At 73.6% G+C, this 56174-nt stretch carries 46 protein-coding genes, 1 tRNA gene and 2 pseudogenes (1 of these 49 cut by a window edge); 29 read left to right on the top strand and 20 right to left on the bottom strand.

The window, feature by feature from the left end:
* Window positions 1–239: 239 nt before the first annotated feature.
* Entirely contained in the window at window positions 240–1076 is an 837-nt protein-coding gene (locus ACH4ZX_RS07205; protein ID WP_398268803.1) for an alpha/beta fold hydrolase, read from the bottom strand.
* Between the two features lie 346 nt (window positions 1077–1422).
* Here ACH4ZX_RS07205 and ACH4ZX_RS07200 point away from each other — a divergent pair, with 346 nt between their 5' ends.
* From ACH4ZX_RS07200 to ACH4ZX_RS07170, 7 genes are all read left to right on the top strand, one after another.
* Window positions 1423–2148 carry an alpha/beta fold hydrolase gene (locus ACH4ZX_RS07200; protein WP_398268800.1) on the top strand — a complete coding sequence of 242 codons (726 nt, stop codon included), beginning with the start codon at window positions 1423–1425 and terminating at the stop codon, window positions 2146–2148.
* A 345-nt stretch (window positions 2149–2493) separates the two neighbouring features.
* Window positions 2494–3738 (top strand): MFS transporter, encoded by a 1245-nt coding sequence (locus ACH4ZX_RS07195; RefSeq protein ID WP_398268797.1) that lies wholly within the window; start codon window positions 2494–2496, stop codon window positions 3736–3738.
* Between the two features lie 117 nt (window positions 3739–3855).
* Complete coding sequence (locus tag ACH4ZX_RS07190; protein WP_398268794.1) at window positions 3856–6666, top strand: AAA family ATPase; 2811 nt, start codon at window positions 3856–3858, stop codon at window positions 6664–6666.
* Window positions 6667–6754: 88 nt separating this feature from the next.
* Window positions 6755–7540, top strand: coding sequence for an alpha/beta hydrolase (locus ACH4ZX_RS07185; protein ID WP_398268791.1), 786 nt, complete (start codon window positions 6755–6757; stop codon window positions 7538–7540).
* Between the two features lie 92 nt (window positions 7541–7632).
* Window positions 7633–7776, top strand: a complete 144-nt coding sequence (locus ACH4ZX_RS07180) for a hypothetical protein (RefSeq protein ID WP_398268788.1) — start codon at window positions 7633–7635, stop codon at window positions 7774–7776.
* A gap of 41 nt (window positions 7777–7817) precedes the next feature.
* Window positions 7818–8846 (top strand): helix-turn-helix domain-containing protein, encoded by a 1029-nt coding sequence (locus ACH4ZX_RS07175; protein WP_398268785.1) that lies wholly within the window; start codon window positions 7818–7820, stop codon window positions 8844–8846.
* Window positions 8847–9138: 292 nt separating this feature from the next.
* Window positions 9139–10116, top strand: coding sequence for an alpha/beta hydrolase (locus tag ACH4ZX_RS07170; RefSeq protein ID WP_398268782.1), 978 nt, complete (start codon window positions 9139–9141; stop codon window positions 10114–10116).
* Between the two features lie 112 nt (window positions 10117–10228).
* Here the strand turns inward: ACH4ZX_RS07170 and ACH4ZX_RS07165 are convergent, their stop codons facing one another.
* Window positions 10229–11356, bottom strand: a complete 1128-nt coding sequence (locus ACH4ZX_RS07165; protein WP_398268779.1) for a low temperature requirement protein A — start codon at window positions 11354–11356, stop codon at window positions 10229–10231.
* Between the two features lie 50 nt (window positions 11357–11406).
* Window positions 11407–12774 (bottom strand): dihydrolipoyl dehydrogenase family protein, encoded by a 1368-nt coding sequence (locus ACH4ZX_RS07160; RefSeq protein ID WP_398268776.1) that lies wholly within the window; start codon window positions 12772–12774, stop codon window positions 11407–11409.
* Between the two features lie 281 nt (window positions 12775–13055).
* On the opposite strand from ACH4ZX_RS07160, the pseudogene ACH4ZX_RS07155 reads away from it, so the two are divergent.
* The 3 genes and pseudogenes from ACH4ZX_RS07155 to ACH4ZX_RS07145 all read left to right on the top strand — a co-directional run.
* A pseudogene (locus ACH4ZX_RS07155) lies at window positions 13056–13207 on the top strand (DNA starvation/stationary phase protection protein); the annotation flags it as partial.
* A gap of 48 nt (window positions 13208–13255) precedes the next feature.
* Window positions 13256–14191 carry a LysR family transcriptional regulator gene (locus tag ACH4ZX_RS07150; protein ID WP_398268773.1) on the top strand — a complete coding sequence of 312 codons (936 nt, stop codon included), beginning with the start codon at window positions 13256–13258 and terminating at the stop codon, window positions 14189–14191.
* Between the two features lie 203 nt (window positions 14192–14394).
* A complete protein-coding gene (locus ACH4ZX_RS07145) occupies window positions 14395–15111 on the top strand; it encodes a hypothetical protein (RefSeq protein WP_398268770.1) in 717 nt (238 codons plus the stop codon).
* Window positions 15112–15280: 169 nt separating this feature from the next.
* Here ACH4ZX_RS07145 and ACH4ZX_RS07140 read toward each other — a convergent pair whose 3' ends face one another.
* From ACH4ZX_RS07140 to ACH4ZX_RS07130, 3 genes are all read right to left on the bottom strand, one after another.
* Window positions 15281–15484, bottom strand: coding sequence for a cold-shock protein (locus ACH4ZX_RS07140; RefSeq protein WP_351890437.1), 204 nt, complete (start codon window positions 15482–15484; stop codon window positions 15281–15283).
* 235 nt (window positions 15485–15719) lie between these two features.
* Window positions 15720–16124, bottom strand: coding sequence for an STAS domain-containing protein (locus tag ACH4ZX_RS07135; RefSeq protein ID WP_398268766.1), 405 nt, complete (start codon window positions 16122–16124; stop codon window positions 15720–15722).
* 5 nt (window positions 16125–16129) lie between these two features.
* Window positions 16130–16492 carry a DUF488 domain-containing protein gene (locus ACH4ZX_RS07130; RefSeq protein WP_398268763.1) on the bottom strand — a complete coding sequence of 121 codons (363 nt, stop codon included), beginning with the start codon at window positions 16490–16492 and terminating at the stop codon, window positions 16130–16132.
* A gap of 190 nt (window positions 16493–16682) precedes the next feature.
* Here ACH4ZX_RS07130 and ACH4ZX_RS07125 point away from each other — a divergent pair, with 190 nt between their 5' ends.
* Complete coding sequence (locus ACH4ZX_RS07125; protein WP_398268760.1) at window positions 16683–17477, top strand: uracil-DNA glycosylase; 795 nt, start codon at window positions 16683–16685, stop codon at window positions 17475–17477.
* Between the two features lie 95 nt (window positions 17478–17572).
* On the opposite strand, the gene ACH4ZX_RS07120 is transcribed toward ACH4ZX_RS07125, so the two are convergent.
* A complete protein-coding gene (locus ACH4ZX_RS07120) occupies window positions 17573–18967 on the bottom strand; it encodes an FAD-binding oxidoreductase (protein WP_398268757.1) in 1395 nt (464 codons plus the stop codon).
* A gap of 481 nt (window positions 18968–19448) precedes the next feature.
* Here ACH4ZX_RS07120 and ACH4ZX_RS07115 point away from each other — a divergent pair, with 481 nt between their 5' ends.
* The 7 genes from ACH4ZX_RS07115 (at window position 19449) to ACH4ZX_RS07085 (ending at window position 26917) form a co-directional block, all read left to right on the top strand.
* Window positions 19449–22328 carry a BTAD domain-containing putative transcriptional regulator gene (locus ACH4ZX_RS07115; RefSeq protein ID WP_398268754.1) on the top strand — a complete coding sequence of 960 codons (2880 nt, stop codon included), beginning with the start codon at window positions 19449–19451 and terminating at the stop codon, window positions 22326–22328.
* A 390-nt stretch (window positions 22329–22718) separates the two neighbouring features.
* A complete protein-coding gene (locus tag ACH4ZX_RS07110; RefSeq protein WP_398268751.1) occupies window positions 22719–22925 on the top strand; it encodes a hypothetical protein in 207 nt (68 codons plus the stop codon).
* Between the two features lie 24 nt (window positions 22926–22949).
* A complete protein-coding gene (locus ACH4ZX_RS07105) occupies window positions 22950–23711 on the top strand; it encodes a GPP34 family phosphoprotein (RefSeq protein ID WP_398268748.1) in 762 nt (253 codons plus the stop codon).
* Between the two features lie 219 nt (window positions 23712–23930).
* A complete protein-coding gene (locus ACH4ZX_RS07100) occupies window positions 23931–24416 on the top strand; it encodes a hypothetical protein (RefSeq protein WP_398268745.1) in 486 nt (161 codons plus the stop codon).
* Window positions 24417–24443: 27 nt separating this feature from the next.
* Window positions 24444–24572: a hypothetical protein gene (locus tag ACH4ZX_RS07095; protein ID WP_398268742.1), complete on the top strand. Its 129-nt coding sequence runs from the start codon at window positions 24444–24446 to the stop codon at window positions 24570–24572.
* A gap of 240 nt (window positions 24573–24812) precedes the next feature.
* Window positions 24813–25469 (top strand): hypothetical protein, encoded by a 657-nt coding sequence (locus ACH4ZX_RS07090; protein ID WP_398268739.1) that lies wholly within the window; start codon window positions 24813–24815, stop codon window positions 25467–25469.
* Window positions 25470–25714: 245 nt separating this feature from the next.
* On the top strand, window positions 25715–26917 hold the full coding sequence (locus tag ACH4ZX_RS07085) for a TetR/AcrR family transcriptional regulator (RefSeq protein ID WP_398268736.1): 1203 nt from the start codon (window positions 25715–25717) through the stop codon (window positions 26915–26917).
* A gap of 61 nt (window positions 26918–26978) precedes the next feature.
* On the opposite strand, the gene ACH4ZX_RS07080 is transcribed toward ACH4ZX_RS07085, so the two are convergent.
* Together ACH4ZX_RS07080 and ACH4ZX_RS07075 are read right to left on the bottom strand one after the other, a co-directional pair.
* A complete protein-coding gene (locus ACH4ZX_RS07080) occupies window positions 26979–28181 on the bottom strand; it encodes an oxygenase MpaB family protein (RefSeq protein WP_398268733.1) in 1203 nt (400 codons plus the stop codon).
* Window positions 28182–28444: 263 nt separating this feature from the next.
* Window positions 28445–30340 (bottom strand): ABC transporter ATP-binding protein, encoded by a 1896-nt coding sequence (locus tag ACH4ZX_RS07075; protein ID WP_398269126.1) that lies wholly within the window; start codon window positions 30338–30340, stop codon window positions 28445–28447.
* Between the two features lie 325 nt (window positions 30341–30665).
* On the opposite strand from ACH4ZX_RS07075, the gene ACH4ZX_RS07070 reads away from it, so the two are divergent.
* Together ACH4ZX_RS07070 and ACH4ZX_RS07065 are read left to right on the top strand one after the other, a co-directional pair.
* The gene (locus tag ACH4ZX_RS07070) at window positions 30666–31565 is read left to right on the top strand and encodes a lysylphosphatidylglycerol synthase domain-containing protein (RefSeq protein ID WP_398269123.1); all 900 of its coding nucleotides are present in this window, start codon (window positions 30666–30668) and stop codon (window positions 31563–31565) included.
* Between the two features lie 193 nt (window positions 31566–31758).
* Window positions 31759–32853 carry a mechanosensitive ion channel family protein gene (locus tag ACH4ZX_RS07065; protein ID WP_398269120.1) on the top strand — a complete coding sequence of 365 codons (1095 nt, stop codon included), beginning with the start codon at window positions 31759–31761 and terminating at the stop codon, window positions 32851–32853.
* Between the two features lie 27 nt (window positions 32854–32880).
* On the opposite strand, the gene ACH4ZX_RS07060 is transcribed toward ACH4ZX_RS07065, so the two are convergent.
* Window positions 32881–34482 carry a M1 family metallopeptidase gene (locus ACH4ZX_RS07060; RefSeq protein WP_398268730.1) on the bottom strand — a complete coding sequence of 534 codons (1602 nt, stop codon included), beginning with the start codon at window positions 34480–34482 and terminating at the stop codon, window positions 32881–32883.
* 241 nt (window positions 34483–34723) lie between these two features.
* Here ACH4ZX_RS07060 and ACH4ZX_RS07055 point away from each other — a divergent pair, with 241 nt between their 5' ends.
* The 4 genes from ACH4ZX_RS07055 (at window position 34724) to ACH4ZX_RS07040 (ending at window position 41764) form a co-directional block, all read left to right on the top strand.
* A complete protein-coding gene (locus ACH4ZX_RS07055; protein ID WP_398268727.1) occupies window positions 34724–36943 on the top strand; it encodes an NADP-dependent isocitrate dehydrogenase in 2220 nt (739 codons plus the stop codon).
* 235 nt (window positions 36944–37178) lie between these two features.
* The gene (locus ACH4ZX_RS07050) at window positions 37179–38747 is read left to right on the top strand and encodes an FAD-dependent monooxygenase (RefSeq protein ID WP_398268724.1); all 1569 of its coding nucleotides are present in this window, start codon (window positions 37179–37181) and stop codon (window positions 38745–38747) included.
* 498 nt (window positions 38748–39245) lie between these two features.
* Window positions 39246–40607, top strand: a complete 1362-nt coding sequence (locus ACH4ZX_RS07045) for a bifunctional o-acetylhomoserine/o-acetylserine sulfhydrylase (protein ID WP_398268721.1) — start codon at window positions 39246–39248, stop codon at window positions 40605–40607.
* On the top strand, window positions 40604–41764 hold the full coding sequence (locus tag ACH4ZX_RS07040; protein WP_398269117.1) for a homoserine O-acetyltransferase: 1161 nt from the start codon (window positions 40604–40606) through the stop codon (window positions 41762–41764). Before ACH4ZX_RS07045 ends, ACH4ZX_RS07040 begins: the two co-directional genes overlap by 4 nt.
* 4 nt (window positions 41765–41768) lie before the next feature.
* Here the strand turns inward: ACH4ZX_RS07040 and ACH4ZX_RS07035 are convergent, their stop codons facing one another.
* A complete protein-coding gene (locus ACH4ZX_RS07035; RefSeq protein WP_398268718.1) occupies window positions 41769–42110 on the bottom strand; it encodes a DUF5713 family protein in 342 nt (113 codons plus the stop codon).
* A gap of 85 nt (window positions 42111–42195) precedes the next feature.
* Here ACH4ZX_RS07035 and ACH4ZX_RS07030 point away from each other — a divergent pair, with 85 nt between their 5' ends.
* The gene (locus tag ACH4ZX_RS07030; RefSeq protein WP_398268715.1) at window positions 42196–42999 is read left to right on the top strand and encodes an N-formylglutamate amidohydrolase; all 804 of its coding nucleotides are present in this window, start codon (window positions 42196–42198) and stop codon (window positions 42997–42999) included.
* Window positions 43000–43087: 88 nt separating this feature from the next.
* Here the strand turns inward: ACH4ZX_RS07030 and ACH4ZX_RS07025 are convergent, their stop codons facing one another.
* From ACH4ZX_RS07025 to ACH4ZX_RS07015, 3 genes are read right to left on the bottom strand one after another with little or no spacing between them, the layout of a single operon-like run.
* Window positions 43088–43597, bottom strand: coding sequence for a hypothetical protein (locus tag ACH4ZX_RS07025; protein ID WP_398268712.1), 510 nt, complete (start codon window positions 43595–43597; stop codon window positions 43088–43090).
* A 5-nt stretch (window positions 43598–43602) separates the two neighbouring features.
* Window positions 43603–44178 (bottom strand): sigma-70 family RNA polymerase sigma factor, encoded by a 576-nt coding sequence (locus ACH4ZX_RS07020; RefSeq protein ID WP_360747827.1) that lies wholly within the window; start codon window positions 44176–44178, stop codon window positions 43603–43605.
* A 59-nt stretch (window positions 44179–44237) separates the two neighbouring features.
* Window positions 44238–45674, bottom strand: coding sequence for a S8/S53 family peptidase (locus tag ACH4ZX_RS07015; protein ID WP_398268709.1), 1437 nt, complete (start codon window positions 45672–45674; stop codon window positions 44238–44240).
* Between the two features lie 147 nt (window positions 45675–45821).
* On the opposite strand from ACH4ZX_RS07015, the gene ACH4ZX_RS07010 reads away from it, so the two are divergent.
* Entirely contained in the window at window positions 45822–48386 is a 2565-nt protein-coding gene (locus ACH4ZX_RS07010; protein WP_398269114.1) for a CHAT domain-containing protein, read from the top strand.
* A gap of 162 nt (window positions 48387–48548) precedes the next feature.
* Here the strand turns inward: ACH4ZX_RS07010 and ACH4ZX_RS07005 are convergent, their stop codons facing one another.
* Window positions 48549–50537 carry a LuxR C-terminal-related transcriptional regulator gene (locus ACH4ZX_RS07005; protein ID WP_398268706.1) on the bottom strand — a complete coding sequence of 663 codons (1989 nt, stop codon included), beginning with the start codon at window positions 50535–50537 and terminating at the stop codon, window positions 48549–48551.
* Between the two features lie 71 nt (window positions 50538–50608).
* On the opposite strand from ACH4ZX_RS07005, the gene ACH4ZX_RS07000 reads away from it, so the two are divergent.
* Entirely contained in the window at window positions 50609–51700 is a 1092-nt protein-coding gene (locus ACH4ZX_RS07000; protein ID WP_398268703.1) for a M12 family metallopeptidase, read from the top strand.
* 375 nt (window positions 51701–52075) lie between these two features.
* On the opposite strand, the pseudogene ACH4ZX_RS06995 reads toward ACH4ZX_RS07000, so the two are convergent.
* The 5 genes and pseudogenes from ACH4ZX_RS06995 to ACH4ZX_RS06975 all read right to left on the bottom strand — a co-directional run.
* A pseudogene (locus tag ACH4ZX_RS06995) lies at window positions 52076–52393 on the bottom strand (FMNH2-dependent monooxygenase); the annotation flags it as partial.
* A gap of 131 nt (window positions 52394–52524) precedes the next feature.
* A tRNA-Pro gene (locus ACH4ZX_RS06990) sits at window positions 52525–52598 on the bottom strand.
* Window positions 52599–52712: 114 nt separating this feature from the next.
* Entirely contained in the window at window positions 52713–53780 is a 1068-nt protein-coding gene (locus tag ACH4ZX_RS06985) for an Ldh family oxidoreductase (RefSeq protein WP_398268700.1), read from the bottom strand.
* A 20-nt stretch (window positions 53781–53800) separates the two neighbouring features.
* Window positions 53801–54820 (bottom strand): thiamine pyrophosphate-dependent enzyme, encoded by a 1020-nt coding sequence (locus tag ACH4ZX_RS06980; RefSeq protein WP_398268697.1) that lies wholly within the window; start codon window positions 54818–54820, stop codon window positions 53801–53803.
* Between the two features lie 142 nt (window positions 54821–54962).
* Complete coding sequence (locus ACH4ZX_RS06975; protein ID WP_398268694.1) at window positions 54963–55454, bottom strand: carboxymuconolactone decarboxylase family protein; 492 nt, start codon at window positions 55452–55454, stop codon at window positions 54963–54965.
* 203 nt (window positions 55455–55657) lie between these two features.
* Between ACH4ZX_RS06975 and ACH4ZX_RS06970 the strand changes: the two genes are divergently transcribed.
* Complete coding sequence (locus tag ACH4ZX_RS06970; RefSeq protein ID WP_398268691.1) at window positions 55658–56068, top strand: cupin domain-containing protein; 411 nt, start codon at window positions 55658–55660, stop codon at window positions 56066–56068.
* Window positions 56069–56107: 39 nt separating this feature from the next.
* On the top strand, window positions 56108–56174 hold the beginning of the coding sequence (locus ACH4ZX_RS06965) for an MBL fold metallo-hydrolase (RefSeq protein WP_398268688.1). Its footprint extends 674 nt past the window's final position; only the first 67 of its 741 coding nucleotides appear in the window; it begins with the start codon at window positions 56108–56110; its stop codon lies beyond the right edge, outside the window.

Raw genomic sequence — 56174 nt, 5'->3', positions numbered from 1 at the left:
GCAGGCCCGGCGCCCCGCCCCCCCCCCCGCGCCCCCCCCCCCGCCCCCCCCCCCCCCCCCCCCGGGGGGGGGGGGGGGCCGCGCGGCCCCCCCCCCCCCCCCCCCCCCCCACGCCCCGGCCGCCGCCCGGACGCACGCGGGGCAGCGTGCTCAGCCCCGCGGACGAGCGGCACCGCTTCAGCGGCGGCGGACTCTCCCCTTCGCGCCGCGGCGGTCTCTCCCGGTCGCGCTGCGGCCGGTCACTTCCTCAGAAAGGCGAGGAGCGCGGTGTTGACCTCCTCCGCGTGGGTCCACAGCAGACCGTGCGGAGCTCCCTCGATCTCCACGTAGTCGGCGGACGGGAGCGCCTTGTGGAAGGGGCGCGCGGTTCCCTCGACGGGCAGGATGCGGTCGCCGGTACCGTGCAGGATCAGGGCCGGCACGTCGATGGCCGGGATGTCGGCCCGGAAGTCGGTGTACCAGGTGGACGGCGCTGCGGCGGCCGCGAAGAAGCCGCCGCCCGCGGCGACGTTCCAGCTGTTGCGCACGGCCTCCTCGCTGATCCTGCTGCCGAGGTTCTCGTCGAGGTTGTAGAAGTCCTTGTAGAAGTCCGTGTAGTACGCGTAGCGGTCCGCCTTGACCGCCGCGACGACGCCGTCGAAGAACTCCTTCGGGGCGACCCCGTCGGGGTTGTCGTCGGTCTTGAGCAGGCAGGGCTCCAGCGAGGCCAGGAAGGCGACCTTGGACACCCGGGCGGTGCCGTAGGCGGACACGTACCGGGCGACCTCTCCGGTGCCCATGGAGAAGCCGACGAGGACGGCGTCGCGCAGGTCGAGGGTCTCCAGCACGGTGTTCAGGTCGGCCGCGAAGGTGTCGTAGTCGTACCCGGTCGTCGGCTGGCTGGACCGGCCGAAGCCGCGGCGGTCGTAGGTGATCACGCGGTAGCCCGCGTCCAGCAGCACGGCGCTCTGCCGCTCCCAGGAGTGGCCGTCGAGCGGGAAGCCGTGGATGAGGACGACCGGCTGCCCGGTGCCGTGATCCTCGTAGTACAGGTCGATGGTGGTGGAGTTCTCCTGGCCCACGGTGATGTACGGCACGGATCTCGTTCCTTCGTCCGGAGTGGCTGGCGCGCAGGACACGCTTCTTCTCGGCATGCGCGGCACGGGATGTCCGCACGCTAGGGCGGGCGTGGCGCCGTCTGTTGTCCTCGGACGCACCGCTTGTTGCCCGGCAGTGCCAGGACACCGCGCGGCCGAGGCGCCCCTCGTGCGCGCTTCCTCGCGGGCGCGGACGGACCACAGGTGATGCACCGACAGACAAGACACCTCCCCGGCCGCTCCTAATGTGCCGTGCACACCCGCGGTCCGTACCGGTGAGGCACCTCGGTCGAGGCGGTGGTTCCTCACTCAGTCGATCGCCACGCCGTCCACAGGGAGTTGCCTCGTGTCCCGTTCCGACCGCCCGACCGTCGTCCTGGTCCACGGCGCCTTCGCCGATGCCTCCGGTTTCGCCCGCGTCATCCCGGAGCTGATCGCCCGTGGCCTGGACGTGGTGGCCCCGGCGGTGCCCAACCGCAGCCTGCTGTGCGACTCCGCCTACGTGGCCTCGGTCGTCCGTCAGACACCCGGACCGGTCGTCCTGGTCGGGCACTCCTACGGCGGTGCCGTCATCACCGTCGCCGGGGTGGAGGACAACGTCAGAGCGCTGGTGTACCTGGCCGGTTACGCCCTGGAGGAGAACGAGTGCCTGGGCGAGCTGCAGGGCGGCTTCCCGGACTCCGACCTCGCCTCCGCCCTCGTGTACACGCCGTTCCCGGCCGACGGTTCGGCCGCCCCAGGAACCGATGTGTCGGTCGAGATCGACAGGTTCCCGTCCGTCTTCGCCGCCGACGTCGACCCCGGCCTCGCCTCCGTACTCGCCGTCTCCCAGCGTCCGCTGGCCGCGCGGGCCTTCAACGAGAAGGCGCCGAGCGCAGCCTGGAAGACCAGGCCCTCCTGGGGCCTGGTCGCCACAGCCGACCACACCCTCAACCCGGAGGTGCAGCGGTACGGTTACCGCCGCGCCGGCATGACCACCGTGGAGGTCGACTCCTCGCACCTGGTGATGCTCGCCCACCCCGAGCGCGTCGTCGAGCTGATCGAGGAGGCGGTGCGGGCCACCGCCCCCTGATCCGGTGCGGGCCCGCGGCCGACCGCCGCGGGGCCCGGACCGCAGGCCCGCGGTTGCTCTTCCGAGCCGCCCGGGAACCCCGAAGCGCCCCGCACGCGCGCCCGTCCCCGTCGGCCCGGGCATGCGCGACGCCGTGCCGGAGCGGTGACCGCCCGGCCGGGCGAGCGTCGCGGCGTTCATCTCCGGCCGCGATAACCGATATCCCGAACCATCGCAGCGAGGGAGGAAGAAGCAAGGGGCGGGTCACGCTGAGGCCTGTGTGACGGCATCGAGGAAGCTGCCGGCCATTCCACAGCACTCCCGCCCGCGCCGGTCCCCCCGGCCCGCTCCTTCAAGAAGGCGCACATGTCCGCATCGTCCGAGCTCAGGACCCCGCACCGGCCCGCGACCGCGACGGCCCCGCACGGCGTGCCGGGGTGGCTGGTCGCGCTCCTGGCCGTCGCCTCCGGCATGACGGTCGCCAACCTCTACTACGCCCAGCCCCTGCTGTCCTCGCTGAGCGGTGTCTTCCACACCAGCACGGCCACCGCCGGCACGCTGATCACGCTCACCCAGGCCGGCTACGTGATCGGCATGCTCTTCCTGGTCCCGCTCGGCGACCGGCTGGAGAAGCGCAGCCTGGTCACCGTCCTGCTGACGGTCACGACGCTCGCCCTCGTGGCGGCGGGGCTCGCCACCAGCTTTCCCATGCTGCTGATCGCCTCGCTGGTCAGCGGGGCCACCTCGGTCGTCGCCCAGATCCTCGTGCCGTTCGCCGCCGGCCTCGCTCCCGACCACGCCCGCGGCCGTGTCGTCGGCCGGGTGATGAGCGGGCTGCTCACCGGAATCCTGCTCTCCCGCACCCTGAGCAGCGTGGTCTCCGACCTCGCCGGCTGGCGCGTCGTCTTCCTCGGCTCCGCCGCCCTGACGGCCGTGCTCGCGCTGGCCCTGCGGCTGGCCCTGCCGCGGCACGCGCCGACCACGGCCCTCCCGTACCACCACGTACTGCGCTCCACCGTCCGGCTGGTGCGCACGCACCCGGCACTGACGCGGCGCGGTCTCTACCAGGCGGCGATGTTCGGCGCCTTCAGCGCCTTCTGGACCACGGTCTCCTTCGTGCTGACCGGCCCCCGCTTCCACTTCTCCCCGATCGGGGTCGGCGTGTTCGCCCTCGTCGGCGCGGCCGGCGCGGCCGTGGCCCCGTTCGCCGGCCACTGGGCCGACCGTGGGCTCGTCCGCCCCATGACCGGCGCCGCCTTCCTGGCGGCCGCGCTGGCCTTCGCGCTCGCCGGGTTCGGCGGGCACAGCGTCGTACTGATCGCCCTGGCCGCGATCGTCATCGACATGGCCGTGCAGACCACCCTGATCCTCGGCCAGCACACCGTCTACCAGCTCGACCCCGCCGCGCGAGCCCGCCTCAACAGCGCCTTCATCGCCATGTTCTTCGTCGGTGGCGCGGTCGGCTCCCAGCTCGGCTCCGCCGTCTACCACGCCGGCGGCTGGTCCGCCCTGACCGTCCTCGGCGCCGCCCTCCCCCTGATCGCGCTCCTCTACTGGACCACCGAGCGCCGACCGCGCACGACGGGCGAGCCGGACGCCGCGAACCTGTGACACCGGCCGGCAGCCGGGAAGCCACGGCAAGGGTTCCGTCAGGATGGGCCGGAACAGCGGTCCACGATCCAAGGTCAAGATCATTACTACTTCGGCGGCCGGATATGCTGCCGCCTGGTGCGGTCACTCGTCGGCATCGGGCGGCGTCCGGCAGGCGAGTGTGGGCCGGAAGGGGCGCAAGTGGTGGGGTCAGGCGAATCGCTGACCCGTAGCGGTCTGCGCGGCCGAGAGGCCGAACTGGAAAGGGTGCGGACACTGATCGCCTCGGTGGCCCGCACCGGAAGCGGCGGGCTCGCCCTCATCCAGGGGGAGCCGGGCATCGGCAAGACCACACTCCTCGCGGAAGCCGTCACCAACGCCCAGGCAGCGGGGTTCTCGACCGGCCTCGGCAAGGCCGACGAACTGCACCGCATCGTGCCGCTGTCGTCGTTGGCGGCCTGCGTCCTGCACGGCGATCAGCCGCTGCTGTCCGGCGACGCCTTCGCCGATCTCGCCCGCAACCAGGATCAGCGGATCTGGCTGGTGGAGCGCCTTGCGGAGGCGATCGAGGACAGGGCGGGCAGCGCGCCGGTGCTGATCGCGCTGGACGACGTGCAGTGGGCCGACCAGCTGAGCCTGTTCGCCCTGAAGCAGCTTCCGGCACGTCTGCGGACCTCGCCGGTGCTGTGGATACTGGCCGGTCGCCCGGATCCCGCCGGGCCCGCGGAGGAGATCGCCGCGGCCGCCGCCGACGCGCTTCCCACGGTCACGGTGCCCTTGGGACCGCTGTCCGGCGCGGCCATCAGCCAGCTCGCCGACGACGTGCTCGGGGCGGCCGTCGACGAGCGGGTGCGGGACCTGCTCGACGGGGCGGGCGGGAACCCGTTCCTCGCGGTCGAGATGCTCGCGGGACTGGACGGCGCCGGCCTCTCGGGCGACTCGGTGCCGTCGACGCTCGTGGTGGGAGTGCGCGGCAGACTCAGATCCCTGCAACCCGGCACCCTGCGCTTCCTCCAGATGGGAGCCGTGCTGGGACGCGCATTCGGCTTCCCCGACGCCGCCGCGCTGTGCGGCCGGCCGCCCGCCGCGTTGCTCCCGGCGCTCGACGAGGCGATGCGCGCCGGGCTTCTGGACGACGACGGCGACCATCTGGTCTTCCGTCATGATCTGCTGCGCCAGGCGGTCTACGTGGGCATCCCGCCGTCGGCCCGGAAGGTGCTGCACCGGGAGGCCGCCGGTCACCTCGTCGCCGCGGGCCTCCGGCCGATCGAGGCGGTGCCGCACATCCTCAGGGGCGCCCTGCCCGGTGACGAGGAGGCCGTGGCGCTGCTGCGGCGGGCCGCCGAGGACGTGCTGCCGGTCACGCCGTGCCTCGCGGCCGACCTCATGACGCGCGCCCTGGAACTGGTGCCGCCCGGACGGCCGCTGATGTTCGACGTGGGTGAGCAGGCGATCCTCGTCCTGACGCGGGCCGGCCGGAGCCGGGAGGCCCTGGTGCTCGGCGACCGGCTGCTGGCCTGCCGGCCGCCGCTGGAGGTGCTCAGCCGGCTGCAGGCCGCCCTCGGCGGGGCGCTGTGGCAGATGGACCTCGCCGAGGAACTGCGCCGCCGCACCGAATCCGCCCTCGCCGTCGTGGGCGCCGCACCGGAGGCCGGGGCGAGACTGGCCGCGCTGCGGGCGCTGGCCCTGTCCCGCGGGCCTGATCTCGTCGCGGCGCGTGAGGCCGGCGAGGCCGCGTTGCGTGCCGCCGTCGCGATCGGCGACCGGGAGGCGCACGTCCTGGCCCTCTCCGGGCTCGGCGAGATCGCGCAGAACGCGGGTGAGAACGCGCTCGCGCTGGAGCGCTTCGCCGCGCTCACCACCATCGACGCCGCTTTCCTGCCCGAAGAGATCGTCGCGTACCTGCACACGGACGACTTCGCGTCCGGCGGGCGACTGCTCCTGCGGGCGGCGGAGAGCGCCGGGGCCACCCGTCAGGCGATGCTGCTGTGGGCGCAGGGCCAGCACGATCTGGGGCTCGGCCGGCTCGACGACGCCGACGCCGGCTTCGCGACCATGGAGCGCCTGGAGGACGACGTACAGGTACCCGTGCAGCAGGTGAACGGCCGCGTGATCCGCTCCCGGATCGCCCTGCTGCGCGGTGACCGGGATGCGGCGCGGGAGCACTTGGTCGCGGCGCGGGACAGACTCGCGGTCAAACCGAACCCGGGCAACACGGCCGCGGTGCGTTTCCTGGAAGCGGTCCACGCCGAGGCGGACGGGGACGCCGAGCGTGCCGTCGCCAAGATCCGGCAGGTGCAGGCGGAAGGTTCCTTCATGCGGTGGCGGCTGTTGCGCGACTGGGTCGACGCCGCGATACGCATCGCCCTGCGCGGCGCGGACCACGAACTCGCCGGGGACCTGGCCGCACAGGCCGGGGCCCACGCCCGGCGCAACCCTTCCGTGCCGACCGCCACGGGCATCGCGGCGCAGGCCCTCGGACTCGTGCGGGACGATCTCGCCCTGCTGGAACGCTCCGTGACGCTGCTCGAGGCGAGCCCCCGCCCGCTGGTCCGGGCCGCCGCCTGCGCCGACCTCGGACGGGCGCTCCTCGCGGCGGGCCGGAAACGCCGGGCGGCCGCCGCCCTGACGCACGCCCAGGACATGTTCGCCAGGTCGGGCGCCCACGCGGCAGCGGCCCGCCTGCGGCACGATCTGGACGGTGCGGGGGCCGGCGGCCGCAGGGCGACGGCCGTGCAGCGCCCCGTTCAGGGCTGGGGCGCCCTCACCGCCTCGGAGCAGAAGGTCGCGCGCCTCATCGCCCAGGGTCACACCAACCGGTCGGCCGCCGACCTGCTCGTCGTCTCCCCGCACACCGTCAACACTCATCTGACCTCCGTCTTCCGGAAGCTGGCGGTCAACTCCCGGGTGCAGCTGGCGAATGTGGTCATGGCCCTGCCCGACGACTGAGTGGATCATTGGTACGTTCGCGCGATGTCCCGCCGGCCCCGCCCGCGCTTGGCTGGGGGATCGCCACACTCGGTCGGAGGTCACCGGCATGCACCAGCTCACCCCCGCGGCACCGCCGACCGTCCTGCTGGTGCACGGGGCGTTCACCGACGCCTCGTGCTGGGCGGGGGTCGTCCGTCTCCTGCAGACCGCCGGAATGACCGTGCGGGCCCTGGCGAACCCGCTGCGCGGGCTGGAGCAGGACGCCGCCTGCATCAGGAGCGCGGTGCGCGAGATCGCCGTGCCCGTCGTGCTGGTCGGCCACGACTACGGTGGCGCCGTCATCACCCACGCCGCCACCGACGCCGACAACGTCGTGGCGTTGTGCTACGTCGCGGCGTTCGGCCTCGACGCGGGTGAGTGCGTCCTGGACATCACCAACCGCTTCGCCCCCGTGCCGTCGGCCGAGGCGACCCGGATCGCCGCCCTCCCCGTCCGGATCCCCGGCAGCCGGGAGTGCGAGCTCTACATCCGCAGGGAGCGGTTCTCCCAGGTGTACGCCGCCGACCTGCCGTCCGGCGTCGAGGAGGTGCTGTCCGTGCTCCAACGCCCGATCGCCTGCGGCGCGCTGACCGGCAGATCGGGCCCGCCGGCCTGGGCCTCCAAGCCCTCCTGGTATGCCATCGCGACCGCCGACCGGATGCTCAACCCCACCGCTCAGCGCTTCATGGCGCAGCGCATGGCGGCCACCGAACACCTGCTGGACGGCTCGCACGCCGTAGTGCTGTCGCAGCCCGATGCCGTGGTGGCGATGATCCGGGAGGCGGTCGAGCAGGTCGACGGCCTTGGCCCGATGACATTCGCCCGAACGGACGACACCGGCATGGGCTGCTGACGCCTGCCGGACCCGGGACACCCTCCCGACATCCGACTCCGGCCGCAGACGCGGCTCGTCACTCGCCGCTCGTCACTCGGTGAAGGCAGGCCGTGATCTCACTCCTGCTCGCCGTCGCCCGGCGCTACGTCACCGCCGGTTCCACCAGCGGCTCCGGCAAGCAGGAGGCGTCCCGTCTCCGGCCCGCGCCCCTGATCTCACGGATTCACGCGATGTGCCGCCCCGGGGCCCGCTGACACGGTGTTCCCCAGGACGCGGCGGTTGGAGGACGGAGATCATGACGGCGGATGTCCAGGAGAGAAGCGCCCCCGGCAGCTTCCACAGCACCGATTCGCTGCCCGTCGGCCGCAGACGGGCGTACTGGCGCGAGGCCCTGTCCCGGACCTTCGGCGCCGTGGACATGACCGTCCCGGACGAGGTGTACTCCGGCACGATCCGTACCGCGCCGATCGGCCGGCTCCAGGCCGTCACCGTGGACGGCGCCGACTGTCTGTCCGCGCTGCGGACGCGCCGGCTCGTCCAGCAGGGCGGCGACGACGAGTACGTGGTCGTCAAACTGCTGGAAAGAGGGGTCGCCCGGCTGGAGCAGGACGGCCGTGAAGCGCTCCTCGGGCCGGGGGACGTCTTCGTCTACGACATGGCCCGCCCCGTCCTGCTGAATCTGCCCCAGTCCTTCCGGACGAAGTCCCTCGTCCTGCCGAGAGACGTCCTGGGCCTGAGCGAGGCCGACATGGCTCGTGTCACGGCCTCCCCGCTCGGCCCCGACACGCCCCTCGGTTCGCTGCTCTCGCCCTTCCTGGCCGGCCTCGTCGACGGCGCCGGGACCTACCCGCCGCGCACCAGCGAACTGATGGCCCGTAACGTCGTGGACCTGCTCGGCGTGCTGGCCGACGAGGTCCTCGGCCGGCCGGACGCGGACACACCCGGCGGGAACCGGGCACTGCTGCTGCGGATCCAGGAGTTCATCGACCGTCATCTCGCGGACCCCGATCTCACCCCGCAGGCCATCGCCCGGGCCCACCACATCTCCCTGCGCTACCTGCACAAGCTGTTCGAGGGCGAGGACGTCACCGTCGGCCGGTGGATCCAGCGGCGCCGCCTGGAGGAGTGCCGCCGCGACCTGGCACGGCAGGCGGGCGGCTCCACGATCGCCGCGGTGGCGCACCGATGGGGTTTCACCAGCGCCGCCCACTTCAGCCGGGTGTTCCGGGCCGCCTACGGGATGGCTCCCCGCGAATGGCGCGACACCCAGGCCGCGACGCCGTGCCCCGCGCCGCCCCCGCCCACGGGGCTCGTCGACGCGTGAACCGTTCCGCTCCGCCCCGGCATCCGGCTCGCGTCCGGCGCCCTCGACTGCTGCGCCGCCAGGCCATTGCGCGCCGGAGCGTTCGTGTTTCCCGGCGGTGCACTGGATGCGTTCCGACAGTGCACCGCCGCTCCGTGCACTGCGGGGTCAGATCCGGTGCGCCCGTGGACAATCGCGGGCGCCGGCGCCGCCTAGCGTGGTGACCGGCGGCTCCGCGGGATTCCGTGCCTGCCCCGGAGCCGCGTCATCCCGCCGGGAATTCCGGCGTACCCCATGAACCCGGGAGAACCACATGTCCGACTCCGAAGCCGTCGTACCGGTCCGGCCGGTCCTGGAGCCGGCCGCGGCCGCGTTCGCCGAGGCCACGGCCAACCCGCCCTACCTCTTCGACCTGCCCCCGGCGGAGGGGCGCAAGGCGGTCGACGAGGTGCAGTCCGGCGAGATCGAGAAGCCGCGGATCGACGAGGAGTGGATCACGGTCCCGGGCGGCCCGACGGGCAGTGTCCGGGCCCGCGTCGTCAAGCCCGCGGGCGCCGAGGGGACGCTGCCGGTGATCCTCTACATCCACGGCGCGGGCTGGGTGTTCGGCAACGCCCACACGCACGACCGCCTGGTGCGCGAGCTCGCCGTCGGGGCGGGCGCCGCCGTGGTGTTCCCCGAGTACGACCTGTCGCCCGAGGTCCGCTACCCGGTCGCCATCGAGCAGAACTACACGGTCGCGAAGTGGGTCGTCGAGGAGGGCGCCGCCAAGGGGCTGGACGCCTCCCGGCTGGCCGTGGCGGGCGACTCCGTCGGCGGCAACATGACGGCCGCGCTCACCCTGATGGCCAAGGAGCGCGGCGACGTCCCGCTGGTGCAGCAGGTGCTGTTCTACCCGGTGACCGACGCGAACTTCGACACCGGCTCGTACCACCAGTTCGCCACGGGCTACTTCCTGCGCCGCGACGGCATGCAGTGGTTCTGGGACCAGTACACGACCGACGAGGCCGAGCGCGCCCAGATCACCGCGTCCCCGCTGCGCGCCACCACCGAGCAGCTCACCGGCCTGCCCCCGGCCCTGGTCATCACCGGCGAGGCCGACGTGCTCCGCGACGAGGGCGAGGCCTACGCCAACAAGCTGCGCGAGGCCGGCGTCCCGGTCACCGCGGTCCGCTTCCAGGGGATCATCCACGACTTCGTGATGCTCAACGCCCTGCGCGAGACCCACGCCGCCGAGGCCGCCATCACGCTGGCGACCGGCGTCCTGCGCGGCGCGCTGCACGCGGGCTGACACACCGGGCCGCGCGGACGGATCTCCCCTACGGTGTCCGTCCGCGCGGCCCCCGTCGTCATGGCCCGGGGCCGGCCACCGGGCGCGGCCCGGACACCGCCGCGGCCCGGTCTCACCGGCGCGGGACCGTGACCACCGCGACCAGGCCCGCCAGGAGCACACCGGCGAGCAGCGCCGGTGCCGGGGACCAGGCGGCCGCCAGGACGCCCACTGCGGCGACGGGGAACACGATCCGCTCCCCCAGGCTGCTTTGGTGCGGCCGCAGGTGCACGCCCCAGACCGTGATCAGGAAGACGGCCGCCGGAACGGTGACCGCGGCGCCGGCCGCGATCGGCGAGGCCCCGCCGTGACGCGTGACGTGATCGGCGTACGCGGCCAGCCCGGCGCCCTCGGCGGTCGCCGAGGCGAAGATCAGGTAGTGGCCGTAGGCCCAGGGGAATCTCCGGTGGCGGACCTGGTACGTGGTGGCGAGCAGCGTGTGCGCGGGGCGGGCGAAGTACAGCCACCACATGGCGAAGGCCATGAGCAGGCCGCCGGCCGCCAGCGCGTGCAGCGAACCGGTGCCGTGGTGCCGGTCGAAGGCGCCGCGGACGGCGACGGTGGCGGCCGAGACGGACTCGCCGAGGACGATGAGGGTGAACAGCTCGTAGCGCTCGGCGATGTGGCGCGGATGCCACGGTGTCATCCCGGCGGTCTGCGCCCACACGGGAACGGACAGCTCGGCGAGGACCATCACCACGATGCCCGGCAGCCGCACCGGCACCGGGACGAAGAGCAAGGCCACCCAGCCGAGCTGACACGCCGTCACCCCGGCCGCGAAGCGCAGCGCGGTCCCGCGCCGGGCGGGGTCGGACAGCGCGGCGCGCAGCCAGAGCGTGGCCAGCGCCGTACGCAGCACGACGTACCCGAGCGTGATGACGTACAGGTCCCCGTCCTCGAACGCACGGCGCACCCCGGCGGCGAGCACCAGGGAGCCCGTGATCTGCACCAGGACCGTCAGCCGGTACGCGACGTCGCCGGGGTCGTAGGCGGAGGCGAACCAGGTGAAGTTCATCCACGCCCACCAGATGGCGAAGAAGACCAGCGCGAAGCGCAGCACGCCGCCGGCGTGCTGCCCGTCCGTCAGCGCTTCGTGCAGACTCGTGGACGCCTGCGCCACCGCGACGACGAAGCACAGGTCGAAGAAGAGTTCCAGCGAGGTGGCGGCTCGGTGCGGCTCGCCCGGATTGCGGCCCACCATGGCGCGCCACCGCCCGGCGCGCGGGGCCGCCTGCGGGGCCGGGACGCCGCTCAGCGGAGGGCTCCCAGGGCCGTCTCGATGGTCCGGTGGAAGGTCGGATACGTGTAGATCATGTGCTGAAGCCGGCCGACGGGCACCTCGGCGTGGACGGCCACGTTCAGCCCGTACAGCACCTCCCCGCCCACCGGCCCCGCCGAGGTCGCACCGACCAGCACACCCCGGTCGGCGTCCTCGACGAGCTTGATGAACCCCTCGTTGCCCGGCCCGTGGATCCAGCCGCGCGCGGAGGAGGCGACGGTCACCACGCCGGTGCGCACGCGCAGCCCGCGCTCCCGGGCCTGTCGCTCCGTCAGGCCCACGGCCCCGATCTCCGGATCGGTGAACGTGACGCGGGGCAGCGCACGGTAGTCGGCGTCGGGTCCGGACTGCCCGAGGATGTCCCGGACGGCGATCTGCGCCTGGTACATCGACACGTGAGTGAAGGCGCCCCGGCCGGTGATGTCGCCGACCGCCCACAGCCCCTCCGCGGCCCGCATCCGCCCGTCCGTGGGAACGGCTCCGGCGGCCGGGTCGAGCCCCACCGTGTCGACCGCCAGCGGGCTCAGGTCGGCCCGCCGTCCGGTGGCGACCAGAAGCCGTTCGGCACGCAGCGGCCGGTCGTCGCCTTCGAGGCGTACGGTGAACCCGGAGCCGTCGTGAGCGACCTGCCGCGCCCGCGCGCCGGTGAGAACGGTGACGCCGTCCGCGCGCAGCGCATCCGCGGCCAGCTCCCCCGCCTCGGGCTCCTCCTGCGACAGCAGCCGCTCCTGCCCCTCGATCACGGTGACCGCGCACTTGAAGCGGGCGAAGACCTGCGCGAGTTCGACACCGATGGCGCCCCCGCCGAGAACCAGCATCGACGCGGGCAGTGCCTCGGCCGCCATGGCGTCCCGGTTGGTCCAGTAGGGCGTTCCCTCCAGCCCCGGCACCGGTGGGATCCTGGGCCGGGTACCGGTGGCCAGCACGACACCGCGCCGGGCCTCGAAGGTGCGGTCGCCGACCGTCACACGGCGCGGCCCGGCGAGGCGGCCCGCGCCCCGGACGAGCCGGCCGCCCTTCGCCGTGAAGCGGTCCGCGGCGACCTTGTCGTTCCAGTCGTCGGTGGCCTGGTCGCGGATCCGTCCGGCGACCCTGGTCCAGTCCGGAGTCACGGCCGCCGCACCGGCGAGGGCGGGAACCCGGCCCGCCTCGGCGAGCAGGTTCCCGGCCCGGATCATCATCTTGCTGGGCACGCACGCCCAGTACGGGCACTCGCCGCCGACGAGGTCCGCCTCGACCCCCACCACGTCCAGTCCCGCTTCGGCCAGCGTGCCGGCGACGTGCTCGCCGCCCGGCCCCAGCCCGACGACCACCACGTCCGCCTGTTCGTTCACGCCCATGCCTCTCCTCGTTCCGCCGGCTCTCCGCGCACGGACTTCCCGGCCGACGCTAGAACGGCCGGGACGGCGGTCCAAGTCCGCCGACGCACGGATGCTTGCCCGAGAGCGAACGCCGGGCACGCCGGGAACGTGGGAACGTGGGAACGCCGGGCACAAGGACGGGGCACGACCGGCACGACCGGGCACGACCGGGCACCGTGCGCTGGCGGGCACCACCGCATGCGCATGAACAAGGTCCTCGCGGACACGCAGATCCTCTACGGCCCCTACAAGAAGCACCACTGGCCGACGCCCACGACGCCGCCGCCCGGACCGCCGAGTACGGTGACGACGGCACCATCGACCGCTGGTCTCCCAGGTGATCCGGACCGGCGAACGGCAGGCGTGGTTCCTGGCCGAGCATCTGGTCGGCACACCGCTGGTCCGCGCCTGAGGAACGGCCGCGGGCCCGGCCCGCCCGTCCGCGGGCTTTCCTCGTACGATGCAGCGGAGATCGACGCCGGTCGCCCCCGCGCCGGACGGAACGCTGCTGGACCGGGAGCGGATGATGGATCTGCGGCAGATGGAGGTCGTCGTCGCGGTGGCGGACACCGGCGGGTTCACGGCGGCATCACGCCGGCTGCACGTGGTCCAGTCCGCCGTGTCCAGCACGGTCCGCGCGCTCGAACGCGAACTGGGCACCCCCTTGTTCGACCGCACCACGCACCGCGTCGCCCTCACCCCGGCCGGTGAGGCGTTCGTCCCCGCCGCCCGTGCGACGCTCCGGGCCGCCGAACTGGCCCGGGAGGCCGTCGACGCCGTACGGGGGCAGTTGTGCGGGCGGGTGACGGTCGGCACGATGCAGGGGGTGTGGGCGGGGCTCCACCACGCCCTGGCCGCGCTGCGTGCGGAGCATCCGGGCGTGGTCGTGCGGCTGCGGCAGGCAGCCGTCGCCGACATCCGGCAGGCACTGCGTGAGGGCACCGTGGATCTGGCCGTGGTCGCGCTGGACCGCCAGCAGCAGCGGGGGCTCGCGACCCGGCTGCTGTCCCGCGAGGACATGGTGCTGCTGGCGGCGCCCCGGCGGGTGCTCACCGGGGCGGCGCCGAACGGCGAGGTCCGGCTCGCCGACGTCGCGCGGTTGCCCCTGGTGGACTTCACCCCCGGCTGGGCCATCCGCTACGCGGTCGACCGGGCCTTCCGGGCCGCGGGCGTCGACCGCAGCACCACGTTCGAGGTGAACGACATCGGCGCGGCGGCCGAGCTGGTCCGCAACGACCTGGGCGTCTGCATCATGCCCAAGTCGATCGCGGACCGCTTCCCCGATCTGCCCCAGTACCGGTTCGACCGGCACGCGCCGAGCTGGAACATCATGGTGGTACGACCCCCCGGCGAAGCCCCGCCGGCAGTCGCCGCGCTGCTGCGCCACATCACCTGACGTCTCCCGGGCCTTCCGTTCCGGCTACGGCATGCCGCCCGGCGAATACCGTGCCCGCGCCCGCCGGGTCGCCGAACTCCCTTCCGCGCGGGCGCCGTTGCGGTCGCCGCCCGGATGAGATCCGCGGAGAAGTACGGCATGATCGGCGGCTGAACCCCCCGCCCTTGACGACACCAGCCCCGAAGACGGGAAACACGACGCCCGTGGCCGACTCACGACACCGCATCCGCCTCACGGCCTGGCCCGCGCTGGCACTGCTCGCCGCGACGACGGCCGCCGGCTGCCAGTCGCCACCAGCCACCGGTGAAAACCCGACGGCACCGGCCACGGCCGGCACAGCCTCCGAGGCAAGCCGCGAAGGCTGCCCGGCCACACGCCCCTCCGGCCGGCACGTCGGCCTGACCGCCCCGCCCGAGGGGGTCTCCTGGGAGATGTTCAAAGGTGTCGCCGTACCCGTCTCTTCCGTGCTGGGCCCGACGAGGACCACCGGAGACATCGCGCGCTGCTACGCGCACAACCCTGCCGGTGCGCTCCTCGCCGCCTTGCAGATAGGCGTCCGCATCCCGTTGGCGACCCGGTGGAAGGCCGTGGTCGGAGAGCAGGCCTACGGCGACGGCCGCGACGGCTACGTCCGCGCACGCACCGAGCGCGATGCGGAGAGAGGCAGGCGGTCCCCGTCCGAGCCGGGAGAGCTGCTGCAGCCGGCCGGGTTCCGCTTCGACAGCTACTCGGATCGACAGGCCGTCGTCTCCCTGGCCTACCGGCAACCCGGCGGCACCCTCATCCAGGCCTCCACCGTCACGGTGCGATGGCACGGCGGATCCGACGGAGACTGGCGGTACGAGCTTTCCCGGTCCCCCGGCCTCTACCGGAGACTCGGAAACCTCAAGGGCTACACCCTCTGGGAAGCGCGACTATGACTCGCCTTCGCCCGGCGGTATTCCCTGCCGCGGGCCGGCCGCGTCGGCGGTGGGGTTCACGCGCGGGGGGGGGGGGGGGGGGGGGGGGGGGGGGGGGGGGGGGGGGGGGGGGCCCCCCCCGCGCCGCCGGGCGGGGGGGGGGCCGGCCCCCGGGGTCCGGGTGCCGGGGTCAGACGACGCGGATGTTCTCCGCCTGGGGACCCTTCTGGCCCTGCGTGACGTCGAACTCGACGTGCTGGCCCTCCCGCAGTTCGCGGTAGCCCTGACCGGCGATGTTGGAGTAGTGGGCGAAGACGTCCGGGCCGCCGCCCTCCTGCTCGATGAAGCCGAAGCCCTTCTCCGCGTTGAACCACTTCACAGTGCCCTTGGCCATGTCTGTCTCCTTCGAGGGTGTTCGGTCCCGCACGGTGCTGCGGGTCCGGAGGTGATCGCCCTGGTCCGGAGAGGGCTGCACGGCAAAGCGCCCGCAGGCAAGGTGACCGCGGGCGAACGACTTCGGAACCACGACTGCTCTGTGGATTACGCTAAGCCCTCTTCCGAGGGCACCGCCAGGCCGAAACGCCGTGAGCCCCGTCGTACGCGGGTCACGGCGAGGGCGGTGAGCCTCCTCAGTCGGGGACATGGGGCCAGTGTGCGAGGCTGCCGAGCGAGGGGGCGGTTCGGGTGGCCTCCTCCGTCGAGGGGCAGATCTCGTAGGAGTCGCGCAGGCCGCTGAGGTCGAAGATCCTCAGGGTCCGGCCGGAGGCGGACGCGACGCGCAGTGAGCCTTCGTGCTGCCGGATGCGTTTCGTGATCGCCACGATCACGCCCAGTCCCATCGAGTCCATGAAGGGGACGAAGCCCAGGTCCAGGACGAAGTGGTGGTGTCCATCGTCGATGAGCTTGATCACCGCTTCACGGATCATGGGGGCGGTGTGGGCGTCCACGTCGCCGTCGAGTTCGACGACGGTCCAGCCGTTCACCATGGTGTAGCTCACGGTCATGCTCTCGTGCCGGACGATGTTCGCTCGCATTGCCGTCACCTGTTCCGGGTCAGCCATTCGGCGAGGACGGCGGCCTGGCTGTGGTCGACGTCCTTGGTGGCGGTCAGCAGCACGAGCCTGTCGTGCGCTGCCAGGTCACGCAGGTGTCCGGCCGCCTCACGGTGTCCGGCGTCGCGGAGTTCCGCCAGGTAGCGGCGGCGGAACTCGGCGAACCGGCTGGGTTCATGGGCGTACCACTTGCGCAGTTCGGTCGACGGCGCGATGTCGCGCAGCCACTCGTCCAGATGCGCGTCCTCCTTGCGCATGCCCCGCGGCCAGACCCGGTCGACCAGCACGCGCCTGCCGTCCTGCGGCGTGGCATCCTCGTAGATTCTGCGACAGGTGATCTGTTCGGCCATGGCCGTGCCCTTCCAGATCGGTCGGGACTCCCGGCCCGGGCGGGCAGCTCCAGTCGCTGCCGCGAAGCACGGGGACCCGACTCGTCCATCTTATCGATGGGTCGGGCACATCGGCCGGGACGCCGCCGGGTCGGTCGAGGCGGTCCGTCGGGGGGCGGGGTCCGGAACGGCGTATCGACGAGGAGGGCACATGCCCGGCAGACGGCCTTCGGCCCAGGCATATGATTTTCCCGCGCGGACGGCGCCTCGGACGCAGTCGACGGGCGAGCTGGACGCGGCGGTGGCGACGTGCCGGGCGTGCCCGCGGCTGGTGGCCTGGCGGGAGGAGGTCGCTCGGGTCAGGCGCAGGGCGTTCCGGGACTGGGAGTACTGGGCGCGTCCGGTGCCCGGGTTCGGCCCGGCGGACGCGTCGCTGGTGATCGTCGGGCTGGCTCCGGCCGCGCACGGCGGGAACCGTACCGGGCGCATCTTCACCGGTGACCCGTCCGGCGACGCGCTGTACGCCGCCCTGTACGACATCGGGCTGGCCTCCCAGCCGGTCGCCGCGCACCGCGACGACGGGATGGAGCTGTACGGAGTGCGGATCACGGTGCCGGTGCACTGCGCTCCCCCGGCCAACCGGCCCACCACGGCCGAGCGGGACACCTGTCGTCCGTGGCTCGCCCGTGAGCTGGACCTGCTGCGGCCGGCCCTGCGGGCGGTCGTGGTCCTCGGCGCGTTCGCCTGGCACGCGCTGCTGCCCGTACTGGCCGGCGCCGGATGGCGGCTGCCGAGCCCGCGCCCGGTCTTCGGGCACGGCGCCGAAGCGCCGGTCGTCGATCCGGCGGGCGAGCGGGAAGTGCGCCTGATCGGCGGTTACCACCCCAGCCTGCGCAACATGTCCACCCGCACCCTCACGCCCGCCATGCTCCGCGACGTGCTGCGCCGCGGTGCGGAGGCCGCCGGACTGCCCACCCGGACCGGAGCGCGCCCCCTGGACACCTGAGCCGGTGTCCAGGGCGAGCGGATGACGGCGGCCGGGCACGGGGCACCCCGGGGTGCGGGGGCGGGTGCCCGTGCGGAGGCGGTGAGGCGGGGCCGTCAGCCGTCCGAGAGGGCGGGCCCGAAGCGGAAGAGGTTGGCCGGGTCCTCGGCGCGCTTGACGGCGGCGAGTCGGGCGTGGGCCTCCGCGCCCCAGACCGCGGCCACTTCCTCCGGAGTGGAGACCACGCTGAAGTTGAGCAGCGCGCCACCGGTCGACCAGGGCTTCAGCGCGTCGACGACGCCGTTGCCGGCCGCCGGGACCGCCTCCTCCAGGCCGGGCAGCAGCGGGCCGACCACGTGCACGCAGTAGGCGCCGTCACGGCCGGCGACCGCGTTCGGCGGGGTCGCCGGACGGGACAGGGCGCCGCCGAGCTGACGGATCTCCACGACGAGCGGAGGTACGTCGGCCTGCGGGCCCGCCGCGTCGATCAGGGCGTCCACGGTGTCCGCGTCGAGCGAGCGGAGCAGGCTGCCCTGGTGCCAGCCGGGCATCGGGTCCTTGGGGTCCTGGCACACCGAGTCCGTCTCCGTGAACGGCAGCGGCCCGATGTGGTCCAGCACCGCTTCACCGCTCTGGCGCATGGGCGCGAGCAGCGCCTCGCCCTCCTCGGCCGGGCCGTTGTACGAGTACCGCAGGTGGACGACGAACTTGCCGCGCAGGGGCTCCGGCAGCTCCTCCAGCGGCGGCAGACGCAGCAGGGCGACGGAGCTGTGCGCCGTCTCGGGCAGCGTCGGCGCCCAGTCGCGGTAGGCGTGCAGCACCGAGGCCGTCGAGGAGGCCTCGAAGAAGATGCCTCCGGCGTACAGGGTGGTCACCGGGAAGAGGCGGACCTCGATCGCGGTGACGATGCCGAACTGGCCCCGTCCGCCGCGGACGGCCCAGAACAGTTCCGGCTCGGCGTCGGCCGTCACGTGCCGCAGGCGGCCGTCGGCCGTCACCAGGTCGAGCGCGACCACGTGGTCGGCGGCGAAACCGTACTCCCGGCTCAGCAGACCGATGCCGCCGCCGAGGGTGTAGCCGACCGCTCCCACGCCGGAGGACGAGCCGCACAGTGGGGCGAGGCCGTGCCCGGCGGCGGCGTCGACGACCTCGCGCCAGCGGGTCCCCGCCTCGATGCGTGCCACGGACCGCTCGGGGTCGACGAGGACTCCGCGCATGCCGCGGGTGCTGATGAGCAGCCCGCCGTCGCACGGCGCGCTCCCGTGCCCGGTGGCCTGGACGGCGACCGGGACGCCCCGCTCGGCGGCCCAGCGCACCGCGGCCACGACGTCCTGCGCGTGGTCGGCCGCCACCACGGCGACCGGGCTGTGCACGACGGCCAGGTTGAAGCCGGCGGCCTCCTCGGTCAGTCCGGGGTCGCCCTGCAGGTACACCTGGCCCGAGACCCCGGAGCGCAGCAGCCGTACGTCGTCTTCGGTGAGGGAGCGGTGGGGGGTCACTGGCGTGGGCATCGGTATGTCTCCAGTCCTGAGAAGGGCTTCGAACCGTTCGGCCGGCCCGCCCAGGTCTCCTCGTGGAGCGCCTGGCCGGGCGGCCGGAACCGATACTGCGGGCCGGTTCTGCAAGGCAGCTGGAACGGTGTTCCAGTGGGCGGCGACCGGGTTCCAGCGACCTTCAAGGCGGCGGCCGGGTCAGTGGCGTTCAAGTGACGGCACGGTCGCCGGCTCCAGTGGCCTTCAAGTGACGGCACGGTCGCAGTGGGCTGCGAGGGGACGGCCCGGGGCCGGCGAACGTCCGGGCGACGGCCGGTGCAGACCCCGGATGCGGGCCGGCGCACGGCTGTGGCGGGCCCATGCACGGCAGTGCGCGGGCCCGCCGCCGGGCAGGTGGCCGGATAGTAATGTCACGGATATGTCCGGATGGACGGCAGCCGTTCTGCTTTGGCGACCTTTTCTGGCATTCTCTTGGTCCAATTGAGGGACGGGGCAAAGAATGCACGAGGTCCGCATCGGTGTGCTGGGGCCTGTTTCGGCCAGCGTGGACGGCCGGCCGGTCGCGCTGGGGGGGATACGGCAGCGTGCCGTGCTCGCGGTGCTGGTGGCCGCCCGCGGCCGGCTGGTGCCGCAGGACGTGTTGATCAACGATGCCTGGGACGGCCAGAGCGACCCGACCACGGCCACCTTGCACTCGTACATAGCGGGCCTGCGCAAGGTGCTCGAGCCGGGACGCACGACCGGGGGCTCGGCACAGGTGGTGGTCCGGGAGGGCCTCGGGTACGCCCTGCGCCTGAAGCCGGAGCAGGTGGACGCGGAGCGGTTCACGGAACTCGCCGCACAGGGCGAGCGCCTGGTGCGCTCGGGGGACCCCGACGCGGCCGCCGCCGTGCTCGACGAGGCACTCGGCCTGTGGCGGGGACCCGCGTACCACGAGTTCGCCGAGTACGCCTTCGCCGTGCCCGAGGCCGCCCGGCTGCACGGTCTCCGGCTGTCCGCCCAGGAGGACCTGTTCACCGCCGAGCTGGCCCGGGGGCGGCACACCGCGGTGATCGGCGACCTGGAGAAGCACACGGCCGAGCAGCCGCTCAGCGAACGGGGCTGGGAACTGCTCGCGCTGGCCCTGTACCGGTCGGGGCGGCAGGGCGACGCGCTGTCGGCGCTGCGCACGGCCCGCCGGGTGCTCGCGGAGGAACTGGGCGTCGACCCGGGACCGTCGCTGCGCCGCCTGGAGGTGGCGCTGCTGGAGCAGGACTCCTCCGCCGCGCCGCCCGTCACCGGCCCGGTGCAGCCGGTGGACCTCGAGCCCGCGGCCCCGGCCCGGCGCGGTCGCCGGCTGCCCCTGGCGCTGACCGGACTGGTCGGGCGGGACGAGGAGCGGGCCCGCGTCGGCGCCCTGCTCCGGGAGAACCGCCTGGTCACGCTCACCGGCGCCGGCGGCATCGGGAAGACCCGGCTCGCCCTCGAGGTGGCCCACGCGCGCGACGACGAGGACGGGCCGTGGCTGGTGGAGCTCGCCGACCTGGAGACCCCCGATCCCGAGCTGCTGGTCGCCGACATCGCCGACGTGCTCGGCTTCCGTGACGCCACGACGGCGGAGCGCCTGGCGCAGGTGCTCGGCGAGCGCAGCACACTGCTGCTCCTGGACAACTGCGAGCACGTGCTGAGCGCCGCCGCGAGCACCGTCGCCCACCTGCTGTCGCACTGCCCCGGACTGCGAATCCTCGCCACCAGCCGCGAGCCGCTGAGCGTGGCGGGCGAGGTGGTGTACGAGGTCGGACCGCTGCCGCCCGGGGCGGCCCGGGAGCTGTTCTTCACCCGGGCGGCCGCCGCCGTTCCCGGCTGGGTCCCGGACACCCACGAGATCGCGACCGGCGAGGCGATCTGCCAGGAACTCGACGGGCTGCCGCTGGCCATCGAACTGGCCGCCGCCCAGTGCCGCATGCTGGCGGTGGACCAGATCGCGCAGGCCCTCGACGATCCCTTCGCGGTGCTCGTCGGCGGACCGGAGACCGGCCCGGCCCGGCACCGGGCGCTGCAGACCACCGTGGAGTGGAGCCACCGGCTGCTGAACCAGCCCGAGCGTGAGCTGTTCTACCGGCTCAGCGTGTTCGCGGGCGGCTTCGACCTGGACGCCGCGACCGCGGTCGGCGGCAGGCCGGTGCTCTCCGACCTGACCGCGCTCGTCCGCAAGTCCCTGCTCGCCACGGTGGCCGGCAGCCGGCCCCGGCGCTACCGCATGCTCCAGACCCTCAAGGACTTCGCCCGCCGCAAGGCCGATCCGGCGGTGCTGACCGCCGCCCAGGCGTCGCACCGGTCGTGGGTGCTGGGCCGGGCCGAGGCGGCCGAGCAGCTGCTGTACGGCAAGCACGCGCGGGCGGGCATGGAACAGACGACCCGGGACCTGCCCGAGATCAGGGCGGCGTTCACCTCCGCGCTGCTCGCCAGGGACTCCGAGTACGCGCTCCGCCTGGCCGGCGCCCTGCACCGGTACTGGTACCGGTGGGGTCACATCGCCGAGGGCCTGGGCTGGCTGAAGGCGGCCCTGGACATCTGCCCCGAGGGCGCGCCGGGTCCGCGGGCACGCGCCCTGATGGGGATGGGGGCGCTGTCCTACCTGCTGGGCGACTTCGCGACGGCGGCCCAGGCGTCGGCGGAAGCGGCCCGGCACGCCCGGGAGGCCGACGACCTCAGGTCCGAGGCCGGGGCGCTCGCCTACCGTGCGCTGTTCGAGGGGCTGCTGGGCAAACCGGGCAGCGAGAAGATCGCCGAGGGCGCGGTCGAACTGGCCCGCGCGTCGCAGGAACCCTGGCTGGAGTCCGAGACGCGCATGGTCCTCGGGATGCTGCTGCGCATGACGGGACCGAGCGACCGGGCACGGGAGATCCTGACCCGGTCCAGGGACATGGCCAGGGCCTGCGGTCACCGGTTCGTCCAGGCGTCGTCCGGCTGGCTGCTGATGAAGAGCGACATCGCCGAGGGCCGCCCGGCCGAGGCGCTCGCCGCGGGTGTGGCCGCCCTGCGGGTGATCGAGGAGGAGGGCGACGTCACCGGCTGGCTGGCGATCGCCCACGCCACCGCCGCCGCGCTGACGCTGACCGGGCACCGGGAGGCGGGGGCCATGCTCCTGGGCGTCGTCGAGGAACAGGGTTCCCGCATCGGGTACTCGCCGGTCCTCATGGACCCCGTCGACGGGCCGGGGCACGCCAGGCTGGTACGGGAGGCGCTGTCCACGGAGGACTTCGTCCGCTGCCACGAGGCGGGCCGGAAGATGTCGCCCGCGGACATGAACGAGTACATGTATCGCTCCGTCACCTCTCTCGGGGCGGGCGCGGACCTGGAAGCGGGAGTGGAAGCGGACGTGCGTCCTCGTCCGTGACCGGCACCGGTCCGGCCGCCGGGGCGCACGTCCCGGCTGTGACGCGGCCGACGGTGGTGAGGCACCCCCGTACCCCACCACCGTCACGCTTCCGCGTGGGTCCGGGCGCCTGTGTGCCCGTACCCGGTTGCGGTACGTCCCGGTGGTGAGGCACCCCCGTACCCCGCCACCGTCACGCATCCCTTTTCCCGGACACCATGCTGGCTCCCTCGGCTTGAAGTTGGCTGGAAAGCCGGGAGCGGCGGGCCGTGGGCCGGTTACAGCGGCCTTGCAGAGTGGATCTCCATGCTCCGGCTACGGCCGCCCGGACGGCGCGCGTGTGTCCGGCCTGCCCCCGGGCGTCGCACGGTCCGAACTCCGGACCTGCCGCCCGACGGAGGAAGGAACGCCGTGCCGGACACCCGCGTGCTGTCCCCCGACGACCCGGCCGTGCCGCGCTCCGGCGTGGCGGGGCGGTGGGCCGAGGCCCCGGGACTGCAGGTGACGGTCGGGCGGACGGGGCAGGGGTCCGTGGAATCGCACGGCGAACTGCTCGTCACGACCGGGCGGATGCGGTCGGCCGGCCTCGCGCCGGCGGTCGCCGCGTACGCCGCCTGACCGCGCCCGCCCCGAAGGAGAGACATGTCCGCCGCGCCGTCCACCACCCTGCCCCAGGACCTGCTGCTGCTTCACACGCATCCCCGGACCGGAGCCCTGAAGCCACCGCGTCACACCGGTCTGCTGCTGGCCGGAGCCATGCTCACCGAGCTGCTGCTCCGCGGGGCGATCACCGTGCGGGACTCCCGGGTCGCGCTGGAACGGCAGGCCGCGACGGCCGGCCCGCACTCCGCCGGGCCGTCGCCGGCCGACCCGCTGTCCGGCGACCCGCTGCTGGCGGAGCTGCTGCGGCGGCTGCGGGACGCCGGTGGCGGATCCCGTTCGGCGGGCCTGGAGCACTGGGTGCGCGAGGCGGCCTCACCCGGCACCGACGCCGACTGGCTCAAGCTGCTGACCGCCCGCGGCCTCGCAGCCCGACGGCCCCGGCACCTGCTGGGCGTCCTGAACGTCGGCGGCGACCGGTTGTGGGCGGATCCGGGCTGGTCCGCGCGGCTGGCCTCCCGGGCCTGGGGTGCCGTCCGGTCCGGGAAGGGGGGACCGGCGGCTGGACCGTCCGACGCCCGCGACCTCCATCTCGCCGCCCTGATCGGGGCGAGCGCGTTCGTGGACCGGCTGCCCGCGCCGTTCCGGGACCGGGGTCTGGTCGATCCGCTGATGGACCTCGCCTTCGAGCTGCCGATCGCGGACGCCACCAGGGAGCTGCTCCAGGCCGCCGGTTCCGGTGGCCGCGGCGACGGCATCGATCTGACCGACAACGACTGGGGCTTCCTCAGCGACAACAGCTGAGTCCCCGTCACCGCGACCACGGCGGAGGGCCGTCGGCCCGGAGGCCTTGGATCGGCCTGGGCCCTTGAAGCCGGCTGCAAGCCGCCCGGCACCGGACACCCGTCCTCTGCAGCCGCCTTACAGCAGGTGACCGGACACTCGTCGGGACCCGGGCCACGCCTCGAAGGCCGGCGTCTGGCCTTCCACTTGATCGTTCGATCCGCCTTGAGGGAGAAACCCATGCCCACCGTCCGTACCGCCCCGGCCCGTCGCGGTCCCCGCCGCGCCGCTGCCGCCGCCCTGGGCCTTTCGCTCGCCGCGCTCCTGGTGGGCTGCGGCCCGACCGGGGACGTGGACGGCACCGCCGGCCCGGGCGCCGCGACCCCCAGTGCCGCGACCTCCACCGCCGCGGCCGGCAAGCCCTCGGGCAAGGTCTCCGCCCAACTCGTCGGCGAATGGCAGGAGCCGTCCGACTACCTGACGCTCGGCAAGCGCAACCTGGACATCTACGACCCGCAGTCGGGCTGGCCGTCCGATCCGGACGCCTTCCGGGCCGGCAGCGGCATCCGCATCACCGCCGACGGCCACTACGTCTGGTCCGGCTACACCGCGACCAACATCAGCGGCAGCGCCTGCCACAGCCGGGCGCTCAGCTACCAGCGCGGCAGGGCCACCCAGGACGGACAGACGATCATCCTCGAGCCGGAGATCAACCGCCAGGCGTAACAGGGCGGTTGCAACAGCGACTCGGACATGGACGCGGAGCAGGACCACTCCCCGCAGCGCTGGGGATGGCAGCGCACCACCGACGACCAGGGCCGCGTCCACCTGAAGCTGATCTCCGTGGAGAAGAGCCACGACTACGTCCTCGTCACCGACTGAGAACCGCGCCACCCCACGCCACGGGGGGGGGGAGCCCTTGACGCTCCGGCCGACGGTTTCCAGCGGATTCCAAGCCGGTCCGCGGATCATGGGCGCGTCGCGGAACAGCAGCGACATCACGTGTCCCGGAACCATCCATGCCCACCGGGTCGTCCAGTCAACCGAGTCCGGACGATCTACGGAAAGTCCATGAAATACATTCGAACGACGAGGACTTCGGTCCTCACGGGGGAGTCATCCATGCGTGTCCGACGCGTTCCCGTTCTCGTTGTGGCCGTCATCGGCGCGGCCCTGCTCACCGGCTGCCAGCCCAACGACATCGAGGCCGACCCCAGCCTCACCGCCGGTGCCTCGCCAGCCGCGTCCAAGCCGTCGGACAGCCGGCCGCCCGCGACCGACGCGCCGCCCCCGTCCCAGGACGGCACTCCCTCCTCGGCACGGCGCGTCGTCGACGCGCCGCAGGCGGGCGGCCTGCCCAAGGCCACCGGCAAGGCGCAGCTCACGGATGTCCCCGTCGATCCGGGCGACGTGCGGGACAACATGAACATGGTGGAGCAGAAGTACCTGCGCAAGGACTCGCAGGGCCGGCAGGCGAACGTGCTCGTCGTCGCCGTGGACAACGTCCCGGAGGAGACCAGCAAGCGCCGGGAGTACCTGTTCCGCGGCATGCTCGACTACCTCAAGTGGGAGGGCACCCCGCCGCAGGCCCAGCCGATCGGCGACGTCGGCCCGCTCGGCGGTTCGGTGGAGTGCCTGCTGGCCTCCTTCGTCGAGGACGGCGACGTCGTCTGCGGCTGGGCCGACGACACGACCGCCGGAGTGGTCCACTTCCCCAACAGCACCGTTCCCGAGGCCGAGAAGCTGATCGTCGCGATGCGCGCCGACCTGGAGAAGTGAAGCGCCACGGCTGAACGTCGCGGCTGAACGCATCGGCTGGACGCCACGGCTGGACGTCAGGGCTGAAAGGCGGCCCGCACCGGTTCGGTTCCGGCCGGTGCGGGCCGCCTCATGTGTCCCCCGCGCCGCGTCCCGCGCCGCCGCCTCCGGCTCCCCGCCGTCCCCGCGCTCCCCGCGCTCCCCGGCGTACGGTCCGCGCCCCGAGGGAGCCGGCCCTTCCGGCGGCGTGTGATTGACTGATCCGCATGGCTCCCGCCTCCCCATCCGCCCGATCGGCCGCGGCCGCGGCCGCCGATCCGGTCACGGCCACTCGGCCCCGCAACCGCAAGCAACTCATCGTCGACGCGGCCGGGCGGGTCTTCAGCGAGCGCGGTTACCACAAGGCGTCCATGGAGGAGGTCGCGGCCGGCGTGGGTATCACCGCGGCCGCTCTGTACCGGCACTTCCCGAACAAGTACGCGCTGTTCGCCGAGTGCGCCCACGTCATGGCGGACAGACTGGTCGCCGCGCTCGACGAGGTGCCGCCCGGAGCGGCCCTGCCGGACGTGCTCGGCGCCGTCGCCCGGGTCACCGTCGCCCATCGCGCGTCGGGCGGCGTGTACCGGTGGGAGGCCCGGTACCTCAACCGCGAGGACCGCCGACGCCTCGGGGTGACGTTCGGCCGCCTCGTCAGGCGGGTCGACGAGGCGGTGCAGCGCGCGCACCCACTGCCCGACGAGCGCCTGCGGGCCATGGCCGCCCTCGGCGCGATCGGGTCCATCACCATGCACCACACCTCCATCGCCCAGCGCCGGGCCGAGGAGCTGCTGCTGGGGTCCGCGCTGCGGGTGGCCGCGACCGATCCGGCGGCGGGCCGGCTCGGCGCGCACCCCGTCGAGCTGCCCGCCCGGCCCGTGCCGCGCACGCGGCGCGCGGAGATCCTCGCGGCCGCCATCCCGCTGTTCGCCCGGGACGGATTCGCCAACGTCACGAACGGACAGATCGCGGAGGCGGTGGGACTGACCCCGTCCGCGCTCTACCGCCACTACCCCGGCAAGATCGACATCCTGGCGGCGGCGTGCCTCCAGGCGGCGGGACTGCTGGCCCAGGGGGTGGAGCGGAGCCTGCACGAGGTGGCCGACCCGCACGAGGCCGTCGTCGCGCTGGCAGCGACGTACGTGGCCTACAGCTTCGAGTACACCGAGCTGAACAGCGTCGCCGAGGCCGAGCTCGCCGGTCTGCCGGACGACCTGCGGCGGCCCCTGGTCGTCGCGCAGCGCGAACACATCGCGGTCTGGGAGCAGCAGTTGCGGCTGGCCCGTCCGGAGCTGGACCCGAGCCGGGCCCGGGTGCTGGTGCACGCGGGGTTCGGCGTGGTGGTCGAGGCGGGACGCAGACTGCGGTGGCGGGACGGCCCCGGCCATCGTGCGGCCGTGACCGCGCTGGTCGTGGGCGCTCTGGGGCTGTGAACGGCACCCGCCCCTCGGCCCGGCTGCCGTGGGGCGGGCAGGAATCAGGCCGGGCCGACAGCTAGTCCGGCCTGTTCGCGGTGGGGATCGTGATGGGGGTGCTGGTCCCGGAGGTGCCCTTGTTGAGGAACAGCATGGCCAGGGCGCGCACGAACTGGTCCATCATGTAGAAGGTGGCGGGCATGACGGGCGACAGCCCCTCACGGAACAGGATGTACGCCGGCCACGCGGTGCGGACCAGGGCCGCCGCCGCGTAGTCGCGCTTCAGTCCCAGCCAGTCCCCGACCTCGTCGCTGAGGACGTAGCGCACGAACTCGTTCAGGAAGCCGCGCGTGACGCCGAGGTCGATCTGTGCGGTCAGGCCGAGCAGGTCCTCGGCCAGTTCGATGCCCTCGGTCGTCGGGGTGAGGATCGGGGTGAGCACCTGCGCCGACTGCTTGTCGGCCTCCGCCCACGTCTGCGGGATGTACTCGTCCGGCACACCGAGCAGGTGGACGGCGACCTGCCAGGAGTGCAGGAAGGCCTCCTGGTCCGCGGCCGGGAACGGGATCTTCCACTCGAGCAGCTTCCGGTGCACGTAGGTGCCCAGGCTGTGGAAGGTGACCAGGATGTCGGCGGCGCTGATCGGGACGGTCTGGTCGGCGACCGCCCGCCAGTGCGGCGACTGCGGCAGCAGGTGCCGCACCGCGGCGTGCACCACGCGCGTCTTGTTGGCGGTGACGACGAACTGTCCGGTCGGCTCGAAGGCTCCCAGCTGGGACAGGTAGTATCCGAAGGTGAACGTCTTGGCCGCGCGGTCCTGCATGTTGGCGCCGCCCGCGGACCAGTAGACGCTCTTGGCCTCGCGCGGGATCACGGTGCTCATGATTCCGCTGCCGAGGCCGTACAGCATGAAGAGGTACGTGTCCCTGCGCCGGTTGAAGTCGGCGGCGCGGGTCAGCTTGGTCTGGTCCGCCCAGGAGGGCAGCCGGTTGACCTGCCCCAGGTACGCGGCGAACTCGGCCGGCAGGCCGCTGGGCAGCGGGTCGTTGTTGTTCACCCACGACGCCCACGCCGTGTTGATCGCCGGCACGTGTCCGTTGTCGATCATCGACGCCATCAGCGGGTCCGCCATGTCGTCCCAGATCCACTGCGGATCGGTCCCCGCGGCGGCGTCTGCCGTCACCGAGCCTGTCGACGCCCACGCCGGGGCGGAGTTCGCCACGCCCACGAGGCCGAGTGCGGCACCGAGCGACAGAAGCTTGCGCCTGCTGAGGTTCTCCATTGACTTACCTGCTTCCCTGATGGGCCAGAGGATTTCAAGTGCCGTCTTTTACTGGCGAATTGCGCGACTGGTGCATGACGAACGTCGTCTCACTGATGTGATTTCTGATTAACATAGCGAGGCGCGTTGCCGTCGGCAATGGTTCGGCACAGCCCACCCCCGCAGCGGCGTCACGCCGCTGCGGGGCAGTGAGTTCGACGGTGTGTCAGTCCTCGGCGTGTCAGTCCTCGGCCCGGGGCGGGCGACGGGGCCCGCCCCACCGCTCACACCACGGCGTCCCCCGCCGCCACCTCGGCCTGCCCCTCCACGCGCTCGAACTGCGTCCGGTACAGCTCCGCGTACCGCCCGCCCGCCGCCAGCAGTTCCTCGTGGGTGCCGCGTTCCACGATGCGGCCGTCCTCGACGACCAGGATGAGGTCCGCCGACCGGACGGTGGACAGCCGGTGGGCGATGACCACCGCGGTCCTGCCCTCCAGGGCCTCGGTGAGCGCCTCCTGGACGGCGGCTTCCGAGGTGTTGTCGAGGTGGGCGGTGGCCTCGTCGAGGACGACGACGCGCTGGCGGGCCAGCAGCAGCCGGGCGATGGTCATGCGCTGGCGCTCGCCGCCGGAGAGCCGGTAGCCGCGCTCGCCGACGACGGTGTCGAGGCCGTCCGGCAGGGACCGTACGAGGTCGTCGAGGCGGGCGCGGCGCAGCGCGTCCCACAGTTCGGGCTCGGCCGCCCCGGGGCGGGCGAGCAGCAGGTTGGCGCGGACGGTGTCGTGGAAGAGGTGGCCGTCCTGGGTGACCATGCCGAGGGTGGCCCGCAGGGAGGCGGCGCTCACCTCGCGGACGTCGACGCCGCCGATGCGCACGGCGCCCTCGTCGACGTCGTACAGGCGCGGCAGCAGGGCGGCGATGGTGGACTTGCCCGCGCCGGAGGAGCCGACGAGCGCGACGGTCTGTCCGGGTTCGGCGCGGAAGGAGACGCCGTGCAGGACCTCCGCGCCGCCCCGGGTGTCCAGGGACGCCACCTCCTCCAGGGAGGCCAGGGAGACCTTCTCGGCCGACGGGTAGGCGAAGCGGACGTCGTCGAACTCGACGGCGACCGGGCCCTCCGGTACGGCGCGCGCGTCGGGCCGCTCCTCGATGAGCGGCTTCAGGTCCAGCACCTCGAAGACGCGCTCGAAGCTGACGAGGGCGCTCATCACCTCCACGCGGGCCCCGGCCAGCGCGGTCAGCGGCGCGTACATGCGGGTCAGCAGCAGCGCCAGCGACACCACGGCGCCCGGCTCCAGGCTGCCGCGCAGGGCGAACCAGCCGCCGAGGCCGTATACGAGGGCGAGGGCCAGGGAGGAGACGAGGGTCAGCGCCGTCATGAACACCGACTGGGCCGTGGCGGTGCGCACGCCGATGTCCGCGACCCGGCGGGCCCGCTCGGCGAACTCCCGCGACTCCTCCTCCGGGCGCCCGAACAGCTTGACCAGCGTGGCTCCGGGGGCCGAGAAGCGCTCGGTCATACGGGTGCCCATCGCCGCGTTCAGCGTCGCCGCCTCCCGCTGCATGCGGGCCATCCGGCTGCCCATCCGCCGGGCCGGGACGACGAACACCGGCAGCAGCACCAGCGCGAGCAGCGTGATCTGCCAGGACAGGGTGAGCATCACGGCGAGCGTGAGCACCAGCGTGACCACGTTGCTCACCACGCCCGACAGCGTGTTGCTGAACGCCCGCTGCGCGCCGATCACGTCGTTGTTGAGCCGGGAGACCAGCGCGCCCGTACGGGTACGTGTGAAGAACGCGACCGGCATCCGCTGCACATGATCGAACACGGCCGTCCGCAGATCGAGGATCAGGCCCTCCCCGAGCGTCGACGACAGCCGGCGCCCGAGGACGCCGAGCGCCGCCTCCGCGAGCGCGATGACCGCGATGAGCAGGGCCAGGCGTACGACCGTGCCCTCGTCGTCGCCCGACACGATCGCGTTCACGACGCGGCCGGCCAGCACCGGGGTGGCGACGGCGAGCAGCGCGGTCACGACTCCGAGCAGTACGAACAGCGCGATGCGGGCGCGGTGCGGGCGGGCGAACGCGCCGATACGGCGCAGCGTGGCACGCGCGAGGGGCCGACGCTCCTGCTGGGCGTTCATGACACTGTGCAGCTGTGTCCACGCCGTGGTCTCCATACTCATGGGAGAGAAGGTAGAACCTCGATCGTTGTCGAGGTCAACACTCCCCCGCTTCGTCGCCCCGCGCCGCCTCCTCGTACCGTCCCCTCCCCCGAAGGACCCCATGGCCCCGTCTCCCCACCCGCTGCCCGTCCGTAAGCAGCCGTCCGCGATCCCGCAACCCGCGGTTGGCGGCGAGCGGGCACCCTCGTCCGATGTGACCGCGGTACACCTCCCCGAAGCACTGCTCGACCAGGGACGCCTCCCCCAGGGCCGTCTCCCCGAAGGACGCCTCTCCCGAGGGCGTCTCCCCCGGCGTGTCCCGGTCCGCCGGATCCTGTGCCTGGTGCCGTTGCTGCTGGTCACGGTCGTGGCCGTACGGCACCACGGTGTCCTCGCCGACGGCTTCTCCCGGCTGCGCGCGGCGGAGTGGCCGTGGCTGCTGGCCGCGGCCGGCGCGACCTGTCTGACCTGGGTGGCGGCCGCCTTCACCCGGCAGGGCGCGGTCGTGGAGCGGCTGCCCCGACGGCGGCTGCTCGCCGCCCAGTTCGCGGCCGGCGCGGCCAACCACCTGCTGCCCACCGGCCTCGGCGCGAGCGCGGTCAACCTGCGCTTCATGACCGTCTGCGGGATCCCGCTCGCCCGCTCCTCCGCCGCGCTCGCGCTGTACCTGCTGGCGGAGTCGGTCACCCGGCTCGCCCTGCTGGCCGGCCTGCTGCTCGCCTTCCCGGGCGCGCTGCGCCTCGGCCCCCTGCTCCCGCACGACGCGATGGGCCCCCTGCTGTACGCGGCCGGCGCGGTGGTGGTCGCGGCCGCGGCGGTCCTGGCGGGGGTACGGCGGCTGCGGAGGGCCGTGGCGTCCTTCCTGCGCACCGCGCTGGGCGAACTGCGCTCGGTGCACGCCCGTCCGTCCCGCGCCCTCGCCCTGTGGGGCGGCGCGCTCGCCTTCCCCGCGCTGCAGGCGGCCGGGCTGGCCCTGGTGGGCCGCGCGCTGGAGCTGCCGGTGCCCGCCGTGCACACGGCGGTGGCGTACCTTGCGGCGACCGTCGCGGTGGCCCTGGTGCCGACGCCGGGCGGGGTGGGCTCGGTGGAGGCGGCGCTGGTGCTGGCGCTGGTCGCGGCGGGCGGCCCGGCCGCCGTGGCCACGGCGGTCGTCGTCGCCTACCGCGTCATCACCGTCTGGCTGCCCCTGCTGCCGGGGGCGCTGACGCTGGGCGCGCTGGTGCGCATGAAGGTCATCTGACGCTCCCGCGCACCACCGCGCGGTCTCGGGCGCAGGTGAACCGCCCTGCCGGATACGGCAGGATGAGGGGTCGCACATCCCGAGACCGAGCAGGTGGCAACAACGTGACGACACTTCACATCCGGCTTTCCGCGGCGGCGCCCGCCGCAGAACCGCTCCCCGGAGGTGACCGGTGACCCGAACGCTCACCGTGGTGACCCGGCCGCTCACCGTCGACGACCTGGTCCTCGCCGGAATCGCGCTGGCCGCCGGTCTGTTGGCGGCCTTCCTGCTGCGCATGCTGATGCGCTGGCTGGGCAAGCACGCCGACCGGACCCGCTGGAGCGGTGACGACGTCATCGTGGACGCGCTGCGCACGGTGGTGCCGTGGTCGGCGATCGCCGGCGGCGCGGCCGCCGCGGGCGGGGTGCTGCCGCTGACGAAGGCGGTCCAGCACCACGTCAACCAGGTCCTGACCGTGATCCTCATCTTCGTCGTGACGCTGACGGCGGCCCGGGTCATCGCCGGCCTGGTGCGGACGGTCACCCAGTCCCGCTCCGGCGTCGCCGGATCCGCGACGATCTTCGTCAACATCACCCGGGTGCTGGTGCTGGCGATCGGCTTCCTGGTGGTGCTGCAGACGCTGGGCATCTCCATAGCGCCGATGCTCACCGCCCTGGGCGTGGGCGGTCTGGCGGTCGCCCTGGCGCTGCAGGACACCCTCGCCAACCTCTTCGCGGGCATCCACATCCTCGCCTCCAAGACCGTGCAGCCCGGCGACTACATCCGGCTCAGCAGCGGCGAGGAGGGGTACGTCGTCGACATCAACTGGCGTCAGACGACCGTGCGTCAGCTCTCCAACAACCTGGTGGTCATCCCCAACGGCCAGCTGGCGAAGACGAACATGACCAACTTCACGCGTCCCGAGCAGCAGTTGACGATCCTGGTGCAGGTGGGCGTCGCCTACGACAGCGACCTCGACCACGTCGAGCGGGTGACCAACGAGGTCATCGCCGAGGTGATGACCGAGGTCACCGGCGCCCTTCCGGAGCACGAGCCGACGATCCGGTTCCACACCTTCGGCGACTCCCGGATCGGCTTCACGGTCATCCTGGGCGTGGGCGAGTTCAGCGACCAGTACCGGATCAAGCACGAGTTCATCAAGCGGCTGCACCGGCGCTACCGGGACGAGGGCATCAGCATCCCGGCGCCGACGCGCACGGTGGCGCTGCAGCAGGGCTCGGTGGCGATCCCGCAGCAGCGCGTCCACACGGAGGCGGGCGACGCGAACGCCGCCCGCCTCGAGTAGGCCGGCCGGGTCAGCGGCTCCGGCGGCTCACAGGGTCGCCGAGTTCTCGTGGTAGTGCCCGCCCCTGCGGCTGTGCGGGGCGACGAGGGACGAGCTCACCGGCTTGACCGTCCAGTCCGGGTGGCCGGGCATCCGCGGCGTCTTCGTGCCGTACAGCCACTCCCGCAGGAAGCCGGACACGTCCTGGCCCGAGATCTCCGAGGCGACGGCGATGTAGTCCTCCGTCGTCGCCGCGGAGTTGCGGTGGCGGTCGAGGAAGGCGCGTTCGAGGGCGTTGAAGGCGTCCTCGCCGACCAGTTGGCGCAGGGCGTACAGGACCAGGACGCCGCCCAGGTAGCGCTGGCTGTCGAAGAGGTTGACCGCGTTCGGCGCGGCCACCGGACCGGAGTCGGCGCGCCACTGGTCGCCGCGGGCGTAGGTGTCCTTCATCCGGGCTTCCAGGGTGGTCAGCCCGAGGGAGTCGGCCCAGCCGCGCTCGTAGCGGTACAGCAGCCCGTAGAAGTCGGCGTGGCCCTCGTTCAGCCACAGGTCGGCCCAGGTCGCGGGCGAGACGCTGTTGCCGAAGTAGGAGTGGACCAGCTCGTGCATCATGTGCGAGCCGATCTTCCTCTCCTCCTGGAGCAGGAAGTTCGGCTTGTACAGGGTGAGGGCCTGGGTCTCCAGGCCGGTGAAGTCGAAGGCGTTCGGGTCGTCTGAGTTGCAGGGCAGCAGCCCGTACGTCTCGAACGGGTAGGCGCCCAGCCGCGCCTCCAGCCAGCCCACCAGGTCCGGGGTCAGCGCCAGCGCCGGTTCCGGGGCGGCGGCGCGGGCGGCCGGGACGACATCGCGCAGCGGCAGCCCGTGCGGGCCCTGCCGGTCCTTCACGAGGTAGTCGCCGACCGTGATCTGCACCAGCTCGGTGGCCATCGGCTCGCGCGAGCGGTACGTGTACGCCGTCCGGCCGCCGGAGGCGGTCTCGGTACCGGTGAGCAGGCCGTTCGCCACGCCCCGCAGGCCTTCGGGGACCGTGATGCGGACGGTGAAGCCGGCCTTGTCCGAGGGATGGTCGTTGCAGGGGAAGACGGTGTGCGCCGAGTTCGGCTGCGGGCAGACCGCGAAGCCGTCGGGGGTGACGACCCAGGCGGTGTGCGGCAGGGTGCGGCCGGGGTCGGCCGTGTAGTCGACGCGGACCGTGGCCCCGGCCCGCGCGGGCAGCGGGGCGGCGGGCGTGACGCGCAGCTTCTCGTCCGCCTGCTCGAAGGCGGCGGCCTCGCCGTCGACGCGGACGGCGTGTATGTCCAGGCCGAGGGCGTCCAGGGAGAACCGGGTCAGCGCCTGGGTGGTGCGGACGCGTAACGTCGCGGTGGCCTCGACGAGCCTGGTCGTGGCGTCGTAGGCGAGGTCGAGGCAGTAGTGGGAGACGCGGTAGCCGTCGTTGCCGAGGGCGGGGAAGACGGTGTCGCCGAGGGTCTCCGGGCCCGGGGTGGCGGTGTCGTCGAGGGTCTCCGGGCCCGGCGTGGCGGTGTCGTCGAGGGTTCCGGGGGCCGGGGTGGCGGTGTCCTCCGCCGCCTGCGCCGTTCCGCCGACGGTCAGTGCCACGGCGGTGCCGAGCAGGGCGGCCGGGCCCGTCACTCTGGTGCGATATCTCATGGTCAGCTTTCGTTCGGGCGGTCGGGTGGTCGGTTCCGGCCGCGTCGACGATCAGTTGCACGATCTCTTTCCAGGACCCCGGGAGCGGCCTCTCGGTTGCTCCCGGGCGGCTGTCTTCCGGCACGTGGCGCGAACTTCCGGCGCGTGGCGTGAAAAGTGACCAAGGGCCGCTGTCGAGGAGGCCCCGCTCACGAGATATCTTGATGTCGAGCAATGTTGCAGACGTGGAGCGGAGCACCCGGTGACTGACTCGACCATCATCTATACGCACACTGACGAGGCCCCGGCCCTGGCGACGTATTCCTTCCTGCCGGTGGTCCAGGCATACGCCTCGCAGGCGGGTGTCGCCGTGGAGACCCGCGACATCTCGCTGGCCGGACGCATCATCGCCGTGTTCCCGGAGTACCTGACCGAGGACCAGCGCATCCCGGACGCCCTGCACGAGCTGGGCGAGCTGGCCAAGACGCCCGAGGCCAACATCATCAAGCTGCCGAACATCTCGGCGTCGATCCCGCAGCTGCGGGCCGCGATCGCGGAGCTGCAGGGCAAGGGCTACGCGCTGCCGGACTACCCGGACGACCCGAAGACCGACGAGGAGCGGGAGATCCAGGCCCGCTACGACAAGATCAAGGGCTCCGCCGTCAACCCGGTCCTGCGTGAGGGCAACTCCGACCGCCGCGCCCCCGCCTCGGTGAAGAACTACGCCAAGACCCACCCGCACCGCATGGGCGCCTGGTCGGCGGAGTCGAAGACCAACGTCGCCACCATGGGCGAGAACGACTTCTGCTCCACCGAGAAGTCCGCGGTGATCTCCGGGGCCGGTTCGCTGCGCATCGAGCTGGTCGGCGACGACGGCACGACCACCGTGCTGCGCGAGTCCGTACCCGTGCTCGAGGGCGAGGTCGTCGACGCCTCCGTGATGCGCGTCGCCGCGCTGCGCGAGTTCCTCACCGCGCAGGTCGCCCGCGCCAAGCAGGAGGGCGTCCTGTTCTCCGTGCACCTGAAGGCGACGATGATGAAGGTCTCCGACCCGATCATCTTCGGTCACGTGGTGCGCGCCTTCTTCCCGAAGACGTTCGCGAAGTACGGCGAGACGCTCGCCGCGGCCGGCCTGACCCCGAACGACGGGCTGGGCGGCATCCTCAAGGGCCTGGAGGCACTGCCCGAGGGCGCCGAGATCAATGCCTCCTTCGACGCCGAGATCGCCGAGGGCCCGGAGCTGGCGATGGTCGACTCCGACAAGGGCATCACCAACCTGCACGTGCCGTCCGACGTGATCGTGGATGCCTCCATGCCGGCCATGATCCGCACCTCCGGCCACATGTGGGGCCCGGACGGCCAGGAGCACGACACCCTCGCGGTCCTGCCGGACTCCTCCTACTCCGGCGTGTACCAGGCCGTGATCGACGACTGCCGCGCCAACGGCGCCTACGACCCGGCCACCATGGGCTCCGTGCCCAACGTGGGCCTGATGGCGCAGAAGGCCGAGGAGTACGGCTCCCACGACAAGACCTTCGAGATCCCCACCACGGGCACGGTCCGCCTGGTCGACGGCAACGGCGAGGTCGTCCTGGAGCAGACCGTCTCCGCCGGCGACATCTTCCGCGCCTGCCAGACCAAGGACGCCCCGATCCGGGACTGGGTGAAGCTGGCCGTCACCCGCGCCCGCGCCACCGGCGACCCGGCGGTGTTCTGGCTGGACGAGAACCGCGCCCACGACGCCAACCTGATCGCCAAGGTCAACCAGTACCTCCCGGAGCACGACACCGAGGGCCTGGACATCCGCATCCTGAACCCGGTCGAGGCGACCAAGCTGTCGGTGGAGCGCATCCGCCGCGGCGAGAACACCATCTCCGTGACCGGCAACGTGCTGCGCGACTACCTGACCGACCTGTTCCCGATCCTGGAGCTGGGCACCAGCGCCAAGATGCTGTCGGTCGTCCCGCTGATGGCGGGCGGCGGCCTGTTCGAGACGGGCGCCGGCGGTTCCGCGCCGAAGCACGTCCAGCAGCTGGTCAAGGAGAACTACCTGCGCTGGGACTCCCTCGGCGAGTTCTTCGCCCTGGTGCCGTCCCTCGAGCAGTACGCCGACTTCACCGGCAACGCCCGCGCCAAGGTGCTCGCCGACACCCTCGACCGCGCCACGGCGACCTTCCTCAACGAGGACAAGTCCCCGACCCGTCGCGTCGGCGGCATCGACAACCGCGGCAGCCACTTCTACCTGTCCCTGTACTGGGCGCAGGAGCTGGCCGGGCAGACCGAGGACGCCGACCTGGCCAAGGCCTTCGCGCCGCTGGCCGAGACGCTCGCCGCGAACGAGCAGCGCATCGTCGACGAGCTGCTCGCCGTCCAGGGCGAGCCGGCCGACATCGGCGGCTACTACCAGCCGGACCCGGCCAAGGCCTCCGCGGTCATGCGCCCGTCCGCCACCTGGAACGAGGCGCTGGCGACCCTGAGCTGACGCCCGACGGACCCTGACCTCCGGGGTCCCCGCCCCACCTCCGCCCCGGCCGGCCCACCACCGCCCGCCGGGGCGGAGCCGTGACGGGGAGCCGTCACCGGGGCAGGGCGAGCTCCAGTCCGAGCAGCGCCGCCCACCCCTCGAAGGACCGCCCCGGAGAAGGGGCGGCAACTCGTTCGGGTGCACTCCGACGTGCCCTGACCGGTCCCCGTCGTGGCGACCGGATGATCGATCCATGTCTGGAGCGGACGCCGAGGCAGCGGTACTGATCGTCGGCGGTGGCCCCGTCGGGCTCACCGCCCGCGCGCTGCTGGAGCGCTGGGGTGTGCCGACCCTGCTGGTCGAGAAGCACACGGAGATGTCTCCCTTTCCGCGAGCCCGCCTGGTCAACGTGCGCTCCATGGAGATCTTCCGCCAGTTGGGGCTCGCCACCAGGATCGCGGCGAACGGGTTCGCACCGGCGTACGGCCGGGTCCGCTTCCGGGACACCCTGTTCGCCCCCGACTTCGCCACGGCCGGGATGGTCGGGGTCGACGCACCGGTGCCCGAGAGCCCTGTGATCGGGGTGCTCACGTCGCAGGACCGGCTGGAGCCGACGCTCCTCGCAGCCGCCGAAGGGACCCTACGGTTCGGCGTTGAACTCGTCGACCTGACCGAAGAGGCCGAGGGCGTCACCGCCCTGCTCGTGGACCGGCGGCACGGCGAGGAGAGCCGCGTCCGTGCCCGGTACCTGATCGCCGCCGACGGCGCGAACTCCACCGTGCGGAAGAGGCTCGGCATCGGCACCGCCGGCCCCGGAGTCATCGGGAGCTTCACCAGCGTCGTGTTCGACGCCGACCTGGGCCATTGGCGCGCCGAACAGCCCGCCGGGATCTACTTCACCCCGCATGGCACCTTCGGCCCGGTCCACCCCGAGGGCGGCTGGGTCTGGTTCCACGCCACACCCGGGGACGCCGGAGGCGCGGACTGGTCCGGCCCGCTCTCCCGGGCCCTCGGCCCCGGCGCCGACGTCCGGGTCGACGTGGCCCGGGTGCAGCGGTGGACGATGACCGCGCATGTCGCCGACCGTCTCCGTCACGGCCGCGTCCTGCTGGCCGGCGACGCCGCGCACGCCGTGCCCCCGATCGGCGGCCTCGGCATGAACACCGGCGTCGCCGATGCCCACAACCTGTGCTGGAAACTGGCCGGTGTACTCCAAGGGTGGGCCGGACCAGGCTTGTTGGACAGCTACCAGACCGAACGGCACCCGGTCGCCCGCGAAACGCTCCGCCAAGCCGTCGACAACACCCGACTCCTGCTCCAGGTGCTGAACGCGCGCAACGAACAGCTCCGGGCCGGCACGGCGGCCTCGACCCCGACCGAACTCCCCTGGTCGGAAAGGTACTTCGCCCAACTGGGCCTCGTACTGGGTACGACCTACCACTCCGACGCCGTCCTGAGCGACCACCGCGAACCTCCCGAGCCCTCCGGCACGGAGTACGTCCCCACCGCGGAGCCCGGCCGCCGTATGCCCCACTTCTGGCTCACCCCCGGCCGCTCCACGCTCGACACCGTCGGCGAGTGGTTCACCCTGCTCACCCAGGCCCCCAGCCGCTGGCAGCAACAAGCGCCCGCCTCCTGGCCGTTGCGCTTCGAGACCCTGCTCGGCGAACACGCCCGACTGTGCCGGGTCGGCCCGCACGGCGGCGCGCTCCTCGTCCGCCCGGACGGGCACATCGCCGCCCGCTGGGAGGAGCCTCCGGCGAACGGCTCGACCCTCCGACACGCCCTCACCGCCGTCACATCACGGCTTGCGGGCGGGTGACTTCGAGCCGGCTCCAGGCCACCAGGTCGGTGTCGGGCGCGGCGGCTGCGGCCGGGCCGGTCTGCGGCAGCGTCAGCCGGCGCACCACGTCGAGCAGCCCCTCCGGCCGTGCGGCGTGCGGTTGCCGCGCGCGTACGACGGGCGTGTGCCGTTCATGAAATTCATATGTCAGCGGGGGCGCCGGGCTGGTCCCGCGGTCGGCGTGTGTGTTTCCCTCGTCGCATGACCATGCTCGTGACCCGCCGCCACGTCGACCACGGGCGCGTCACGACCACGGGTTGTCGCGCCGTGAGCTGACGCTCCGCCCCGGCCCGTACCTCTTCCCCGCTCGTCCCGCCCTCCGGCGTGCCCGGACCCGTACCCCTGCTCGGCCGCAGCACCCGTATCCGGCCGCCTCCGTACCCGTCCGGACCCGGATCCGGATCCGGATCCCGCCAGCACCCAGCACCCAGCACCCAGCACCCAGCACCCAGCACCCAGCACCAGGAGCCACACATCATGAGCCAGCCCATCGACGCCGTCGCCGCCGGTCACACGCCGGACGAGAGCTCCACCGAGCCCGGGACCCCGGCCTGGTCGTTCGAGACCAAGCAGATCCACGCCGGGGCCGTGCCGGACCCGGCGACCGGCGCCCGGGCCACGCCGATCTACCAGACGTCCTCGTTCGTCTTCCGGGACACCCGGCACGCCGCCGACCTGTTCTCGCTCGCCGAGCCCGGGAACATCTACACCCGCATCCACAACCCCACCCAGGACGTCTTCGAGCAGCGGATCGCCGCCCTGGAGGGCGGTGTCGCCGCGGTGGCGCTGGCGTCGGGGCAGGCCGCGGAGACCCTGGCGATCCTCACCGTGGCCGGCGCCGGCGACCACATCGTCTCCAGCGCCTCGCTGTACGGCGGGACCTACAACCTCCTGCGGCACACGCTGCCGAGGTTCGGCATCGAGGTGTCCTTCGTCGAGGACCCGGACGACGTCGAGGCCTGGCGGGCGGCGGTCCGGCCGGACACCAAGGCGCTGTTCGCGGAGACGCTCGGCAATCCGCGCGGCAACGTGCTCGACGTGCGGGCGGTCGCGGACGTCGCCCACGCGGCGGGCGTGCCGCTGATCGTGGACAACACGGTGCCGACGCCGTACCTGCTGCGGCCGATCGAGCACGGCGCGGACGTCGTCGTGCACTCGGCGACCAAGTTCCTCGGCGGGCACGGCACCACCATCGCGGGCGTGGTCGTGGACGGCGGCACCTTCGACTTCGGGGCGCACCCCGAGCGGTTCCCCGACTTCTCCGAGCCCGACCCCAGCTACCACGGGCTGCGGTACTGGCCGGCGCTCGGCCCGGGCGCGTTCGCGGCCAAGCTGCGGGTGCAGCTGCTGCGCGATCTGGGGCCGGCCCTGTCCCCGCACTCCGCCTTCCTGCTGTTGCAGGGCGTGGAGACGCTGAGCCTGCGCATCGAACGGCACTCCGCGAACGCGCTGGCGCTCGCCGAGTGGCTGGAGCAGCGCGACGAGGTCGCCGCCGTCCACTATCCGGGCCTGGCGTCCAGCCGCTGGCACGAGGCGGCACGGACCTACCTGCCGCGCGGTGCGGGCGCGGTGGTCTCCTTCGAGCTGCGGGACGGCGTGGAGGCGGGCAAGCGGTTCGTGGACGCGGTGCGGCTGTTCAGCCACCTCGCCAACATCGGCGACGTGCGCAGCCTGATCATCCACCCGGCGTCCACGACGCACAGCCAGCTCGACGAGGAGCAGCTCGCGGCCACCGGGGCCGCACCGGGCCTGGTGCGCCTGTCGGTCGGCATCGAGAACCTCGAGGACCTCAGGGCCGACCTGGAGGCCGGTTTCCGCGCGGCCAAGGACGCGTCCTGAACGCCGTCCCCGCGGGCCCGCGTCCCACGGTCCCCCTCCCGCCGGCCACCGGGGCCTGGCGGGAGGGGGACCCGCCGGGGCGGCGCCGGTGGCACGTCCTGGACGGGCCGCTGCCGCTGGAGGCGGGCGGTGAACTGCCGGGCGCACGGCTCGCGTTCGAGACGTGGGGGCGGCCCGCCCCGGACCGTTCCAACGCCGTGCTGGTGCTGCACGCGCTCACCGGCGACAGCCACGTCGCCGGCCCGGCCGGCCCCGGCCATCCGACCCCGGGCTGGTGGGAGGGGCTGGTCGGGCCGGGCCTGCCGCTCGACACCGACCGGTTCTTCGTCGTCGCCCCGAACGTGCTGGGCGGCTGCCAGGGCAGTACCGGGCCGGCCTCGCCGCGTCCCGGCGGGCGGCGCAGCTGGGGCGGGGCCTTCCCGTTCCTGACCCAGCGCGACCAGGTCGCCGCCGAGGCCGCGCTGGCCGACGCGCTCGGCGTCGAGCGGTGGGCGCTGGTCGTCGGCGGCTCGATGGGCGGGATGCGCGCCGTGGAGTGGGCGGTCACCCACCCGGAGCGGACCGGCGCGCTGCTGCTGCTCGCCACGACGGCGGCGGCGAGCGCGGAGCAGATCGCCTGGGCCGGCGTCCAGCTGCACGCCGTCCGGGCCGATCCGCACTGGCAGGGCGGCGACTACCACGACACCGGGCGCGGCCCGCACGCCGGGCTCGGCCTCGCGCGCCGCCTCGCCCACGTCACCTACCGCAGCGAGCCGGAGCTCCAGCTCCGCTTCGGCCGTACGCCCCAGGGCGCCGAGGACCCGTTCGGCGGCGGCCGGTACCAGGTCGAGTCGTACCTCGACCACCATGCCGCCAAGCTGGTACGGCGGTTCGACGCGGGCAGCTACGTGGTGCTGACGCAGGCCATGAACGCGCACGACGTCGGGCGCGGCCGCGGCGGCGTGCGGGCCGCTCTGCGCCGGGTCACCGCCCGCACGCTGGTCGCGGGCGTCGACTCCGACCGGCTCTACCCGCTCGCCCAGCAGGCCGGGCTGGCGGCCCACATCCCGTCCGCGGACCGGCTGAGGGTGATCGAGTCGCCGTACGGGCACGACGGGTTCCTGATCGAGACGGATCAGGTCGCCGCGCTGGTGCGGGAGGTGCTCGCGGAGGGCTGAGCGGTCACCAGTCGCGGGTGGCGATCAGCTCCTCCACGTCGGCGTCGGGGAAGCCGTAGGCGTGGGCGACGAAGCGGAAGTCGCGGGCTATCTCCTCCCGGGCCACCGTCTCGATCTCGCTGCCGGCCGCCTCGAAGTCGGCCTGCAGGGCGTTGAACTCGTCGGTGGCCGCGTGGGTCAGGGCGTACAGCGCGGCGAGGCCGGCCGGCCGTTCGGCCTCGACGCGCTCGCACAGCGCCAGCAGCACCGCCCTGCCGCGGTCCACCACGTGGTCGGGGAAGTGGTCGTCCCGGTACAACGCCGCCAGGAACGGGTGTGCGGTCACCTGCTGGTTGACGATGGGCATGCTGTTCCCCCTGTGCTCGACCCGACGGTCCCGTGTGACACCTTGATCATGCACCACGCCACTGACAACGCCCCCGGAGCAGCCCATGCCGCACCCCGCCGCCTCCTCCTTCGAGCTTCTGCCCGGCGCGGACGGCTCCCCCGTGATCCTGCACGTGCCGCACTCGGCGCGGGAGATACCGGCCGACGTGCGCGCCGGCATCGTGCTGGACGACGCGGCGCTGGAGCGGGAGCTCGACCACATCACGGACGCGCACACCGCGGAGCTGGCCGCCGCGGCGGCCGGGCTGGCCGGGGTGACTCCCTGGCGGTTCGTCAACCGGCTCTCCCGGCTGGTCGTCGATCCGGAGCGGTTCCCGGACGAGCGGGAGGAGATGCTGTCGGTCGGGATGGGGGCGGTGTACACGCGGACCACGCACCGGGCCGCGCTGCGCCCCGCGGACACCGACCCGGAGCCGCTGATCGGGCGTTACTTCCGGCCGTACGCACGGGCGATGACGGATGCGGTGGCAAACCGGCTGGCCGCCACCGGCCGGGCGCTGATCGTCGACGTGCACTCCTACCCCACCGCGCCGCTCCCCTACGAGCTGCACGGTGCGGGACCCCGGCCGCCGGTGTGCCTCGGCACCGACTCCTTCCACACCCCGCCAGGACTGCTCGCCGCGGCGCGCGAGGCGTTTGCCGGGTGCGGGGAGACGGGGCTGGACAGCCCGTTCAGCGGCGCGTACGTGCCGATGGAGTTCTACGCGAAGGAGCCCCGGGTCGGGGCGCTGATGGTGGAGATCCGCCGGGACACGTACATGAGCGAGCCGGGCGGCCCGGCCGGCCCCGGGCTCACCCGGCTGGCGTCGGCGCTGGCCGCGCTGGTCGACGCCGTGACCGCCGCCTGAGCCCGGCCGGGCGCGGGCCCGCCGCGGGCGGCGAAGGGACCGCGGACCCCGCCGCTCACCGGCGGGGTCGGCGCGTCACCCGGTGACGTCAGGCCGTCAGCCAGTCCGTGACGATCACGCCCTCGCCGGTGCGCAGCTTCAGCGCGAACGGGCCGGCCGGCGCGTCCTCGGACGTGAAGCGGCCCATGGCGTCGGCCGTCAGCGGCGCGCCCCCGTGCGGTCCGCCGAGGACCTCGATGCGGGCCGACTGCGGCGGCAGCACCTGTCCCATCAGCCCGTGCCCGGTCAGTTCGACGTCGACGGTGACGCCGCCCGCCTCGAAGGTCAGCATCCGCGGCGTGTCCGTGGCTCCTCTGACGGGGAGCGCGTGGACCACCGAGTCGAAGGTCAGCTCGGCGACGCGGGCCTCCAGGTCGTGCAGCGCGAAGGCCTCCACGGCGAGCTGCCGCAGCTGGGCCGGGACCGGGTCCAGGATGGCCGCCGCCTGGCGGAGCTCCTCCTCCAGCAGGGCGTCGGCGAACTCGTCGCCGTCCGGGCCGCCGTCGAAGCCGCCGATGCCGCCGTCGTCGAAGACCTCGTCGTCGTTCGTGCCGTTCATGTCGCTCACACCGCCCCCCGAGCCTCGAGTCGTGCCCGCAGGCGCCGCAGACAGCGCTGGCGCAGCGGTCCGATGCTGCCCACGGCGATGCCCAGGGCGGCGGACACCTCCTGGTAGCTGGGCGGCGGCGAGGCCATCAGCAAACGCAGCAACTGACGGCACCGCTCGCCGAGTTCCTCGAACTCCTGCCACAGGTGCCGGATGCGCTCGGTCTCGGCGGCCGCGTCCTCCGAGTCCAGCAGCGACTGTTCGGGCGTACGGTCCTCGCTGACCCGGTCGAGCAGCTGGGGGTCGTCCGTCACCGTCAGCCGCTTCAGGCTCTTGAGCACCTTCAGGCTCTCGTGCCGGGCGGTGCTCGCCAGCCACGACCCCGCCTTGTCGGGTTCGCGGATGCGTCCCAGGTGCTGGGCGAAGCGGAACCACACGGTCTGGTACACCTCGTGGGCGTCGGCGTCGGAGAGCCGGTGCGCGCGCACGACGGACCACACCAGCGGGCTCAGCCCTTCCACCAACGCTTTCCAGGCCGCCGCGTCACCGTCGACGGCGGACTGGACGAGCGCGCCGACATCTGCACGGTCCACGGCCCCACCCCTCGTGTACGGCAAGACATCGTACGCCGCGGAGGGGGCGGTTCCGGACCTCATGCCTCACCGGCCGGCTGCGTGAGCGCGGTCGGGCGCCAGGTGGCGGGGAGCAGCGCGGGCACGTGCGCCCCGCGCACCTCCGCGTACGCGTCGTTCGCGGCGAGGAGTTGCTTGCGGGCCGCCCGCGCGTCGGTCTGCTGATTCGCCGTCATGCAGGCGGCGACCAGGCCGGCGGCCACCGGGGTGGCGAAGGAGGTGCCGCTCCAGTTGGCGAGGCCCTCGAACACCACCTGGTCCGCCTTGCCGGAGGTGGGGTCGCCGCTCTCGCTGAGCACTCCGGTGTGGGGCGGGTACTGGCACGTGCACGCGTACGTGAAGCCGTAGCGGCAGGCGTCGTAGGTGGTGTGCTGGTACACGTACGGCACGGGCGCGTCGAAGCCGGTCAGCGCGCTGGTGAGCCGCTCGCCGGGGGCGTAGACGTTGACCCAGGGGCCGTAGTTGGTGAAGCAGGCGCCGTACTCGCCGTCGGCGCGCAGCGCTCCCACCGACAGGACGACGTCCTGGTAGTCGGGCAGGGAGGCGTAGGCGGCGGGCCAGAACGGGGAGGCACTGGAGTTGTTGCCGGCGGCCGCGACCAGCAGGGTGCGCTGGGTGCGCAGTTCCTGCATGAAGCTCTCCACGCCGAGCAGGCCGTCGGTGCGGCCGTTGGAGGTGCCGGCGGACAGGCTCATCACGTCCGGCCAGCCGCCGCGGTCGACGGCGTCGAAGAGGCGCTCGCCGAACTCGGACTCCAGCACGGCGCCGGCGTCGTTGAGGGTGTTGCGCACGGTGACGTCGGCGTTGGGCGCCACGGCCGCGACCAGGCCGGCGATGAACGTGCCGTGGCCGACGTACTGCAGGAGGTTGCCGTCGCCGTCGGTCTCGGTGCCGTGCAGGTCGCCCTGGACGCGGGCGAGCAGCGGGAGGGACGCGTAGTCGTGCGTGAGGCCGTTGTCGACGACGAGGACGCCGACGGCGGTGGCCGGGTCGTGAACGCCTTGTACGGGAGCCGGGTTGGGGCCCTGGGCGAGCGGCACGGGCACCGGCTCGTCGCCGGGGCAGGAGTTCACCGCGATGGACACCACGTGGTTGCGGCTGACCAGCCGGCGTCCGGCGCGGCCCTCGTGCTCGCGCAGGGCGCGCAGGGCGTGCGCCACGGCCCGGTCGGCCCGTCGGTCGCCCTGGCCGGGGTCGCCGACCTGGATGCGGGTGATGCCGGAGCGGTTGGTCTCCGGGCCCGCTCTGCGCACATGGTCGGCGGTCAGCTCCGGCGCCGCGGTGAAGTGGCTGCGCACGGCGTCCTCGACGAGCTGTGCCTCCTCGCCGTCGCGGGCGAGGACGACGCCCTTCTCGTAGAGGAACTCGGCGGAGTCGTCAGGTCCCATCGCCAGCGGGACGTCCGGCATGGAGCGCTGGATCTGGTGGAACTGCTCGTGGAATCGCTGAGGGGCCATGTGCGTGTCCTCCGGTTGAGGCGGCGTTCGTCAGTCAGAGCGGCGGAGTCGGTGATTGATACAGCACCGAACCTGTGTAAACGGCAACAAGCCACTACCATCCGTGGGGTGACAGCGGGAAGCGAGTCGGTTCTCGAACTATTGCCGATGGTGTTCGCGGCCCCCAACGAGGCTCTGGCACGGGCGCAGAACGTGCTGGAATCCGGTCCCTCACCCTGGTCCGCCTCGGTCGCCCACCAGGTGATCGGCATCTGGCAGCGGGACTGGGGCGACCTCAGGCTCGCCCTGCACCACCTGCGCCGCGGCCGCGATCTCGCGGCGCGCTCGGGGTCGGCGGACCGGGAGGCGGACGTGCTGGCCGCGCTGGGCGTCGCGCTGGTGCACGCCGGCCGCACCCGGCAGGGCCTGGAGGCGCTGGAGCGGGGCGTCGCGGTCAGCAGCGGGCACACACGCGCACGCGTGCTGTTCCGGCGGGCCTACGCGTCGTGGGTGCTGGGGCGCCACCGGGAGGCGCTGGAGGACGTGCGCCGGTCGATCCCCGTGCTGCGGCAGGCGGACGACGTCATCTGGACGGCGCGCGCGCTGACCCTGCGCGCCACCGTGCACCTCGCGGTCGGCGCGGTGGACCGGGCGGACGCCGACTTCACCGCCGCGGAGGCGCTGTGGGACACCACCGGCCAGGAGCACGACAAGGCCGACGTGGTGGAGAGCCGGGGGCTGGCCGCGTTCCGGGCCGGGGACGTGCCGGCCGCGCTGCGGCTGTTCGACGAGGCCGAGGAGCGCTACGACAAGCTCGGCACGCCCAGTTTCATGCTCTACATCCGGCGCTGCGAGGTGCTGATGGCCGCCGGGCTCGCCTCGGAGGCGCTGGCCGAGGCGGACGCGGCCATCGGGATGCTCGACGGCATCGGCGGGCAGTCGACGCGCAAGGCGGAGCTGCTGCTGGTCGCGGCGCACGCGGCCCGCGTCGCGGGCGATCCGCACACCGCGATCGCGCGCGCGGCGCTGGCCGTGCGGCTGTTCGCCGGGCAGCGGCGCACCTGGTGGGAGACGCACGCCCGGCTGGTGATGCTGGAGGCGCGGGTGGCGGCCGGGCGCCGGTCGGGGCGGCTGGTCGGGGACGCCGCCGCGGTGGCCGAGCGGCTCGCCGCCCTCGGCGCGCCGGCCGCGTCGGCGGCGTCCCTGCTGGCCGGGCGGATCGCGCTCGCCCTGGGCTGGACCGCGGACGCCGAGCGGCATCTGGCCGTCGCCGCCCGCAGCCGGCACAGCGGGCCGCCGCTGGCCCGGATCACGGGCTGGGCCGCGCAGGCGCTGCGCGCCCGCGCCGCGGGGTCGGACCGGGGCGTGCTGGAGGCATGCCGGCGCGGTCTGGACGTGCTCGACGACCACCGGATGACCCTGGGCGCCTCGGAACTGCGCGCGCGTGCCACCGCGCAGGGCGCGGAGCTGGCCGCGCTGGCCCAGCAGGTCAGCCTGGAGTCCGGCGGGCCGCGGCGGCTGCTGACGTGGAGTGAGCGCTGGCGGGCCACCGTGCTGTCGGCGCCGCCCACCCGCCCGCCGGCCGACCCGGTGCTGCAGAGCAGGCTGACCGCGTTCCGGGAGATCGCCGCCCGCGCCGAGGCCGCCCGCACGGAAGGGCGGCCGGTGCCGGTCCTGGAACGGGAACAGCGCAGGCTGGAGCGGGAGATCCGGTCCCGGACGCTGCACATGCGCGGGGACGCGCCGGGCGCCGAGGAACGCTTCGACGTCGGCCGGCTGCTCGGGCGGCTGGGCGGGACGCGGCTGGTGGAGCTCGCCGTGCTCGACGGGCGGGTGCAGGTGCTGTTGTGCGGGGACGGGCGGGTCCGCAGGTTCGAGGCGGGGCTGATCGCCGAGGCGGAGGTGGAGGCCGAGCACGTGCAGGCCGGGCTGCGGCGGCTCGCCCACCCGGGTGCGGACGCCCGGCTTCCGGTGGTGGAGGCCGCGGGCCGCCGTCTGGAGGAGCTGCTGCTGGGGCCGGCCGCCGCGCAGCTGGGGTCCGGGCCGGTCGTGGTGGTGCCGCCGGGCCGCCTGCACCGGGTGCCGTGGGCGCTGCTGCCGTCGCTGCGGGACCGGGTGCTCAGCGTGTCGCCGTCGGCGAGCAGCTGGCTGCGCGCGCGGGAGACCGAGCCGCCGCCGCGCGGCCGGCACGTGCTGGTGCGCGGGCCGGGCCTGGCCAGCGGCGGGGCGGAGGTGCCGGAGCTGGCCGACCGGTACGGCGGGGCGACGCTGCTGGAGCACGACGACGCGCGCGTGCCGCGCGTGCTGGAGGAGCTCGACGGCGCCGCGCTGGCCCACATCGCCGCGCACGGCACCTTCCGCGCCGACAGCCCGCTGTTCTCGTCGCTGCGGATGGCGGACGGCCCCATCGTCGTGCACGACTTCGAACGCCTGGACCGCAGCCCGTACCGGATCATCCTGTCCTGCTGCGACACCGCCCGGTTCGCCTCGGTGGGCGCGGACGAACTGCTCGGCCTGGTCACCGCGCTGCTGCCGCTGGGCACGGCGGGCGTGGTCGCGAGCAGCGCGCCCGTCAACGACGACGCGGTGGTGTCGTTGATGCTCGCCCTGCACAAGGGCCTGAGCGGCGGCCTGTCCCTGGCGGAAGCGCTGCGCGACGCGCGGGCCGCCCTGCCGGGGGACGCGCTGCACCAGGCGACGGGCTGGGCCTTCACCGCGTTCGGAGCGGCCTGAGCGGCCCGCGGCCGCCGGGCGGAGACGGGCGCCGGCCGAGCCCGCCGGACGGCGCACGTCGTCGTGGTGGCGGCGGCGCACGTCGTCGTGGTCGCGGCGGCGCGGGTGGCGGCCTGACCCCTCCCCCGATCACGGGGGTCAGACCGCCGGCTCGGGGGCGGGTCAGGCGGACCGCGCGTCGGGCAGGTCCACCAGCCACGGCAGCGCTCCGCGGTCGCTGGCGCCGAGCCGGGCGTAGGCGCTGTAGAGGTGGTTGCCGACCGTGCGGACCGACAGCGTCAGCCGTTCCGCGATCTGGCGGTTGCTCAGGCCCGCGGCGGCGAGGGCGACGATCTGCCGCTGGCGGGCGGTGAGTTCGCCCAGGACGAGACCGGACAGGGCGGGTGTGCGGGCGCCCTGGCAGCGGTGGGCCAGGGCGACGGCGCGGGTGCGGGAGGTGCGGGCGGCCCTCGGGTCGCGGTGTGCCGCGACGGCCTGGGCGCGTGCCTCGGCGGCGAACAGCAGGAAACCGGCCGCCTCCAGTTCCTCGGCGGCCCGGTCCAGGGCGGGCCCGTCGCCGCGCGTCAGGGCGTCGGCGTGCCGCGCGAACACGCTGTCCGCCGGAAGCCGGCCGCCGGCCTTCTCCGGCGCGCCGAGGCGTACGGCGTCGTAGCGCACGGCGTCGACGCACAGGGCGTCGTAGCGCACGCGTGCTCCGTCCGCCGGACCGGCGCCGTACCCGCGTTCCCCGGCGTCCCCGGCGTCCCCGGCGTCCCCGGCGTCCCCGGCGTCGGCGGCGTGGGCGGCGTGGGCGAGGTCGGCGAGCGTCGTCAGCGCCCCGTCGACGTCGCCGCGGGCCGCGGCCAGCCAGGCCGCCGCGGCGGCGAGGTCCGGCCGCCCGTCCACGGCCTCCTGGGCGGTGGCCGTGTCGCCGGCCTGCGCGGCGGCCAGGGCGAGTTCGGCACGGCACTCCGCGTCGTCCGGGGCGGTGCGCAGCCCCTCCCGCGCCCACGCCGCCGCCTCCCGCAGCTCCCCGCGGAGCCGCGCGTACCGCGCGCGTACGGCCGCGTACCCGGCCGGCACCGGCGCGCCCTCCTGCGCCAGCCACTCCCCCACGGGCGTCGGCGTGCCCCGCACGTCGGCCCGCTCGATCCGCCGGACCAGCGTGGCCTCCTCGGTCTTGAGGGCCGGTCCGCAGTCGTCCGGGGTGCGGGCCAGCCGCCTCGCCCGCAGCCTGCCGGCCGCGGCCCGCAGCACCGGGCCGTGCAGGGGGTGGGCGAGGCGGACGGCGCCCCGGTCGTCGACGTGGATAAGGCCGTCGGTCTCGAGCGGTTCGAGGATCCGCGGGTCGAAGTCGTCGATGTGCGGGGCGAGCGGCTCGTCGAAGGCGAGCCGCTCGAGGGTCTCGCGCTCCTGCGGGCAGGGACGCTCCAGGACCTGCGCGGCGCGGGCGCGGACGGTCGCCGTCAGCGGCAGCGGGCCCCGCATCGCCCGGGCGTCGGCGTCGGCGTACGGCAGCCGGCGCAGCAGGCCGCGCTCGCGCGCGGCGTCGACCAGGTCGCGCAGCAGCCGCAGGTCGCCCCGGCACAGGCGGTGCAGCCGGTTCAGGGTGAGCGGTTCCAGTCCCCCGTCGACGGCCGAGGCGAGGACCTGTTCGGTGTCCTGGCGGGGCAGCGGTTCGAGGGCGAGGCGGGGCAGCAGTTCGTCGGTCCACAGCCGGGAGACGGCGCCGGGCACCGGGGCGTCGTCGGCCGCGGCGACGACCAGACGGGTGCGGCCGTGCACGGCGAGCTGGTGCACCAGGGCGGCCGAGGAGTCGTCGAGCAGATGGGCGTCGTCGACCAGCAGCAGCCGGGTCCCGGACAGCAACTGGACGGCGCGGTGCAGGGAGACCCGCTCGGGCAGCAGGTGGGTGAACGCGGCGAAGGGGATGTGCCGGGTCCCGGGCGTGCCGGCCGCGCGGGCGCGGTCGCCGCCCCGTACGGCCTCGGTGATCAGGCGGGTCTTGCCGCAGCCCGTCGGGCCGGTCACCACGATGCCCGGCCGGCCGCCGGACAGGGACCGGCGGATCAGTTCGAGTTCGTCCTCACGTCCGGTGAACGGCCAGGGCAGTGCGAGGGTCTTCGCGTCGCGTTCGAAAGTCGTCACGGCAGTATGAGCACGCGTACTCATGCCTGATACAGGGCGACTTGAGTAGCCCCCGACTCAGGTGCCCGTGGGCCCGGCCACGGCAGGCTGTGCGCATGGCCGGACGCTACTGCTCCCTCACGCAGCAGTCGGCCCCCGCCTTCGCGCCGGGGCTGACCGCCGAGCGGCGTGGTGCGCTCGGCGGCGGCAGCCGGATGTGGGTCAACGGCACGGTTCTGCACTATTGCTTCTTCGACCGCGACACCGACGCCTCCGTCATCCCGGTCCCGGGGACCGGGCAGTCGCGGCGGGTGTCGTGGGTCGGCACCGAGGAGCAGCGGGACGTGGTGCGCGAGTGCTTCGGGGAGTGGCAGGGCCTCGGGATCGGGGTGTCGATCGTCGAGGTCGGGGACCGTTCGGAGGCGGAGCTGCGCATCGGGTTCCAGTCCGGCGACGGCTCCTGGTCCGCCGTGGGCAGGGACGCGCTGCGGGCCGGCGTGAACGACCGCACGATGAACTTCGGCTGGGACCTGACCGCGCCCGGGGAGCGCGGGACGGCCCTGCACGAGATCGGCCACGCGCTCGGCATGCTGCACGAGCACCAGAGTCCGTACGCCGGTCTGCTGTGGGACGACGAGGCGGTCTACGCCGACCTGGCGGGTCCGCCGAACCACTGGAGCCGGGACACCACGTTCTTCAACGTCCTGCGCAAGCTGGACCGGGACGAGGCCAACGCCGGTGTCTGGGATCCGCAGTCGGTCATGGAGTTCGCCTTCCCGTCCGGGCTGATCCTGGAGCCCGAGCAGTTCCGCGGCGGGCTGCACCCGCCCGGCACGCTGTCGCCGGCCGACAAGGAGTTCGTGCTGCGCTGGTACCCGCCGGCCGGCCCGGCCTCCGTCCCGCCGCCGGCGCTGGTGCCCTTCCGGTCCGTGCCGCTGGGGCTGCAGCCGGGTGAGCAGGCCGACTTCGTCGTCGAGCCGCCGGAGACCCGCGACTACACCGTGGGGACGTTCGGCGACAGCGACACGGTCGTGGTGGTCTTCGAGGAGCGGGACGGGGAGCCCCGTTACCTCGCCGGCCACGACGACGGGGGGACCCCGCACAACGCCACCATCAGGGCCCGGTTCGTCAAGGGCCGCCGCTACTTCGTCCGCGTGCGTCTGTACTCCGCCTGGGGACCGGGACAGACAGCGGTCATGTGCTGGTGACAGCACTGATCCGCGGCACGCGGGCGGCTGGACCACTGTCCGGCGCCGGGGGAGGGGCCCCGGACGTCACCTTCGGGGGAGGGTGATGTCCGGGGCCACGCCACGCCCCTCGCCACGCTGTCAGTTGAGGCGGGTGGCGAGGGGCATGGATGTGGTCAGCGGACACCTCATCGGTGAGAGCCTGCGCCCAGGCGCCGCGTCCGAGCACCCCGGCCTGCGCCTGCGCAGGCTCGGCCGCCTCGACGTCTCGCGGAGCACCACCGCCGCGCAGCCCCGTGCTGGAACCGGAGCACGGCTGGTACACCGGCTTCGTCGCCGGGGACGAGCGCGTCGGACGCAGTCGTCGACGGCCTCGGCGACGGTGGCCGGGGAGCCGGCGGTCGGCACCAGCCCGGTGTGCCGGGTCGGCGGGGCGATGCGGGAGGCGGTCAGGACGGCGTCGAGGCGGCCGCGGACCTGGTCGGTGCGTCCGTCGCGGTCGAAGGGGTGCGAGGACTGAAGGCCGAGGCCGTCCTCGAAGGTCATGAAGTCGATGAGGCCCCGCTCGGCCCCGGCCACCGGACCGGCCCAGTACGCGGCGGTGAGCAGTTCCCTGGGCCGGGCCACCGGTTCGCGCCAGGAGGCGGGGTGTCGGCCGGTGCCGTCCGGGGCGACGGCGAGGTGGACGGCGGCCGGGGAGGGTGCGGTGGGCAGCCCCGGCCACCGGCCGTGGGCCGGGGCTGCCGGGGTTTCCGTCAGGTGGCCGTCGGCGGCGGGCGCGAGGCCGGGCGGCGACGCTAAAAGGGGCCCCGCGAGCTTCCGCTCGCGAAGGCCCCTTCACGCCGTCGGGACGACAGGATTTGAACCTGCGACCCCTTGACCCCCAGTCAAGTGCGCTACCAAGCTGCGCCACGTCCCGGCGCGCGTCACGCGGCCGGGGCCGCGTGATCGTGCAGGTCAACCCTACCGCATGCGGGGGAGCGCCGAAGGCCGAGCCGCTCCCCCGCCGCCGGACGCGGGCGCCGGGGAACCCCTATCCGCGCGGCTCGGGGGGCGTGATCCCGCACTCGGCCGCCCGTTCGCACAGGTCGCGCCACACCTTGGGCGCCACGGGCACGCCCCGCGCGCCGCGCTCGGCGGCCACGGAGGCGCTGCGTTCGCCGGGGTAGAACACGCCGTCGGCGCCGTCCGCGACCGGCAGGGCCTTGAGGGTGCTCAGCGTGTCGTCGACGGCCGCGGTGAAGGCGTCCGCACCGCCGAATGCGGCCGGGTCGACGGCGATGAGCAGGGCGTTCTGCCGGTGCTCGCGGCCCTGGGGATCGTCCGAGTGGAACGACGAGAAGATCGGCGCGCCGACGAGCACGCTGGTCAGCAGCTCGAAGGCGAGCGACATGCCCGACCCCTTGGCGCCGCCCAGCGGCAGCGGCATGACGGCCTCGTCCGGATCGGTGGTCGGCGTGCCGTCCTCGGTCGCGGCCGCGCCCTCCGGCAGCGGCGTCCCGTTCGCCTTCGCCTGGCGGATCTTCCCCAGCGCGATGGTGGCGGTGGCCATGTCCAGCAGCAGCGGGGCGTGCTCGCGGGCCGGTACGGCGACGGCGAGCGGGCTGGTGGTGACGGCGGCGCCCTTGGCTCCGGTGTAGCCCATGTTGGGCACGCCGGCCACGAAGCCGATGCCGACCAGGCCCTGGTCGGCGATCCTCGACACGTAGTAGCCGATGGCGCCGGTGTGGACGGTGCGGCGTACGCCCACGGAGGCGATGCCGGTCTGCCTGGCGCGCCGCACCGCCTCGTCGGCGGCGGCGCTCAGCGCCACCGGGCCGGGTGCCCGGTCGGCGTCGAGGACGGCGGCCGCGGGCGTGGTGGACTCGACCGTGATGTCGGCCCGCGCGTTGGCGACGCCCTTGGCCAGCAGTTCCAGGTAGGCGGGCACGCGGGCGACGCCGTGGGAGTCGACGCCGCGCAGCGCCGCCCAGACGAACACGTCGGCGGTGGTGGCGGCCCCCTCGGGGCTCAGGCCGCCCTTCTCCAGGAGGGCCGCGCAGAAGGCCCGCAGGTCGTCGGCGGGGACCCGGACCTTCGGTGGTGTGGTGGACGTGGACATGGTGGCGGGTGCCTCCTGGATCAGCGGGTGACGAGGACGTCGACGACGGCGGTGGTGCCCTCGGCCACGGCCTTCAGCGCGCGTTCGAGGGCGGGCGCGAGCGCGTCCGCGGTGTCGACGGTCTCGGTGTGCATGCCGAACGGCTCGGCGAACCGCGCGAGCCGCGGCAGCCGGTGCAGGTCGGTGCCGAGCCATTCGCCGGTCTCGGCGGCCGCGCCGTCGGGGTAGAAGCGGCGGTGGTTGAGGTTCATCGACTTGTAGACCCGGTTGTTGAACACCACGACCAGCAGGGGCAGCCCGTAGGCCTTCGCTGCGTCGTAGGACTGGATGACCGGGTTGTAGGCGAACGCCCCGTCGCCGACCGTGAGCACCACCGGGCGTCGCGGCGCGGCGAGTTTGACGCCGAGCGCGACCGCGATGCCCTGGCCGAGGCCGCCCTGGACGTAGAAGTAGGAGTCGGGGGCGTCGGTGAGCAGGTGCCGCTTGACGAGGCGGCTGTGGGTGATGGTCTCGTCGACGACGATGCCGTCCTCGCCGTCGAGCAGCCCGCGCAGGGTCGCGGCGACGAGCACCGGGTCGACGCCCCGCGCCTCGCGCGCCTTCGCCTCGGCGGCGGTGATCGCGGCCAGTTCGGCGGCGTGCCGCCGTTCCTGGGCGGCGCGCCGGGCGGTGAGGGCCGCCTCGTCGAGGTCCCGGGCGCGCTTGGCGAGCTGGCGCAGCGTGTGGGCGTTCTCGGCGACGGTCAGTCCCATCGCCAGCTCGCGGCGCTGCGGGACCGAGGCGACGCCGAGCCGGCGGGCCCTGCGCACGGTGAGCCCGGACTCCGCGTGCCCGTCGATCTCGACGGTGCCGCCGTCGGGCTGGTGGACGCCGGAGAGGATCTGCACCAGCGTCGACTTGCCGGCGCCGTTCATGCCCATCAGGGCGTGGATCTCGCCGGGGTACAGGTCCAGGTCCACGTCCTTGAGGGCGGCCGCCCCGCCGAAGCTCTTGGTGACGCCCCGGACGCGCAGCACGGCCGCGGGATTCCCGTCGGTCACGGCGATGTCTCCCCGGGTGCTCGGGTCGGTCAGGGAGGTCACGGCCGCGGCCGGTCGGCGCCGTCGGGGGCCACGCGCGCGTAGCCGCGGACGTCGGGGAAGGGCGGTTCCCGGTCGGCCTGGAGGTCCACCTGGAAGGCGTTCAGCACATGCCGAGCATGGTGAAGTTGCCGAGGGCGCCGATGGTGTCGACCAGTCCCCTGGCGCCGAAGTGGCCGAGCGCGCGGGCGAAGGTGTCGTCGGAGACGAAGTGCTCCTCCAGCACCTCGCGGCAGAACCGGTAGAACGCCTGGTCGGCCTCGTCGTCGAAGACCGCCTCACGCTTCTCGGCGATCGCCTTGACCGCGGCCTCCGGTACACCGGCCTCGACGGCCTGGCGCACATGGGCGTTCCAGGAGTACTGCGCGTCCCAGTTCCGGGCCGCCATCAGCAGCGACAGCTCCCGCAGGTGCTCGGGGAGGCTGCAGTCGAAGCGGGCGAAGGCGCCGAGGGACTCGGCCCGTTCGCACATCTCGGGGCTGTGCAGCCAGACCCGGAACGGGCCGCGGACTCCGCCGCGCCGGCCGGCGATGCGGGCGGCCAGTTCCTGCTGCCGCGGATCCATTTCCTCTTCGCTGAGAACGGGGAGCCTCATGTGGCCGATACCTGCCTTTTCTTTCCGGCGCGTTTCCGGCACGGAACGGGAAGCCGTGCGACGCCAGCCGACGGTACAGCCGGGGCGGAGAAGCTCACCCCTTACGGATTGCAAGGTAAAACTGCACGCTGGAGGGCACCCCTTCACGGGGCCGCGGCCTAACGTCGACCGGCGCAATGCCCTGATGTGGAGAGGAACTCCGGATGACCACGATCATCAAGGTCGCGTCGGTACCGCTGCTGGACCGTGGGGGCGCCGTCGTGACGACGCCGCTGATCACGACGTCGTCGGCCGGCGGGGAGAACAGGATCACCAGCGGGATGAGCGTCTATCCGGTCGGCTCAGGGGCGCCCCTGCACTCGCACAACTGCGACGAGCACGTGACGGTCCTCGACGGCGAGGCGGAGGTGTGGGTCGACGGCGAGGTGATGAAACTGGAGCGGTTCGACACCACCTACATTCCGTCGCCGGTCCCCCATTTGTTCCGCAACATCGGCGACCGCCCGCTGCGCATTCTGTGGGTCTACTCCTCCGGCCATGTCACGCGCACCTTCACCGAGACGGGAAAAGCGGTGGAACACCTCTCCCCCGAGGACCAGATGGGCCGCGACTGAGACAGGCGCGGCCGGGCGCCGGAGTTACCGTGCTGTGCCATGAGACTCACCGTTCTCGGCGGCTGCGGCGCCTGGCCCACCGCGGACCAGGCGTGCGCCGGCTACC

This window comes from Streptomyces sp. NPDC020490 (genome assembly GCF_044335305.1).
Taxonomy (GTDB): Bacteria; Actinomycetota; Actinomycetes; order Streptomycetales; family Streptomycetaceae; genus Streptomyces.
Note: the sequence above shows the minus strand (reverse complement) of the source record. Positions and strands in the feature narration are given on the sequence as shown.

What these genes read in the sequence shown, in the direction of transcription:
- ACH4ZX_RS07045 (WP_398268721.1), top strand. Translation starts at nt 39,246, where the DNA reads ATGAGCCAGCCCATCGACGCCGTCGCCGCCGGTCACACGCCGGACGAG.
- ACH4ZX_RS07090 (WP_398268739.1), top strand. Translation starts at nt 24,813, where the DNA reads ATGCGTGTCCGACGCGTTCCCGTTCTCGTTGTGGCCGTCATCGGCGCG.
- ACH4ZX_RS07015 (WP_398268709.1), bottom strand. Translation starts at nt 45,674, where the DNA reads ATGGCCCCTCAGCGATTCCACGAGCAGTTCCACCAGATCCAGCGCTCC.
- ACH4ZX_RS06975 (WP_398268694.1), bottom strand. Translation starts at nt 55,454, where the DNA reads ATGAGGCTCCCCGTTCTCAGCGAAGAGGAAATGGATCCGCGGCAGCAG.
- ACH4ZX_RS06970 (WP_398268691.1), top strand. Translation starts at nt 55,658, where the DNA reads ATGACCACGATCATCAAGGTCGCGTCGGTACCGCTGCTGGACCGTGGG.
- ACH4ZX_RS07035 (WP_398268718.1), bottom strand. Translation starts at nt 42,110, where the DNA reads ATGCCCATCGTCAACCAGCAGGTGACCGCACACCCGTTCCTGGCGGCG.
- ACH4ZX_RS07120 (WP_398268757.1), bottom strand. Translation starts at nt 18,967, where the DNA reads ATGCCCACGCCAGTGACCCCCCACCGCTCCCTCACCGAAGACGACGTA.
- ACH4ZX_RS07125 (WP_398268760.1), top strand. Translation starts at nt 16,683, where the DNA reads ATGCCCGGCAGACGGCCTTCGGCCCAGGCATATGATTTTCCCGCGCGG.
- ACH4ZX_RS07135 (WP_398268766.1), bottom strand. Translation starts at nt 16,124, where the DNA reads ATGCGAGCGAACATCGTCCGGCACGAGAGCATGACCGTGAGCTACACC.
- ACH4ZX_RS07000 (WP_398268703.1), top strand. Translation starts at nt 50,609, where the DNA reads ATGGCCGGACGCTACTGCTCCCTCACGCAGCAGTCGGCCCCCGCCTTC.
- ACH4ZX_RS07195 (WP_398268797.1), top strand. Translation starts at nt 2,494, where the DNA reads ATGTCCGCATCGTCCGAGCTCAGGACCCCGCACCGGCCCGCGACCGCG.
- ACH4ZX_RS07185 (WP_398268791.1), top strand. Translation starts at nt 6,755, where the DNA reads ATGCACCAGCTCACCCCCGCGGCACCGCCGACCGTCCTGCTGGTGCAC.
- ACH4ZX_RS07025 (WP_398268712.1), bottom strand. Translation starts at nt 43,597, where the DNA reads ATGAACGGCACGAACGACGACGAGGTCTTCGACGACGGCGGCATCGGC.
- ACH4ZX_RS07165 (WP_398268779.1), bottom strand. Translation starts at nt 11,356, where the DNA reads ATGGTGGGCCGCAATCCGGGCGAGCCGCACCGAGCCGCCACCTCGCTG.
- ACH4ZX_RS07115 (WP_398268754.1), top strand. Translation starts at nt 19,449, where the DNA reads ATGCACGAGGTCCGCATCGGTGTGCTGGGGCCTGTTTCGGCCAGCGTG.
- ACH4ZX_RS07100 (WP_398268745.1), top strand. Translation starts at nt 23,931, where the DNA reads ATGCCCACCGTCCGTACCGCCCCGGCCCGTCGCGGTCCCCGCCGCGCC.
- ACH4ZX_RS07140 (WP_351890437.1), bottom strand. Translation starts at nt 15,484, where the DNA reads ATGGCCAAGGGCACTGTGAAGTGGTTCAACGCGGAGAAGGGCTTCGGC.
- ACH4ZX_RS06985 (WP_398268700.1), bottom strand. Translation starts at nt 53,780, where the DNA reads ATGTCCACGTCCACCACACCACCGAAGGTCCGGGTCCCCGCCGACGAC.
- ACH4ZX_RS07175 (WP_398268785.1), top strand. Translation starts at nt 7,818, where the DNA reads ATGACGGCGGATGTCCAGGAGAGAAGCGCCCCCGGCAGCTTCCACAGC.
- ACH4ZX_RS07060 (WP_398268730.1), bottom strand. Translation starts at nt 34,482, where the DNA reads ATGAGATATCGCACCAGAGTGACGGGCCCGGCCGCCCTGCTCGGCACC.
- ACH4ZX_RS07170 (WP_398268782.1), top strand. Translation starts at nt 9,139, where the DNA reads ATGTCCGACTCCGAAGCCGTCGTACCGGTCCGGCCGGTCCTGGAGCCG.
- ACH4ZX_RS07005 (WP_398268706.1), bottom strand. Translation starts at nt 50,537, where the DNA reads ATGAGTACGCGTGCTCATACTGCCGTGACGACTTTCGAACGCGACGCG.
- ACH4ZX_RS07095 (WP_398268742.1), top strand. Translation starts at nt 24,444, where the DNA reads ATGGACGCGGAGCAGGACCACTCCCCGCAGCGCTGGGGATGGCAGCGC.
- ACH4ZX_RS07105 (WP_398268748.1), top strand. Translation starts at nt 22,950, where the DNA reads ATGTCCGCCGCGCCGTCCACCACCCTGCCCCAGGACCTGCTGCTGCTT.
- ACH4ZX_RS07085 (WP_398268736.1), top strand. Translation starts at nt 25,715, where the DNA reads ATGGCTCCCGCCTCCCCATCCGCCCGATCGGCCGCGGCCGCGGCCGCC.
- ACH4ZX_RS07030 (WP_398268715.1), top strand. Translation starts at nt 42,196, where the DNA reads ATGCCGCACCCCGCCGCCTCCTCCTTCGAGCTTCTGCCCGGCGCGGAC.
- ACH4ZX_RS07130 (WP_398268763.1), bottom strand. Translation starts at nt 16,492, where the DNA reads ATGGCCGAACAGATCACCTGTCGCAGAATCTACGAGGATGCCACGCCG.
- ACH4ZX_RS07150 (WP_398268773.1), top strand. Translation starts at nt 13,256, where the DNA reads ATGCAGCGGAGATCGACGCCGGTCGCCCCCGCGCCGGACGGAACGCTG.
- ACH4ZX_RS07075 (WP_398269126.1), bottom strand. Translation starts at nt 30,340, where the DNA reads ATGGAGACCACGGCGTGGACACAGCTGCACAGTGTCATGAACGCCCAG.
- ACH4ZX_RS07050 (WP_398268724.1), top strand. Translation starts at nt 37,179, where the DNA reads ATGTCTGGAGCGGACGCCGAGGCAGCGGTACTGATCGTCGGCGGTGGC.
- ACH4ZX_RS07160 (WP_398268776.1), bottom strand. Translation starts at nt 12,774, where the DNA reads ATGGGCGTGAACGAACAGGCGGACGTGGTGGTCGTCGGGCTGGGGCCG.
- ACH4ZX_RS07010 (WP_398269114.1), top strand. Translation starts at nt 45,822, where the DNA reads ATGGTGTTCGCGGCCCCCAACGAGGCTCTGGCACGGGCGCAGAACGTG.
- ACH4ZX_RS07080 (WP_398268733.1), bottom strand. Translation starts at nt 28,181, where the DNA reads ATGGAGAACCTCAGCAGGCGCAAGCTTCTGTCGCTCGGTGCCGCACTC.